At 62.4% G+C, this 57,671-nt stretch carries 52 protein-coding genes (2 of these 52 cut by a window edge); 16 read left to right on the plus strand and 36 right to left on the minus strand.

What is annotated here, in order from left to right; translation table 11 throughout:
• The 4 genes from OK352_RS10325 to OK352_RS10340 all read right to left on the minus strand — a co-directional run.
• Positions 1-65: the 5' portion of an FMN-binding negative transcriptional regulator gene (locus OK352_RS10325; RefSeq protein ID WP_265141392.1), read on the minus strand. 559 nt of this gene lie to the left of the window's left edge; 65 of the gene's 624 nt are visible here — the first part of the coding sequence; its start codon is at positions 63-65; its stop codon lies off the left edge, out of view.
• A gap of 114 nt (positions 66-179) precedes the next feature.
• A complete protein-coding gene (gene dctP, locus OK352_RS10330; RefSeq protein WP_265141524.1) occupies positions 180-1,391 on the minus strand; it encodes a TRAP transporter substrate-binding protein DctP in 1,212 nt (403 codons plus the stop codon).
• Between the two features lie 38 nt (positions 1,392-1,429).
• Complete coding sequence (locus OK352_RS10335; RefSeq protein WP_265141393.1) at positions 1,430-2,929, minus strand: TRAP transporter large permease; 1,500 nt, start codon at positions 2,927-2,929, stop codon at positions 1,430-1,432.
• Positions 2,926-3,435, minus strand: coding sequence for a TRAP transporter small permease (locus OK352_RS10340; protein WP_265141394.1), 510 nt, complete (start codon positions 3,433-3,435; stop codon positions 2,926-2,928). Before OK352_RS10340 ends, OK352_RS10335 begins: the two co-directional genes overlap by 4 nt.
• A gap of 194 nt (positions 3,436-3,629) precedes the next feature.
• On the opposite strand from OK352_RS10340, the gene OK352_RS10345 reads away from it, so the two are divergent.
• Positions 3,630-5,009 carry an aminotransferase class I/II-fold pyridoxal phosphate-dependent enzyme gene (locus OK352_RS10345; RefSeq protein WP_265141395.1) on the plus strand — a complete coding sequence of 460 codons (1,380 nt, stop codon included), beginning with the start codon at positions 3,630-3,632 and terminating at the stop codon, positions 5,007-5,009.
• 108 nt (positions 5,010-5,117) lie between these two features.
• On the opposite strand, the gene OK352_RS10350 is transcribed toward OK352_RS10345, so the two are convergent.
• The 12 genes from OK352_RS10350 to OK352_RS10405 all read right to left on the minus strand — a co-directional run bounded on the left by OK352_RS10350 (position 5,118) and on the right by OK352_RS10405 (position 17,721).
• On the minus strand, positions 5,118-6,176 hold the full coding sequence (locus OK352_RS10350; RefSeq protein WP_265141396.1) for an aspartate-semialdehyde dehydrogenase: 1,059 nt from the start codon (positions 6,174-6,176) through the stop codon (positions 5,118-5,120).
• Positions 6,177-6,229: 53 nt separating this feature from the next.
• A complete protein-coding gene (locus OK352_RS10355; RefSeq protein ID WP_265141397.1) occupies positions 6,230-7,495 on the minus strand; it encodes an aspartate kinase in 1,266 nt (421 codons plus the stop codon).
• Positions 7,496-7,712: 217 nt separating this feature from the next.
• Positions 7,713-8,666, minus strand: a complete 954-nt coding sequence (locus OK352_RS10360) for a C-terminal binding protein (RefSeq protein ID WP_265141398.1) — start codon at positions 8,664-8,666, stop codon at positions 7,713-7,715.
• Positions 8,663-9,859 (minus strand): fumarylacetoacetate hydrolase family protein, encoded by a 1,197-nt coding sequence (locus OK352_RS10365; protein WP_265141399.1) that lies wholly within the window; start codon positions 9,857-9,859, stop codon positions 8,663-8,665. Before OK352_RS10365 ends, OK352_RS10360 begins: the two co-directional genes overlap by 4 nt.
• A 63-nt stretch (positions 9,860-9,922) precedes the next feature.
• Positions 9,923-10,693, minus strand: coding sequence for an RraA family protein (locus OK352_RS10370; protein WP_265141400.1), 771 nt, complete (start codon positions 10,691-10,693; stop codon positions 9,923-9,925).
• 55 nt (positions 10,694-10,748) lie between these two features.
• Positions 10,749-11,639 carry an amidohydrolase family protein gene (locus OK352_RS10375; RefSeq protein ID WP_265141401.1) on the minus strand — a complete coding sequence of 297 codons (891 nt, stop codon included), beginning with the start codon at positions 11,637-11,639 and terminating at the stop codon, positions 10,749-10,751.
• A gap of 1 nt (position 11,640) precedes the next feature.
• Positions 11,641-12,417 carry an enoyl-CoA hydratase gene (locus tag OK352_RS10380; protein ID WP_265141402.1) on the minus strand — a complete coding sequence of 259 codons (777 nt, stop codon included), beginning with the start codon at positions 12,415-12,417 and terminating at the stop codon, positions 11,641-11,643.
• Positions 12,414-13,607 carry a CaiB/BaiF CoA transferase family protein gene (locus OK352_RS10385; protein ID WP_265141403.1) on the minus strand — a complete coding sequence of 398 codons (1,194 nt, stop codon included), beginning with the start codon at positions 13,605-13,607 and terminating at the stop codon, positions 12,414-12,416. The genes OK352_RS10380 and OK352_RS10385 overlap by 4 nt, the downstream gene beginning before the upstream one ends.
• A gap of 45 nt (positions 13,608-13,652) precedes the next feature.
• Positions 13,653-14,987, minus strand: coding sequence for an ABC transporter substrate-binding protein (locus OK352_RS10390; RefSeq protein WP_265141404.1), 1,335 nt, complete (start codon positions 14,985-14,987; stop codon positions 13,653-13,655).
• 16 nt (positions 14,988-15,003) lie between these two features.
• Positions 15,004-15,888, minus strand: a complete 885-nt coding sequence (locus OK352_RS10395) for a carbohydrate ABC transporter permease (RefSeq protein WP_265141405.1) — start codon at positions 15,886-15,888, stop codon at positions 15,004-15,006.
• A gap of 1 nt (position 15,889) precedes the next feature.
• Entirely contained in the window at positions 15,890-16,846 is a 957-nt protein-coding gene (locus OK352_RS10400) for a carbohydrate ABC transporter permease (RefSeq protein ID WP_265141406.1), read from the minus strand.
• Positions 16,843-17,721 carry an NAD(P)-dependent oxidoreductase gene (locus tag OK352_RS10405; protein ID WP_265141407.1) on the minus strand — a complete coding sequence of 293 codons (879 nt, stop codon included), beginning with the start codon at positions 17,719-17,721 and terminating at the stop codon, positions 16,843-16,845. The genes OK352_RS10400 and OK352_RS10405 overlap by 4 nt, the downstream gene beginning before the upstream one ends.
• A gap of 163 nt (positions 17,722-17,884) precedes the next feature.
• Here OK352_RS10405 and OK352_RS10410 point away from each other — a divergent pair, with 163 nt between their 5' ends.
• Both OK352_RS10410 and OK352_RS10415 read left to right on the plus strand, forming a co-directional pair.
• Entirely contained in the window at positions 17,885-18,592 is a 708-nt protein-coding gene (locus tag OK352_RS10410) for a GntR family transcriptional regulator (RefSeq protein ID WP_265141525.1), read from the plus strand.
• Positions 18,593-18,741: 149 nt separating this feature from the next.
• Positions 18,742-19,659: a TIGR01777 family oxidoreductase gene (locus OK352_RS10415; protein ID WP_265141408.1), complete on the plus strand. Its 918-nt coding sequence runs from the start codon at positions 18,742-18,744 to the stop codon at positions 19,657-19,659.
• 175 nt (positions 19,660-19,834) lie between these two features.
• On the opposite strand, the gene recR is transcribed toward OK352_RS10415, so the two are convergent.
• The 6 genes from recR to OK352_RS10445 form a co-directional block, all read right to left on the minus strand.
• Positions 19,835-20,431, minus strand: coding sequence for a recombination mediator RecR (gene recR / locus OK352_RS10420; RefSeq protein WP_265141409.1), 597 nt, complete (start codon positions 20,429-20,431; stop codon positions 19,835-19,837).
• 3 nt (positions 20,432-20,434) lie between these two features.
• Entirely contained in the window at positions 20,435-23,143 is a 2,709-nt protein-coding gene (locus OK352_RS10425; RefSeq protein ID WP_265141410.1) for a DNA polymerase III subunit gamma and tau, read from the minus strand.
• A 233-nt stretch (positions 23,144-23,376) separates the two neighbouring features.
• On the minus strand, positions 23,377-25,140 hold the full coding sequence (locus OK352_RS10430) for a glycoside hydrolase family 35 protein (RefSeq protein WP_265141411.1): 1,764 nt from the start codon (positions 25,138-25,140) through the stop codon (positions 23,377-23,379).
• 96 nt (positions 25,141-25,236) lie between these two features.
• A complete protein-coding gene (locus OK352_RS10435) occupies positions 25,237-26,577 on the minus strand; it encodes an ABC transporter substrate-binding protein (protein WP_265141412.1) in 1,341 nt (446 codons plus the stop codon).
• A 61-nt stretch (positions 26,578-26,638) separates the two neighbouring features.
• Positions 26,639-27,562 (minus strand): carbohydrate ABC transporter permease, encoded by a 924-nt coding sequence (locus tag OK352_RS10440; protein WP_372338094.1) that lies wholly within the window; start codon positions 27,560-27,562, stop codon positions 26,639-26,641.
• Positions 27,563-27,564: 2 nt separating this feature from the next.
• Entirely contained in the window at positions 27,565-28,470 is a 906-nt protein-coding gene (locus tag OK352_RS10445; RefSeq protein WP_265141413.1) for a carbohydrate ABC transporter permease, read from the minus strand.
• A gap of 79 nt (positions 28,471-28,549) precedes the next feature.
• Here OK352_RS10445 and OK352_RS10450 point away from each other — a divergent pair, with 79 nt between their 5' ends.
• From OK352_RS10450 to OK352_RS10475, 6 genes are all read left to right on the plus strand, one after another.
• The gene (locus tag OK352_RS10450; RefSeq protein WP_306387789.1) at positions 28,550-29,677 is read left to right on the plus strand and encodes a LacI family DNA-binding transcriptional regulator; all 1,128 of its coding nucleotides are present in this window, start codon (positions 28,550-28,552) and stop codon (positions 29,675-29,677) included.
• A 176-nt stretch (positions 29,678-29,853) separates the two neighbouring features.
• Positions 29,854-30,432: a SipW-dependent-type signal peptide-containing protein gene (locus tag OK352_RS10455; RefSeq protein ID WP_265141414.1), complete on the plus strand. Its 579-nt coding sequence runs from the start codon at positions 29,854-29,856 to the stop codon at positions 30,430-30,432.
• 8 nt (positions 30,433-30,440) lie between these two features.
• Positions 30,441-31,106 (plus strand): SipW-dependent-type signal peptide-containing protein, encoded by a 666-nt coding sequence (locus OK352_RS10460; protein ID WP_265141415.1) that lies wholly within the window; start codon positions 30,441-30,443, stop codon positions 31,104-31,106.
• A 38-nt stretch (positions 31,107-31,144) separates the two neighbouring features.
• Entirely contained in the window at positions 31,145-32,257 is a 1,113-nt protein-coding gene (locus OK352_RS10465; RefSeq protein WP_265141416.1) for a signal peptidase I, read from the plus strand.
• Positions 32,258-32,268: 11 nt separating this feature from the next.
• Positions 32,269-32,802: a hypothetical protein gene (locus OK352_RS10470; protein WP_265141417.1), complete on the plus strand. Its 534-nt coding sequence runs from the start codon at positions 32,269-32,271 to the stop codon at positions 32,800-32,802.
• A gap of 157 nt (positions 32,803-32,959) precedes the next feature.
• A complete protein-coding gene (locus tag OK352_RS10475; RefSeq protein WP_265141418.1) occupies positions 32,960-33,430 on the plus strand; it encodes a nucleoside/nucleotide kinase family protein in 471 nt (156 codons plus the stop codon).
• Between the two features lie 55 nt (positions 33,431-33,485).
• Here OK352_RS10475 and OK352_RS10480 read toward each other — a convergent pair whose 3' ends face one another.
• The 13 genes from OK352_RS10480 to OK352_RS10540 form a co-directional block, all read right to left on the minus strand.
• Entirely contained in the window at positions 33,486-34,928 is a 1,443-nt protein-coding gene (locus OK352_RS10480) for a phytoene desaturase family protein (RefSeq protein WP_265141419.1), read from the minus strand.
• 6 nt (positions 34,929-34,934) lie between these two features.
• The gene (locus OK352_RS10485) at positions 34,935-36,167 is read right to left on the minus strand and encodes an HTTM domain-containing protein (protein WP_372338095.1); all 1,233 of its coding nucleotides are present in this window, start codon (positions 36,165-36,167) and stop codon (positions 34,935-34,937) included.
• Positions 36,083-36,805 carry a DUF5819 family protein gene (locus OK352_RS10490; protein ID WP_265141421.1) on the minus strand — a complete coding sequence of 241 codons (723 nt, stop codon included), beginning with the start codon at positions 36,803-36,805 and terminating at the stop codon, positions 36,083-36,085. Before OK352_RS10490 ends, OK352_RS10485 begins: the two co-directional genes overlap by 85 nt.
• A 158-nt stretch (positions 36,806-36,963) precedes the next feature.
• A complete protein-coding gene (locus OK352_RS10495; protein ID WP_265141422.1) occupies positions 36,964-39,891 on the minus strand; it encodes a choice-of-anchor G family protein in 2,928 nt (975 codons plus the stop codon).
• Positions 39,892-40,321: 430 nt separating this feature from the next.
• Positions 40,322-41,518, minus strand: a complete 1,197-nt coding sequence (locus OK352_RS10500) for an acetate/propionate family kinase (protein WP_265141423.1) — start codon at positions 41,516-41,518, stop codon at positions 40,322-40,324.
• Positions 41,515-43,617, minus strand: coding sequence for a phosphate acetyltransferase (gene pta / locus OK352_RS10505; protein ID WP_265141528.1), 2,103 nt, complete (start codon positions 43,615-43,617; stop codon positions 41,515-41,517). The genes OK352_RS10500 and pta overlap by 4 nt, the downstream gene beginning before the upstream one ends.
• A 72-nt stretch (positions 43,618-43,689) precedes the next feature.
• Positions 43,690-46,083, minus strand: a complete 2,394-nt coding sequence (locus tag OK352_RS10510) for an excinuclease ABC subunit UvrA (RefSeq protein WP_265141424.1) — start codon at positions 46,081-46,083, stop codon at positions 43,690-43,692.
• A 96-nt stretch (positions 46,084-46,179) separates the two neighbouring features.
• Entirely contained in the window at positions 46,180-46,599 is a 420-nt protein-coding gene (locus OK352_RS10515) for a VOC family protein (RefSeq protein ID WP_265141425.1), read from the minus strand.
• A 10-nt stretch (positions 46,600-46,609) separates the two neighbouring features.
• Positions 46,610-47,053 carry a helix-turn-helix transcriptional regulator gene (locus OK352_RS10520; protein ID WP_265141426.1) on the minus strand — a complete coding sequence of 148 codons (444 nt, stop codon included), beginning with the start codon at positions 47,051-47,053 and terminating at the stop codon, positions 46,610-46,612.
• A 227-nt stretch (positions 47,054-47,280) separates the two neighbouring features.
• Positions 47,281-48,498, minus strand: coding sequence for an ABC transporter ATP-binding protein (locus OK352_RS10525; RefSeq protein WP_265141427.1), 1,218 nt, complete (start codon positions 48,496-48,498; stop codon positions 47,281-47,283).
• On the minus strand, positions 48,495-49,283 hold the full coding sequence (locus tag OK352_RS10530) for an ABC transporter permease (protein ID WP_265141428.1): 789 nt from the start codon (positions 49,281-49,283) through the stop codon (positions 48,495-48,497). Before OK352_RS10530 ends, OK352_RS10525 begins: the two co-directional genes overlap by 4 nt.
• Positions 49,280-50,065, minus strand: coding sequence for a molybdate ABC transporter substrate-binding protein (gene modA / locus OK352_RS10535; protein WP_265141429.1), 786 nt, complete (start codon positions 50,063-50,065; stop codon positions 49,280-49,282). The genes OK352_RS10530 and modA overlap by 4 nt, the downstream gene beginning before the upstream one ends.
• Before the next feature lie 78 nt (positions 50,066-50,143).
• Complete coding sequence (locus tag OK352_RS10540; protein WP_265141430.1) at positions 50,144-50,545, minus strand: TOBE domain-containing protein; 402 nt, start codon at positions 50,543-50,545, stop codon at positions 50,144-50,146.
• Positions 50,546-50,703: 158 nt separating this feature from the next.
• On the opposite strand from OK352_RS10540, the gene OK352_RS10545 reads away from it, so the two are divergent.
• From OK352_RS10545 to OK352_RS10575, 7 genes are all read left to right on the plus strand, one after another.
• Positions 50,704-51,978: a ThiF family adenylyltransferase gene (locus tag OK352_RS10545; RefSeq protein ID WP_265141431.1), complete on the plus strand. Its 1,275-nt coding sequence runs from the start codon at positions 50,704-50,706 to the stop codon at positions 51,976-51,978.
• Positions 51,975-53,216 carry a molybdopterin molybdotransferase MoeA gene (gene glp / locus OK352_RS10550; RefSeq protein ID WP_265141432.1) on the plus strand — a complete coding sequence of 414 codons (1,242 nt, stop codon included), beginning with the start codon at positions 51,975-51,977 and terminating at the stop codon, positions 53,214-53,216. The genes OK352_RS10545 and glp overlap by 4 nt, the downstream gene beginning before the upstream one ends.
• Before the next feature lie 101 nt (positions 53,217-53,317).
• Complete coding sequence (gene moaC / locus OK352_RS10555) at positions 53,318-53,842, plus strand: cyclic pyranopterin monophosphate synthase MoaC (RefSeq protein ID WP_265141529.1); 525 nt, start codon at positions 53,318-53,320, stop codon at positions 53,840-53,842.
• Between the two features lie 7 nt (positions 53,843-53,849).
• The gene (locus tag OK352_RS10560; protein WP_265141433.1) at positions 53,850-54,704 is read left to right on the plus strand and encodes a molybdenum cofactor guanylyltransferase; all 855 of its coding nucleotides are present in this window, start codon (positions 53,850-53,852) and stop codon (positions 54,702-54,704) included.
• Positions 54,697-54,939: a DUF6457 domain-containing protein gene (locus OK352_RS10565; protein ID WP_265141434.1), complete on the plus strand. Its 243-nt coding sequence runs from the start codon at positions 54,697-54,699 to the stop codon at positions 54,937-54,939. The genes OK352_RS10560 and OK352_RS10565 overlap by 8 nt, the downstream gene beginning before the upstream one ends.
• Positions 54,936-55,175, plus strand: a complete 240-nt coding sequence (locus OK352_RS10570) for a MoaD/ThiS family protein (protein WP_265141435.1) — start codon at positions 54,936-54,938, stop codon at positions 55,173-55,175. The genes OK352_RS10565 and OK352_RS10570 overlap by 4 nt, the downstream gene beginning before the upstream one ends.
• Before the next feature lie 332 nt (positions 55,176-55,507).
• A complete protein-coding gene (locus OK352_RS10575) occupies positions 55,508-57,472 on the plus strand; it encodes a BCCT family transporter (protein ID WP_372338096.1) in 1,965 nt (654 codons plus the stop codon).
• A gap of 167 nt (positions 57,473-57,639) precedes the next feature.
• Here the strand turns inward: OK352_RS10575 and OK352_RS10580 are convergent, their stop codons facing one another.
• A protein-coding gene (locus OK352_RS10580) for an isopenicillin N synthase family dioxygenase (protein ID WP_265141436.1) crosses the window boundary here: on the minus strand, positions 57,640-57,671 show its 3' portion. It continues 982 nt past the right edge of the window; only the last 32 of its 1,014 coding nucleotides appear in the window; the start codon falls outside the window, past its right edge — the gene reads right to left on this strand; its stop codon occupies positions 57,640-57,642.

Here is a 57,671-nt window from a genome sequence, read left to right on the forward strand (position 1 = left end):
TCGTTCACGAACTCTCTTATCCACGCCACCGCTTCTGTCGGCTCGTATAGTTTGTTTACCCACATGCGGCCCTCCGGTGAGTTCTTGCATTGATTTGAAAAGTTGGGACTGTCGTCGCTGTGCTACCTATGGTGCGTCAGCATGTTTGAGCTGACGCACCATAGGCTCAGTGCATGGGGTTAGCGGTTCGAAGGCATTGCCGGCTCCAGCACTTCGTCCCATAGCCGCTCGCTAAAGGGCCCAAAATCGATGTCGTCGATCGTCATATCTGACGCGATGATCTCGGACCACGTTGCGGGGATTTTTTCACCGTAACCAAGTTCGTCAGTGATGATTTGATCCCACTTCTCCATGGCCTCTGTATACGCCGTCAGCAGCTCTTTATACTGCTCTTTAGAGCCGTCTGGCGCATTCGACAGCGCGGCGTCCATGCGCTGATCCTGATTTTCCTTGAGCGCTTCACGCATATCAGGATCCATCTCATGAATCTTCACGTCGTATTCATCGATTTTCTCGCGAATCTCGAGATCGGCGCCGAGTCCAGATGCCACAAAACGTTCACTGTAGTCTTTGAGCGTTGTCCAGATTTCGTCTTGTGTTTCGGCTCCGAGACCGTCCCACCAACCTCCATTTGCGCCTAGCGCGGCGTTGAATCCGGTGAAGCCGACCTCGTCATCCATCGTGATGTCGGTTGCGACTTCGATGAGGTCGAAGGCAACCATGTCGCGCAGGGGATTGACGCTGCAATCGAGGACACCTCGTTGAAGTGCCTCATACATTTCACCGACTCCCATCTGGGTTGGGGCCATACCGAGAGCTGTCGTTTCGCGCTCCCATGGCCCTCCGGGCGTTCTGACGGTCTTTCCCTTTGCATCATCAAGAGATGTAACCGGCTCAGTACATACAAGGTGATACCCGGCATTCATTTCAAAAAGCGGAAGAATTGGTTCGATACCTTGGTCTCGGTACTCGTCCATGAGCAGGTCAGAGTTCAGGGAGACCTCCAGCGCCGCGGCGTAAGCTTGCATATCACCGATCACCGGGCGCGGATCGGAAAGGAACGAGTACTCCGAGAGCCATGCCCACGTTGGGAATTTGGCCGGTGTGTAGATCGGATACAGAATACCGATCTGTGAAGTTCCGCTGCCCATTGCGTCGGCTGCTTCGGGCGCAGCGGCAAGAGCTCCCGACCAATGAATGTTTATTGAGACGTCACCGTCGGTGGCGTTCTCAACGTCTGCTGCCCACTCTTTATCTGCGTTCGCGAGCCATGTTGACGGGTCATTCGGATGTGCGTATTGCGCAGTATTGCTCGATGCTCCTGAGGAGCACGCTGTTGCCAATGCCATAACGCTCACCGCGAGAATTGCGGGGCCTATTCGTCTCTTCATTTCACTCACTCCGATTCATCATGATTGGACTATCTGCGCTACTTGGCGTTTCCGAGACCGGGCAACCAGGTTGCTATTTCGGGGAAAAAGATCAGGAGTAACAGAAGGATCACCGGGCCGGGAATGAACCAGGCGGCACCGATGAAGACATCGACGAGGGAGATGGCGCGTGCTTTGGCATCGTCGAGTGTGCTTGTGATCTTATGGACGATGTAGGACATCATTCCGACAGGTGGGGTGACGGACGCGAGTTCGCCAAGCAAGACGATGAAGGCGCCGAACATCAGCAGACTGATATCCGTCTGTTCAAGCAGGGGCAACAGAATTGGAACAGTGAGTACGATCATGGTCATCGGATCAAGCGCCATTCCGAGGATCAGGTAAAAGACCATGAGAAGGAGAAGCACACCGACGGGGCTCAAATTCAAGGATGCAAAGTAACTAATCGCATCGCTTGTCACTCCACTGAGGCTCAGCATTCGAGTGAGCAAGGCTGCCCCAGCTATCAGGAGCAGGATTGCTGCAGTGCTTGACGCAGTCTCGAGGAGGGCCTGGGAGACGGCGCGCCACTTCACCTTGATGCTTCGGGATGTGAGTGTGACGAGAACGGCAAAGCCGGCTCCGTAGGCTGCGGCCTCCGTCGCTGTGAAGATTCCTGAGAAAATTCCGCCGATAACGACGACGAGCATGATCGCGATCGGCCATACGCCAGCTAGTGCTCGTAGCTTGGCCGATAATGGCTCGTTTACACGTGGTGCCTTCGGAGCCAGTGAAGGACGCACAACAGCCATGATTATTAGTTGCATCGCGAAGATTGAGGCGACGGCGACACCGGGGACGATACCTGCGAGCAGCTGTTGACCGACTGAGGTGCCTGCGACACCCGCGTAAATGACAGACAAAATACTCGGTGGGATCAGTTGCCCGGCAAGCCCGGACATGAGAACGGTACCGGTGGCGTAACGAGGGTTGTACCCGCTCTTCAGCATTTCAGGGATGCTCAGTCGCCCGATTGCATATGTGATCCCCGCGGTCGAACCGCTCACAGCAGCGAGCCCTGCTCCCGCAAAGTTGGTTGTAACGGCTAGACCTCCCGGCAGCCAGTTAAGCCAGGCCCTCGCCGCCTCGAAAAGGCGCCCCGTCACGCCCGAACGCCACAGAAGCAGGCCCATCAGAATGAACATGGGCAAGACGCTCAACGACCAGCTAGCAACGGCCGTATACGGCAGGTTCGCCAACGAATCGTTCATTCCAGAGAACCCAACAATCGCGAAAATGCCGAGGGCCCCCGCCAACACCATCGTGAGGCCTACAGGAACACCCAAGAAGATCAGCGCCAGCATTAAGACCAGCGCGGCGATTCCTGAAGCAGAATTGTTCAGCGCTCTAGATAGGAGCAGCGCCGCTGTAATCGTCGTAATCGCGACGAGACTAACGGTAATGATCACTCCGCGCCCAGTCTTCGGCGCAGCGGCCTGTGAGTCTAGTTCCGCAGAATTTGCCCCAAGTTGCGCGTCTTTGCCCGCCGGTTTCATCATCGTTGCGCCTCCGCATCAGCCATGCCGCTGCGAATTACACGGTGATCTTCGATGAGTTTCATAATCACAACGACCCAAAAAACAGCAACGCCGACAACGAGCATGTAACGGGTGGGCCAAATTGGTATTTCTGAGCCGGGAGCGTACTCGCCTCGCGACTGATGGAGTATCGCGGTTGGAATGGCGGCGTAGAGCAGGGACGCAAGCACGGCAGTGATAACTGCAGCTCTGATGTATCTCCACACAATCTTGAGCCTTGGCGGCATCAGGTTTTCAAGCACCAACGCCTCGATGTGTTCATTGCGCTTCTCCGCTAGACCGAGCGCGCCAAAAACGATGATGATCATCCACCAGTACCGGCTGTAGTCGTTGGCGCCGAATATCGGATTCGAGAACATGTACCTGCTCGCGGTATCCGCGATCACGGTCACCATGAGCAGCCCCACTCCGGCCGCCGCCACGACTCCGAGCAGCCACGCGGCGCCTTGCACAATCTTTCCGATCATGGCCAGCCTCACTTATCGCTATATCTCAAGAAGCGCGCTGCTGGTCTTTCAATCACCCTCGGTCGAAATGTTGGCACCGGCAGCCACCTCATTGTGTACTAGATCACCTTGCTAACCCACATAGTACACATATGATTGAACACGTGTAAACCACAAATCGGCCACCAACAACACGGGTGCCGACGGGATGAGCGGTGTACCATGGCACCGCCTCAGATCAGAGCGGGGAAAAGATGGCAAGGAGCCAAACCGACGCCGCGGTGACGGCCGCCGGGATCTTTCAAGAGATCGAACAGGCAATCATTCACGGCGACTACCGACCTGGAGACGTCCTCCCTTCGATACGTGAACTCGCAACACGTCGACACGTGAGCCCCGCCACCGTGGCAGCTGCTTTCCGCCGCCTCGCAGAACGCGGACTCACCTACGTGGAACGCGGTGTAGGGACGAAAGTAAGAGCCGAAACTCTTCTCTCCGATTCCCTCGGTCGAGCACCGTTACCAGTAATGAACGGAATCGTCGACGTGGCAAGCGGCGCACCCGATCCCGCACTACTGCCCGACCCCAACCTCAGTCTCCACCGGCTATCAGTGGCAAAGGCCCTCTACAACGTCGAACCGTTGCTACCGGGAATTCGCGAACAAGCCCCCAATGTAATGGCAGACGTTTTCAACTCGCGTCCAGAGCATTTCACCATCGCAGGCGGAGCCCTTGAAAGCATCGCTGACGCCGTAGCAGCGCGCCTCCGACCCGGAGACCGCGTGATCGTAGAAGATCCAGGATTTGCCGCCGCCACATCATTACTACGATCACACGCCCTCATTCTCGTGCCCGTATCGATCGACGATGAGGGGTTCGAAGTTGACCCGTTCGCGGAGGCCATCAAACACGGCGCGAAAGCCGTCCTCTATAGCCCTCGAGCGCAGAACCCTCGAGGATCTACCCTCACTGCACAACGCGCCTCCGACCTTCGAACAGTCCTCAATGAAGCTTCAAAACGGGGTAAATCTCCGTTTATCATCGAAAACGATCATGCTTCTCTCATTTGCGATGCACCGTATCTTTCCCTAACGGAAAGTTCCGACTCGTGGCTTTCCACTCGTTCGCTCAGCAAATCACACGGCCCAGACTTGAGGTTCGCATTCGTCGCCGGCGACGAATTGACGATCGAGCGCATCCAACGACACCAGGCCCTCAACCGTGGTTGGATTTCAACGATACTGCAGCATCTCGTCGTTGACCTTCTCTCAAACCCCGATGTTGAACGCCTGACGAAACAAGCTACCGCTGAGTACAACAGACGTCGCGCTCGACTCGTCGAAACACTCGCCACACACGGAGTGAAATCCTATGGCCACTCTGGCTTGAATGTACTCGTACCCGTTGACGATGAAGCCGCCACCTCAAATACCCTCATGGGATACGGCTGGCAGGCGCGTAGCGGACAAGCCTACCGCCACGCAAGGGGCCCCTTCATCCGACTGACACCAGCCGCGCTGACAAACGACCAAATCGACGCACTTGCTCTCAACATCTCAGACGCGTTCCGCACAAAGACGGGATCGTACCGCTGAACCTCTTGAATAATGGAGCAAGCTTTGATCGCGCGACCTTTTGGCGCCAGTTAACGGATGCTGCGCCACGACAATCGTCGCGGCGCAGCATCCGGAATTCTCGTGCGGTTAGACCGCAGCGGCCTTCTTCGCGGCAATGACCTCGGCGATCTGCACGGCGTTCAGCGCCGCGCCCTTACGCAGGTTGTCATTCGCAATGAAGAGCGCAAGGCCCTTGCCCTCCGGCGCCGACTGGTCGGCGCGAATGCGACCCACGTACGACGGGTCGTTTCCGGCAGCATCCAGCGGCGTCGGCACGTCAGACAGCTCAACGCCCGGCGCCTCAGCGAGCACCTCGGCGGCACGCTGCGGTGTGATGTCGTTCGTGAACTCGGCATTGATCGAGAGAGCGTGACCGGTGAAGACCGGCACGCGAACGCAGGTTCCGGAAACCCGCAAGCCCGGGAGGTCGAGGATCTTGCGGCTCTCGTTGCGCAGCTTCTTCTCTTCGTCCGTTTCGAGCTCGCCGTCCTCGACAATCGAGCCCGCCATCGGCACGACGTCGAACGCGATCGGCTTGACGTACGTCGCGGGGTCGGGCATCGCGACCGCGTGGCCGTCGTGCACGAGCTGCAGCAGGTTCTCGTCCTGCACCGCAGTGCGCACCTGGCTGGCGAGCTCCATGGCGCCGGCGAGGCCGGAACCGGAGACCGCCTGGTAGGTGCTGACGATGAGACGTTCCAGCCCGGCTTCATCGTGCAGCGCCTTGATGACCGGCATCGCGGCCATCGTCGTGCAGTTGGGGTTGGCAATAATACCCTTCTGCGCGTCGTCGATCGCTTCGGGGTTGACCTCGCTCACCACGAGCGGAACCTCCGGGTCCATGCGCCAGGCGCTGGAGTTGTCGATGACGATCGCTCCGGCCTCGGCGAACCGCGGCGCGTGTGCGCGAGAGCCGGTGCCGCCAGCCGAGAACAGGGCGATGTCGAGGCCGGTCGGGTCTGCCGTGGCAACGTCTTCGACCTCGTAGTCGGTGTCGCGGAACCGAATCGTCGTGCCCGCGCTGCGCGAGGTCGCGAAGAACCGGATCTCGCTGATGGGAAACTCGCGCTCTTCCAGAAGGCTGCGCATGACGGTGCCGACCTGTCCGGTCGCGCCGACGATGCCGATGCGGAGTTCCTGAGTCATATCTCTCCCTTTTTCAGGTGGTTGTCATCTCGAGGCGTGCGGGCGGATGCTGCTCAGCGCCCGGTGCCGGCGTGAACGACGGCGACGTGGTCGGCGTCGAGCCCGAACGCCGTGTGCACGACGCGGGCCGCCTTCTCGAGGGTGTCGGCACGCGTGGTGACCGAGATGCGGATCTCACTGGTGGAGATCATGTCGATGTTGATGTCGTTCTCGTACAGGGCCTCGAACAGCTTCGCCGAGACACCCGAGTTGGCGCGCATGCCGGCACCGACGAGCGCGAGCTTGCCGATCTGGTCGTCGTGCTGCAGCGCCGTGAAGCCGACCTCTTCCTGCTGGCTGCGCAGTGACTGAAGCACGCCCTGCGCCTGGTCTTTGGGCAGCGTGAACGAAATGTCGGTCAGCCCGGTCGCCGCGGCCGACACGTTCTGCACGATCATGTCGACGTTGGCGTCGGTGCGCGCGACGATCTTGAAGATCTGCGCTGCCTTGCCTGGCACGTCGGGGATGCCGACGATCGTGATCTTGGCCTCACTGAGGTCTGTTGCGATTCCGGTGACGATCGGCTGTTCCATGGAGTCGCCTTCCTTCGGATTGATGACGAGGGTTCCCTCATCGTTGCTGAAGCTGGAGCGGACGCGCAGTGTGACGCCGTGGCGGCGTGCATACTCGACGGCCCGGATGTAGAGGACCTTAGCCCCGGATGCTGCGAGTTCGAGCATCTCTTCGGCCGTGATCACGTCGATCTTGCGCGCGAGTGGAACGACGCGGGGGTCCATGGTGAAGATTCCGTCGACGTCTGTGTAGATCTCGCAGATGTCGGCGCCGAGCGCTGCGGCGAGCGCCACGGCCGTGGTGTCTGACCCGCCGCGTCCGAGGGTCGTGATCTCGCTGGTGTCCAGGTTGAAGCCCTGGAACCCGGCGACGATCGCGATGGCGCCGTCGTCAAGTGCCTCACGAATCCGCACCGGCGTGACGTCGACGATGCGGGCGGAGCCGTGCTGACCGTCGGTGATCATGCCGGCCTGCATGCCCGTGAACGAGCGTGCCTCGTATCCCATGCTCTTGATCGCCATTGCGAGAAGCGACATCGAGATGCGCTCTCCCGACGAGAGGAGCATGTCCATCTCACGCGGTGGCGGCATTGGTGTCACCGCGTTGGCGAGGTCAATCAGCTCATCTGTCGTGTCGCCCATTGCTGACACGGCGACGACAACATCGTTGCCTGCTTTGCGCGTGTCGACAATGCGTTTCGCGACACGCTTGACGCTCTCGGCATCAGAAACGGACGAACCGCCGAACTTTTGGACAATAAGGCTCACGGAGTAACTCCCGGGGGTTGCAGTCAAGGCCCAACGCACTATTGTACGGCGACCCGTATTCCGACGCCCACATGTGACGTCCGCTAAACGCGCGTGTGCGCACGCGCGCGAGGCAGGGCCCTGGCGTGAACCCCTTCGTAATGCCAGCGGCCGTTTGGCTGTCGTCGAAACCGTTGACGCGCACCCGATGCGCGTGTTCACCCCGTAGCCGGGCGCCTCAATTGACTTCGCATCGAAGGGACTTACCTCTCAGCGCGCGCTCCCCTTCCTCGGCGGCCAGGCGCTGCAAGTTGTCTAGAGACTGATCGGAGTAGAACGCCGCGTGCGGAGTCAATATCACTGAGTCAAGCTGTCGCAGCGCTGAGTCCTCCTCCACCGGTTCAGTCTCAAAGACGTCGAGTGCGGCGCCGCCGAGTTTCTGCTGCGTGAGAGCCGCAATCAAGGCGGCAGTGTCGATGAGAGGCCCCCGCGAGGTGTTGACAATAACCGCACCGCGTTTCATCGTGTCGATCTCGCGCTCACCGATGACGTGATAATTTTGCGCCGTGAGCGGCGCGTGCAGTGAGATGGCGTCTGCCTCTCGTAGCAGCCGATCGAGCGAGACTGGATTGATGCCGAGCCGCGCGAGATCGTCCGGATGGACGAACGGGTCATGCGCCCAGACCTGAAAACCGAACGCCTTGAGGCGAGTCGCGACGGCGCGTCCGATCCGACCTGTCCCGATGAGCCCGACGATGGTATTGGAGAAGGCGCGGATCGTACCGAGATCGGGTGGTCGCACCCATCCCTCTCGGCGAATCGCCCTGTCATACATGGGCAGCTTTCTCAGGAGCGCAAGAAGTGCCGATGCGGCATGGTCCGCCACCGTGTCCGCTCCATAATCGGGCACGTTACAGACGGAGACGCCAAACGCATGTGCCGCTGCAACGTCGACGTTGTCGTAGCCGATTCCATATCTCACGACGGTGGCTCCCGGTCGCATCGATGCGAGCACGCGCTCTGTCATAGGGGCGAAGTTCACAAATGCGACTCGTGCTCCGACCACGGCATCTGCGGTCTCGTCCTCAGTGGTGCACTGATGGTCGGAGAATGAGACACCTAGGCGCTGAGCCATCGCACGCTCACGATCAACATTTCCGAACGCCTGATCCGTGACGACAACGTCGCTCATTCCGCCTCACCGCTCATCTGACCGGCTTCAGGACGAGTCGTCATAAGGCCACGTTCATGCAGGTTGGCATAGAGCGCACGAATTCCGAATGTCCATTCTGCGGCCTCTTCCGACGGAATGACCACGTTCTCGAGTATCCCGAGCTCAGGCGCGGAGATTCGTACAACATCGCCTCGTTTGTGCGTGAACCCCTTGCCCGGTTCGCCCCTGTCTTTCGTGGGAGCAAACATCGTTCCCGTGAACAGAACCAGGCCGTCGGGGTACTGATGATGCCGACCGATGGCGTGCGAAATTAGATCCTCAAAACTTCGGCTCATCTCGCCCACAGAACTCGTGTCATCGAGAGCAAAGCCGTCGTCACCACGAACATTGAGCGACACGACGAGTTGCCTGGCGCTGTCGATCGTAAAGTGGTCGTCGAAGAGTCGAATGAACGGACCTATCGCGCACGATGCGTTGTTGTCTTTGGCCTCTGTGAGGAGAAGTGCGCTGCGCCCCTCGAAGTCGCGGAGATTCACGTCGTTTCCCAGCGTGGCTCCGACTGCGGTGCCGTCCGAAGTCACGGCCAGAACCAGTTCAGGCTCAGGGTTGTTCCACGTCGAGCGCCCGAGAACGCCAATGGGTGCTCCTGGGCCGACTGCGGAAAGAACAGGTGCTTTCGTGAAGATTTCAGGATCCGGGCCGATTCCCACTTCCAAATACTGCGACCAGAGCCCTTCGTCTATGAGGGCCTCTTTGAGCTGGGCCGCCTGGATGCTGCCGGGGACGATCGTACCGAGCGCCGCACCGATTTTCGTATTAACGCGTTCCCTGATGGATGCTGCTGCCCGGGCGTCCCCTGCAGCCTGCTCTTCGATCACGCGCTCCACCATGCTTCGGGCGAACGTCACACCCGCTGCCTTGATCGCGTGCAGATCGATTGGGGCGAGAAATCTGGCCCCCTGGGCGTTCTTCGTTCCTCGCACAACGTCCGCGAACTGCCATCTCCTTCGGCCCGCTGCACGCTGCACCACATCGAGTCGATCACGTCGTTCTAGCAGATCCGCCACAGTCGGCGCTATTGCCGTGAGGTCCACAACCTCATGTCCGCGTATCGCGACAACGCTCGGACCCCCATCCGCTGGGTCCACGACGCGTCCGACAAGATGCGCATTCTGACTGTCGACGGGTAAAAGTGAAGCTTCGGGATTCATAGACGAGTCTTTCGTAATCGGTGAGGCATCACCCGCCGAGCCTCAGCCCGGCGGGTGTGCCGATCAAACTTCGGAAAAGTAAGCTTCGATCGCCTCGATATCGACAGTCGAATCGCTTCTCTTTCCCAGGCTCGCGTAGTGCTGCTTGCGTGCCCGCATGTCTGCTAGAAGAATTGCACGCGCGTGCGTAGCGACTTCATGGGCAACATGCGCGGGAACGACGACGACGCCATCGTCGTCCGCGCCAACGATGTCGCCAGGGTTCACTTGGACTCCCCCGCACGCGATCGTCGTCTGTGTCTCGATCGCCTGAATGCGTCCGGGGATAATCGTCCGGCCGCGATGACGAGCCACGACGGGGCTGCGCTGCGCAGCGACTTCACCCGTGTCGCGGCAGTATCCGTCAGTGATGATGCCGACAGCACCGCCGAGCACCGCTGCCATGGCATTCTCCGACCCCCAGAACCCGACCTCGGGGCCTCCCCCGGCATCCATGACGATGACGTGACCTGGCTTCAGGTCATCCGGAAGTCGAGCGTGTGACGTCTCGGCAAACCATCGACCGTGCGCATTGACGATGTCTTCAGTGCTGTCAAGCTTCCACATCGGCTTGTTCGAGGGAACACAGCGAATAGTCGCGGCTTCTCCCCAGAAGGTCATGCCCAACCAAAGTGGGCGTACTTCGCGGTCCATGAGGCCGATGTTGAAGTATCCGATGCCGTCGAGTGCATCGACAACGTCGCAGACGCGCAGATGCTGGTACAGGCTGCTGAGGTTGTCCGGGTCTGCCTTGTCGTACTGGATGCTGTTGGGGCTGGCCTGAGTGGTGGTCATTGTTTTTCCTGCTTTCACTGAACTGACTATTGACGATCCGTAGCTTTTATGGCGCTCATTTCACGCCGGACTCTGCACGACTCACCTCCTGATCAACAACAGATGTGCGGAGCGCGTACCAGCGTTCTGCTGTGCCGCCGCTCAGAGCATCGAGCTCTGTCTCGCTCGGGGCACGTGCTGAGACAAGAGCGCTCAGGTCTCGCCAGGTCTTGCCGTAGGTCTGCCGGTGCAGAATGACCGGCCAATTGCTGGCGAGCATCAGACGCTCGGCCCCGAAGCTGCTCAGAGCTTGGTCGATAAATGGTGTCAGAGCCTGTGCGTCCCACTCACGCCACGAGCTCAGCACATCAATCCCTATGGACACCTTCATGGCGACGTTCTCGCACGCCGCGAGTCGCTCGATGTTCGCCGCCCACAGCTCTCGATCGCCGGATTCCACCGGGGGGCGGCCCAGATGATCGACCACGATCCGCAGCTCCGGCACCGCGCGGGCGAGCGTGGTCACCGCCAGTGTCTGCTCCGGAGTTACGGGAACCACATCCCAGGCGAGTCCCCGTGTCGAGAGTTCACGGAAGAGCGCGAGGACGTCGGAGCGCTGCAACCAGTCGAGCGGCTCTCGCGCGATAAGGCAGCGGACGCCGCACTGCCGAGGTACGTCTTGACGGTTGAGTTCATCAAGCGCTTCGCTCCCCCTCGATATCGGCAACCAGGTGATGACTCCCCCTGTACGATCGTGTCGAGCGTATGCGGCGAGTCGGTCGTTCTCCGCGGGTTCGTCGACCGACTGCACCAGTACGGTTGCGTCGACTCCGACCGCGTCGAGCTCCGGGACAAGATCGTCTGGGCCGAAATCTCGTTCGAGTGCACGATGCTCTGCGTTGCGCCACGGCTGCTCCTGTGCCGCAGTACGCCAGTAATGGTGGTGGGCGTCGATGACGCGGGCCATCTCAATATCCTTTCCAATGAGGATGCCTGTGCTCGAGGAACGCACTGACACCTTCCATGAAGTCGTCGCTTCCGTAACAGGAACGCAGGAGATCCTCGTCGTCAACGTCGCCAGAGCTCAGCCTCCGATCAAGTGCTTTGAGCGCGGCGAGGGAGCGCGGAGCCGAGCGGCGTATTCCTCGGATGACAGTCTCGACTCGGTCGTGGAGTTGATCCTCTTCGACGCTATCGAGCACGAATCCGCTTGCGAGCAGATCATCGGCAGAAACGAGCGCCGCGGTTAGCAGCATCGAGAGTGTGCGCGCGGAGCCGAGGCGATCTCGCAGCCGTGCAAAGACAGCGCCCGGAAGGCAGTTGCCCAGTGTGCGAACGATGGGGGCTCCGAACCGCGCGCTGCGGTCCGCGACGATGATGTCACACATGACAGCAATGGCTAGGCCGGCCCCGACCGCCGTACCGTGAACTTCCGCGATGGTGGGCACGGCGAGGCCGTCGAGCTTGCCGAGAATTCGACCAACACGTCGCTCGTACTCAATGCCATCGTCTGCCGACGCGAATTCAGCGAACTGGGAGATATCCGTCCCTGCCGCGAAGCCGTCGGCCGCGGTTCCCGTGATGACGAGAGCGCGCAGATTCTCGTGTCGTGACAGCTCATCAAGATGCGCCTCAAGCTGCTCATACATTTCCCAGGTCAAGGCATTCCGCTTGCCCGGGTTCGACAAGACAATCCGGGCGCAACCCTTATCGAAGCTCAGGGTGACCTCCGCTCGCGCGGTCATAGCGCTCCCCCGGCGTCGTCGCGTTCCCCCTTGAGCAGGTCATCGTCATCTTGACCGAGCAACGGGGCCGCGGTGCGGATCGTTGTGGGCGTGCCGTAGAGCTTGATCGGGGATCCCAGCACTGCGACGTCACCCTCAACTGGATGCTTCAGTGTGGCGACCATGTCACGCGCTCTCACGTGCTCATCGCGAGTGAGCACATACTTGTAGTCCCTGATCGCGCCGGCGGGAACGCCAGTGGCCAAGAGGGTTTCCACCCACTCATCGGTTGTGCGCCCGATCAGGAGCGCTTCAAGATCCGCGGCCAGTTCGTCTCGATGGTCCATGCGTGCGTTGTTGTCGATGTACCGCTGATCACGGATCAGGTAAGGAGCGTCAAGAGCATTGCAGAGTAACCTCCAGAGCTTCTCGTTATTCGCCCCCACCGTGACGTAGCCGTCGGCGGTCTTCAGCGCTTGGTAAGGAGCTGACATCCTGTTCGCTGATCCGAGTGGTTCTGGGCTCTCACCGGTTGACCAGAACTCAGTTGATTCCCACACGCTCATCGCCAGTGCTGATTCGAAGAGGGACGTCTCCAGGTACTGTCCCTCTCCATCACGGTCCCTCGCTCGTAGAGCGGAAAGCACGCCAATCGTGCAGAACATGCCTGCACCGAGGTCCGCGATCGGAATGGCAGATTTCATCGGTCGGCCACCGGGCTCACCCATCACGCTCATCACACCCGTCATGGCCTGCGCGATCAGGTCATAACCCGGATAGCTCGAGTAGGGACCGCTTTGCCCGAATCCGGAGATACTCGCATAGACGATCAGCGGGTTGGCAGCTCGGACGGCGTCATACCCAACGCCGAGCCGAGCCGCCACTCCGGGCCGAAAGTTCTCTATGACCACGTCGGCTGTTTCGACGAGCTCAAAGAACTGGCGCAGACCGTCCGCCGATTTCAAGTCGATGCGCACACTGCGCTTATTGCGATTGAGCGACAGGAAGGCACGAGAATCGTCACCGACGACCGAGTATCCCCAGGATTTCCGTGTTTGGTCACCGTGAGCAGGGTTCTCCACTTTGATCACGTCTGCGCCGCAATCGGCGAGCATCATCGTGCAGAAGGGACCCGACATCACTTGGGTGAGATCAAGGACACGGATGCCGTCGAGCGCTGATGCCCTCGGTGATCCATCGGTGGCGTTCACGTATTTGCTCCTCTGTGTCGTACGTCGTCTCGAGATGATCCGGACTTAGGTGCCCAGGCTCGAATTGGCTTCCGAGAAGAATTGCTTGACGGCATCCTCGACCGTGCTCTTGCCAAATGACACGTCCTCGTATGCACGTTTGAAAGATGATTCGAACGTTGCCTGGTAGCCCGGAGGGAAGACGATTGCCTGCGGATCGCTCTCGACAATCTGCTTATACAGCTCGAGCTCATGCTTCTTCGTCGGCGTCAGGCTGTCGTCGGCGATCAGCGCTTCAAGCACCTTGGTATTGGTCGGTGCGCCGTTGTCGGCGGCGAACGCCTTGCCTGCTTCTAGGTCGTTCGTGAAGAAGTCGATGAACGCGGCTGCCGTCGGAACGTTGTCACATGAGACGGGAATCGCGAATCCTGACGGATATAGCGCATTGCCCGACCCCGCTGGACCGCTCGGGAACGGAATCGTCGTCATCTCCTGTCCCTCGCCCTGACCTTCGAGCGTCTCTGTCGCCGGCGTGAGTGCATTGCCGGGAATCGTGTCAGACATGACTTCTCCTGTCGCGAAGAAGCCCTGGTCCGGCCCGGTCGGTTCCTCTGCTGTACGAGCAGCGGGCATTGTCACACCGGCCTTGCGCACGGTCTCCCACATGTTCCAGTACTCAGTGAGATCTTGCTCAGTAAATCCGAGCTTCCCTTCGTCGTTGAAGAGAGACTTGCCGTTGGCGAGAGTCCATCCGATGAAGAAGTTCGGGCGGCCGCCGTTGCTGTCGATCGCCCGCACACCTTCGGGGAGGCTCTCTTGCGCCTCGGTCAGGTACGACATGTAGTCGTCCCAGTCGTAGCCTTCTTCCGGCAGACCAACTCCAGCTTCGTCGGCCAACGTCGTGTTGATGCCGACGGCGTCATAAGCGGCACCGTACGGAAGGAAATAGAGCTTTCCGTCCGTTCCTCGCCCGTTGTCGAGAACCGACTTAGGAATGTCGCTGACGTCGATGGCTCCCGACTCGATCATGGGGTCGAGCGGCATCAGCAGATCGTTCTTCGTGTAGTCGTTGACCTGGCGACCCTGCAGCTGCACGGCGCACGGAAGACTCTGACTTGCGGCCTGAACGTTCAGCTTGTCAAAGTATTTACTGAAATCCGCCGTCGCCTGCCCGTCGACCTTCACTCCATCGTTTTGAGCCGTGAACAGATCGATCACTGCATTGGTCTTCGCAGATCGTGCTTCTCCGCCCCACCACGCGACAGCGATTTGACCGCTCACGTCGCCAGTGCCGTCTTGCGAGTCGCCTCCTGCCCCTTCGGCCCCGCCGCTGCATGCTGCCAGCGTCAGCGCAAGTCCGGCGGCCGCGGCAATGCCGCTGCTCCGTCGTATCCACTTCATTGTGCTTACCTTTCTGTTATTTCATTCCAGTTGTCGCGATGCCTTCAATAAGCAGTCGCTGAGAGACGATGAAGAAGCCCACAATCGGGGCAAGCGAGAGCACAGACATCGCAAACAATTCGCCATAGGAGCTCTGGCCTGTCGAATCGAGAAAGGCGTTGAGCGCGAGCGGAACTGTCTGCATGTCTGATCGGTTGAGGTAGAGGAGCGGCCCTAGAAAGTCATTCCAGGTCCAGATGAAGGTGAACATGGCAGTCGTACCGATTGCGGGCAGCGACAGCGGCATGACGATTCGCAGGAAGATGCCGAAATGGCCACAGCCATCCAGACGCGCAGACTCATCTAGCTCACGCGGAAGGTTCCTAATGAACTGCACCATAAGGAAGATGAAAAACGCGTCAACTCCGAGCCAATGCGGAATCGTCAGGGGAAAGTAAGTATTGATCCACCCCAGTTTGTTGAACAGGATGTACTGCGGCACGAGAGTGACGTGCATGGGCAGCAGCATCGTTCCGATGAGGATGGCGAAGAGCGCGTTCTTGAAAGGAAAATTCAATCTCGCAAATGCGTATGCCGTCAGCGAGCAGGAGAAGAGATTCCCGAGAATCGACACAACGGTGACCAGCAGTGAGTTCCCGAAGTACCGCGTGAACGACGCCGACCCGGCACCCCACCCGTCGATGTAGTTTTGAATGGTGTAGTTCTCCGAGAAGAGCCCGAGCCCGTTGAACACCTCGTTATTCGGCCGAAACGACGCTCCAAGAAGCCACAGAAGCGGATACAAAAGGACGAAGAGGACGCAGATCAACAAGGCATGCCTGATGATCGCTCTCACGAACGTGTTCTTCACAGGAGTTCCGGGGTAGATTCGCGGAATCGTGTGTGTCTTCACAGATGTCATGTCACTTGTCTCCGTAGTAAACCCAGTAGCGAGAGCTCCAGAAGAAGAGTCCGCTGAAGATTGCGAGCACGGCCACGAGAAGCCACGCCATCGCCGAGGCGTACCCCATGTTCAACTGGGCGAATCCCTGTTGGTAGAGATAGAGCGTGTAGAACAACGTTGAGTTCACAGGCCCGCCCGTCCCACCGCTGATGACGTAAGCGGGTGTAAACGCCTGGAAGGCATTGATCGTGACCATCAGCGCGTTGAAGAAGATGATCGGCGTCAGCATGGGCAATGTGATGTTGAGAAAGCGACGCACTCGGCCCGCGCCATCGACGGCGGCTGCTTCATAGAGCTCAGCGGGAATTTGACGGAGACCTGCCAAGAAGATAATCATCGTCGACCCGAAGGCCCAGAGGGCGAGAACGACTAGGGTTCCCAACGCCGTGTCGGGGTTTCCAACCCAGCTCCCTGCCTCTATCCCGAAGTACGAGAGAATCTGATTGATGAGTCCATTGCCGCCGAAGATCTGTCGCCAGAGCGCAGCAATCGCAACGCTGGCTCCCATGAGCGACGGCAGATAGAAGAGCGCCCGGTAACCGGAGAGAAATGCGATCTTCGAGTTCAGAAGTGCCGCGATCATCAACGAAACGATGAGAATCAACGGCACACCGAAGATCACATACACGATCGTCACCCGTGTCGATACCCAGAATCTCTCGTCGCTCGTGAACATGGTGACAAAGTTCTGGAGTCCCACCCATTTGGGAGACGAGAGCAAGTTGTAGTCAGTGAACGAGAGGTACAGCGAGTAGAGCATCGGCCCGAGCGTCAGTCCGATCAGCCCAATGAGCCAGGGCGCGAGAAACACGAAGGCGACCGCCACTTCACGTTTGCGCCAATCGCGCTTGCGGGCTTTGGACCCGAGCACGCTCTGGATAGTCTCTGGAGACGACGTTTGCGTGTGAACGCTCATTCGGCTTCTCCTCTGAGTGCACGAGGGTGAGCGCTTTCAGCGTGACGCGCGTGGTCTTCAACCAATGCCGGAAGAATTTGCGACAGGGTTGCGGCGAAAGGAACGCTAATTCTCGCTTCGTGTGCGGCTCCGATGACTTCCCACAGATCCTTTGACCACGACCGAAGATGTCGTGGAACGCCCGATCGCTCATAGTCTGCGGCAACGCCGTCGAAGAATCCCCAGTTCCTTCCGACCCAGCTGTCACCTGTGGCCGTTGCAAGGAAATCGAGCAGATCACCATCGGCCACGCCATACGACTGCGTCAATGCCATCGCTTCGTGGAGCCCGGCGAGCGCTGAGAACATCACAAGCTGATTCGAGAGCTTCACCGCGCACGCGGCCGCCGGGTCTTCGATGTGAAATGTCTCCCGGCTCATCGCGTCGAAGAGCGGTGCAAGAAACTCTCTCGTCGAAGAATCGGCACCGGCAATCAAGCTCAGCTCTCCGCGCCGTGCCCTCTCTGCCCCGCCGCTCACGGGAGCCATGACACATCTGCTGCCCGCATTCTCTATCGCTTCGGAGAGCTCACGGGCACGTTCCGGGAGGATTGTGCTGTGAATGACCACGGGGGTGCCGCTCCTCAGATTGTGGAGTAAACCTCCGTTGAGCGATTCCCAGACGGCGATTTCATCGGGAACGACGAAGCACACGGCATCCGCCGCGTCAAGCGCTGAAGCGGCCACTGCACCAGCATCCTCGAGGTCGCGAACAGCCTCGGGGCGTGTGTCGTGCACCATGACGCGCCATCCCCTGTCGATCAGGTTCAGTGCCATTGGGCGCCCCAGGTTTCCCAGACCGACAATGCCAATGGTCGAGTCGGTGGTGAGGATCATTGCCCCTCCTCTTCGCTGAGTTTCTAACCGGATTCGTCGACTCTATTCGAGATATCGACTATTGTCTACAAGAAACAAGAAACAAAATTCAATAGTCTAAATTGCACCATTCCTTGATTTCCCGGAGTTGTGCATAAAGGCTATTGACAAAGAGAGGGTGGCAATGCCGAATATCGCCGAAGCGTCCGCGGTTCCTAGCGGAGGACTCAAAGCACCAAGTCTCGTCGCTCTTGCCGCCGAAGCAATACGGAAAAAGATCCTGGCGGGAGAGCTGGAGCCTGGGGAGAGACTACTTGAGGAGAAGCTGACTGACGATCTCATGATCAGCAGGCCTCCCCTGAGGGAAGCACTGCGTCTGCTGCAGAACGAAGGGCTCGTCCACACCGTTCCCCGTCGAGGAACATTTGTCTCGACTCTGGACGATGACGATGCCTACGAAATTCTCACGCTTCGCTCCACGCTTGAACGGATGGCGTTCGAGTTGGGGATTCCCGTCAAGAGGCCGGAGCTTCTCGACCCGGCTCGCGAGGCGATTGCCGAAATGGAGCGGTGCGCGAGCGAGCAGGATCGCGGAGCGCTCGTACAAGCGGGCTACGAGTTTCATTTCGCCCTCGTCAGAATTGCCGATCATAGACGTCTCGAAAGCATCTATGCCTCGGTTCAGCAGCAACTGCTGCTCTGCATGTCGCGAAATCTCCTTGCCCGGGAGCGGTATTTCGAAGACCTAGACCAGCACGTCGCGCGTCACCGTCACTTGCTTGAGCTCGTCGACTCGGGAGACACCGATGCTGCCCTGACAGAGCTTGCGGCACACGGTGAGCGCTCGTTCGCCACACAGGTGAACGGATCGCACTCGGAAGCAGAGGCCTAATAGAGTCCAGTATTTCCCCAAATGCCCGTCTTCATAGCGAGACAGCCGCTGGCCGTACCGGGCGAGAACGGTGTCGCACCGGTGTGGCAGCTGCCCACAGCATCCGGGATGTTCACCTGATTCTCACGGCACCATGCCTACGATGCGGTATGACGATGCGAATTCTGTTGACGGGCGCCAGCGGCATGATCGGCACGGCTGTGCGCATGCGGCTGCGCGACATGGGGCATGACGTTCGCCTGCTCGTCCGGCGGCCACCTCAGCACAACCTTGAGGCTCAGTGGGATCCCGCATCGGGCTCGGTTCCGGCCGCACAGATCGAGTGGGCGGATGCTGTGGTCTCACTCTCAGGCGCCAGCCTGTCGCGACTGCCCTGGACGGCCTCCTACCGCCAGACGATCGTCTCCAGCCGCATCGAGACGACACGCGTGCTGGCGGAGGCCATCGCGGCAGCAACGTCCCCTCCGACAGTCTGGGCGCAAGCGTCAGCCGTCGGATACTACGGGCGCGGCCCGGCGGATGGCCTGCTCGATGAGACTGCCCCGCGAGGCACCGGTTTTCTCGCCGACATGGTCGCGGCGTGGGAAGCCGCCACAGAGCCCGCTCGGGAGCACACACGTGTGGTGCTTCTGCGCACCGGGGTGGTGCTGGGCCCGAGCGGTGCGTTATCTCCCCTCGCTCTCGCCGCGCGGTTTGGGCTCACGCCCACGTTCGGGTCGGGTGCGCAACGCTGGCCGTGGGTGGCGCTCAGCGACGAGGCTCGCGCGATCGATCACCTGCTGGCGAGCGACGTCTCGGGACCGGTCAACATCGCCGCTCCCGCCCTCAACACGCAAGCAGACGTGGCGGATGCTGTCGCCCGACAGCTGCACACACCGAACTGGCTGCGGGTCCCTGCCGCCCCGCTGCGCCTCGCGCTCGGAGCCGCCGCCCGGGACATGCTGCTGGCCGACCAGCCGGTCCTCTCCCAGGTGCTCGAGGACTCCGGCTTCGAGTTTGAGATCGACACCATTGACGAGGCCATCGCCGCGGCGCGCGGGCTTCGATGGGCACCCAAACCGGCGTAACGTCGTGCCCTGGCTCTCAAGGCCCTGCCGGATTACCCCCGAGTCATGGAGGTAGTGAAATGCTCGCCAGCACGCGTAATCCTCAGCGGTAGAAGCTCACCACTACGGCGACGTGTGAAGACACGTGGTGGGGTATCCGCTTTCGAGATCTGGATACTGTTACGCAGGCACGACGTCAGCCGAGCGCCGTACGACCTTCGAACGCCCGCCCGAGCGTGACTTCATCTGCGTACTCGAGGTCACCGCCGACCGGGAGCCCCGACGCGAGCCGCGTGACGCGGATCTCGAGCGTCTTCAGCAGACGGCTCAGGTACGTCGCGGTCGCCTCACCCTCCAGGTTGGGGTCTGTTGCGACGATCACCTCGGTCACGCTGCTGTCGGCGAGCCGCTGCATGAGTTCGCGGATGCGCAGGTCGTCAGGCCCGATGCCGTCGATCGGACTGATCGCGCCGCCGAGCACGTGGTAGAGACCACGGAATTCGCGGGTCCGCTCGATCGCGACGACGTCTTTCGCCTCTTCGACAACGCAGATGAACGAGTGATCGCGGCGCGGATCACGGCAGATCGAGCACTGCTCTTGTTCGGCCACGTTTCCGCAGATCTCGCAGAAGTGCACCTTGTCGCGCACCTCGACAAGCAGCTCGGCGAGACGCGAGACGTCGAATGACTCAGTCTGCACGATGTGGAACGCAATGCGCTGCGCCGATTTCGGCCCGATGCCGGGGAGACGACCGAACTCGTCGATCAGCTCTTGAACGATTCCTTCATACATGGGCTAGTTGAACCTCTGCTGCTGAGATGTGTTTTCCTGCTCTTCGATGAAGGTGGCCCGGAGCACCTCGCGCACGACGGCTTCGCCGTAACGCGCGCGCTGCTGCTGCGGCTGTTGTTGCGGTGCGGCCTGGCTGACCGGTGCTGCGGATGCTGTTTCAGGCACGGGCGCGCCGGGCTGCGCCTGCGCCTCGGGGCGGGCGTGCGCCTCCGCGGGTGCTGGCGCCTCAACAGGAGGAGCTGCTCCCTCGGGACGGCCCGGAGCCTCTGCTGACGGTGGCGCGGGTTCGGCCACCGGAGCCGTGGTCTCGACGTTCGACGGACTGGCCGCGCCCGCGGTCTCGTCTTCGTCGTCTGCGGGGATCTGCACGACGCTCCACCCGGTGACGGGGGCCGCTGGCTCAGCAGCATCCGCCGTGTCTGCCGTCGATGCCGGTCGAGGCGATCCGGATGCTGGTGCACGGCCCTCGGTTGCAGTCGACGTGCGGTCACCCGCGGGAGCTGGGCGCTCGGTCGATGTCGCCGGGCCAGGGCGCCCGGTCGCGGGCACAGCGCTTTCCGTCGAGGACGCTCTGTTCGCTGTCGCAGGAGCAGGGCTCCCACCGGTCGGTGTCGCACTCTCGGGAGCACCCGTGCGAGGTGCACTACCGCCAGGCTGCGCGTCATTGGCAGGTCGTGCCTCGCTGCCGGCCTGTGTCACAGGAGCGGTCTGCCGCTCGGGTACCGGAGGCGCTGCGGCTACCGGCTCATCCGGCGGGGCAGCGTCTTCATACGGGTCGTACGGCGGCTCGTCGTCGGGTGCCCATTCGCTCTGCCCAACTGCACCAGAGGGCGCCTCAGCGGGAGGTGCTGCTGGCGCAGGCTCCTCGGGCTCGGCCACCGGAGTGTCTCCCGAGCCGGAGCTGCGCTGCTCGCGCGGCGAAGCCGGAGCAGCCGCCCCCGCAGCGGGTGCGGCACCTGCGGCGGGTCCGTCCACCTTCGCGATGTACTTCACGCGCAGGCCGAGCACGTCGAGTATGGCCGCGCGCAGATGCTCACTGGGGCCGTCTCCTCCAGCGAGCTTCTTGAACGATTCGACGTCTTTCAGGCTCGGGAAGACGAGCGTGAGGATGTCGTCGGTGAGGTCGCGCACGTCGGCGTTCATCACCAGCATCCACGTAGCGCGTTTGGTCTTCGCCACGATCTCGAGGATCTCGGGCCACGAATCCCGCATCAGCTGCAGCGTCACCGGTCCCGTCGGCTTCTGGCGCGGAGCCGCTTGTGCGGCAGGCGTAGCGCTCTCGGGGGCGGCCGTCTCAGCGGCAGGAGCACTCTGCCCGGCAGGTGCGCTCTGCCCCGTGGACGAACCGTTCCCGGCGGGTGCGCTCTGCTCGGTCGGGCGCTTCGGGGTCGCGGATGCTGCGAGCTGCTGCCCTGCAGATGTTGCGCCCTGGGCCGCGGACGCCGGTGCTGACGGTGCCGAAGCGGCCGCTGCAGGAGCCGACGCGCCAGCAGGAGCCGCCGTTGCGGGGGCGCCTGTGCCCGGCGACGCGGCGGCGGAAGCATCCGCGGGCATTCCCGCCCGGCGCTCGAGTCGCTCGACACGGGCGAGGGCGCCGCGCTCGGTCTCGTCAACGGCCGGCACGAGCATGCGGGCGATCATGAGCTCAAGGTGCAGCTTGGGTGATGTCGCACCGGTCATGTCCGTCAGCGCGGTGTTCGCGATGTCGGCGGTGCGCGACAGCTCGGCCTGACCGAACTTCGCGGCCTGCGCGATCATGCGCTCTAGCTCGTCTTCCGGCAGCCCACGCAGCACAGCACCAGCGTTGCCCTGCGCAGCATCCACGATGATGAGGTCGCGCAGACGCTCGAGCAGGTCGTCGACGAAGCGCCGGGGATCTTGACCGGTCTGAATCACACGGTCCACCGACTCAAACGCGCCCTTCGCGTCGGCCCGGCCGATCGCGTCGACGACGTCATCGAGCAATGCCGAATGCGTGTAGCCGAGCAGGGCGACCGCACGCTCGTAGCCGACCGTCGTGCCGTCGGATCCAGCCATGAGCTGGTCCAGGAGCGAAAGCGTGTCACGGGGCGATCCGCCGCCCGCGCGCACGACGAGCGGCAGCACGCCGGGCTCGACTTGCACGCCTTCCTCGTCGCACAGCCGCTGCGTGTACTCGAGCATCTGCGCGGGCGGCACAAGCCGGAACGGGTAGTGGTGCGTGCGCGACCGAATGGTGCCGATCACCTTGTCGGGCTCGGTCGTCGCGAAGATGAACTTGATGTGCGGCGGCGGCTCTTCCACGATCTTCAGCAGGGCGTTGAACCCCTGCGGCGTGACCATGTGCGCCTCGTCGAGGATGAAGATCTTGAAGCGATCACGCGCGGGCGCGAAGACGGCGCGCTCACGCAGATCGCGGGCGTCATCGACGCCGTTGTGGCTTGCCGCGTCGATCTCGACGACGTCAAGCGAACCTCCGCCGTCGCGGCTCAGCTCGACGCAGCTCGGGCAGGTGCCGCACGGGGTGTCGGTGGGGCCCTCAGCGCAGTTGAGGCAGCGCGCGAGAATGCGGGCAGACGTGGTCTTGCCGCAGCCGCGCGGGCCGCTGAACAAGTACGCGTGATTGACGCGGTCGGTGCGCAGCGCTGTGCGCAGCGGATCGGTCACCTGTGACTGACCGATCATCTCGGAGAACGTCTCGGGCCGGTAGCGGCGATACAGGGCGGTAACCACGAGTCAATCGTAGTGGTCGGCGCTGACAAACGGGTGGTCGTTCTCCACAGGCGCGGGCCTGAGAGACGAAGGCGGGCGGATGCTGTCAGCATCCGCCCGCTTCCGTCGCTCCCCTCGAAAGCACTAACGCTCGCGGCCCACACCGGCAGAGCCTCAGGTCCGCCGGCGCGTTCAGTTGCAGCCCGTCAGCTCAAGGTGTTGCAGGGCGTGCTTTTCCCGGAAAACCTATTCCGTCAGTAGTCGGTATGCCCCAGATCCAGTCCAGAGACAAAGCGGATCACGGGATCCGCAGCAGCATCCACTTCGAACACCGTGACCGTGTTCTCGCCCACCCGCAGCGACGATCCCGGCACATACAGCGTCCGCTGGGGACCGCGCCGCCAGTACCGCCCCAAGTTGAAGCCGTTCACCCAGGCAACACCCTTGCCCCAGCCGCTGAGGTCAAGAAAGAGGTCCCTGGGCTCGGTGATCTCGAAGCGGGCATGTGCCATCGCGGGGCCCGCCAGTGTCGTCCCCTCGAACAGAGCCGCCGATTCCGCCGCTCCGGGGATCGCGTGCGCGTCGATTGCTCGCAGCTCCCACCCGTCCACGGCAACGCCGTCGAGCGTTGCCGGTCCGATGAGCCCCTTGGCCTCGCCCAGCCTCTCGCCATAGTTCACACGGCCCTGGTCCTCGACCAGCAGCTCGAGCGTGCCCGCCTCGGCCGGCACCACCACGGCGTCATCGTGCTGGTCCCGGCTCAGCGTGCCGATTGGGCGCCCATTCCAGAACACACGCGCACGGTCGCGCACCTCCGCAAAAGCCAGCGTGCGCGGGCCCGAGCCTGCGGCAAGGGATGCTGTGTACAGCCCGAATCCGCGATCGTGACCCAGATCGTCGAACGTCGGCACGCCCTCGGCCGGAGCACCCCGCTGCGCAACAAGCGCGTCGCCCAGGGGAAGCAGCGGCGCCACACGCTCGACGCTGACGTCGAACACCGGGGCCGCGGATGCTGCCGCAGGAACGTCCGCGGGCACCGGCGCATACTTCGCGATCACGTCGCGGAACGCCCAGTACTTCTCGGTCCGGTTCCCCGCCTCATCGAGCGGGGCGTCGTAGTCGTAGCTGGTCACCGTCGGCTGGTACACGCCCTTGTCGTTTGCACCGTTCGTGAACCCGAAGTTGGTCCCGCCGTGGAACATGTACACGTTGACCGACGCGCCCGCAGCCAGCAGAGCGTCGAGCTCGTTCGCAGCATCCGGTGCCGACGTCGTGTGGTGATGGGCACCCCAATGGTCGAACCACCCGTTCCAGAACTCAGAGCACATCAGCGGCCCCGTCGGCTGGTGCTCGCGCAGCGTCTGGAGGCGCTCAGCCACTCGTGAGCCGAACGACCCCGTCTTGTGCAGCCCCGGAATACTGCCGTTCTCGAGCATCTGCGGCTCCGGCTGATCAACGGTCGTGAACGGGACAGTGATGCCGTGCGCTCGGGTCAGCGCCACGAGCTCGCGCAGGTATTCCGCATCGTCGCCATACGCGCCGTATTCGTTCTCGATCTGCACGAGAACGACCGGTCCGCCGTTGTCGATCTGATGTGCCGCGACGATCGGCAGAACGTGGTCGAAGTACGCGCTGACGTGGCCCATGTACTGCCTGTCGCTCGTGCGAATCCGGATGCTGTCATCACGCAGCAGCCACGCGGGAAGCCCCCCGTTGTCCCACTCGGCGCAGATGTACGGCCCCGGGCGGACGATCGCGTGCATGCCGGCGTCAGCGATCTCGGTCAGGAACCGGTCGAGGTCGAGCCCGCCGGTGAGGTCGAACTCGCCGGGCGTGGCAGCGTGCTGATTCCACGCGATGTAGGTCTCAATGGTGTTGAGGCCCATCTGGCGCGCTTTCTCGATTCGGTCGGCCCACTGATCGGGGTGGACACGGAAGTAATGCAACGCCCCGGACAGGATCTGCACGGGCTCGCCGTCGAGGACGAAATCGCGGTCGCCGATCTCAAAGCGGCTCATCAAAGGTTTCCTTTCAACCCGGGCCACGACTTCTCGGGCACACGGTGCGGGCCGGCGTCAGGGCGCCGGCCCGCGTCGAACATCAGAGTCAGCGACTCAGTCGGTGATGGTGAAGCCCTGTTCGGCTCCGTACTTCTCCTGCGCTTTCTGCCATGCCTTCAGTCCCTCGTTGAGGTCCGAGTGGTTGGCGTACGACTGCCCGACGGTGTCGGCGTAGATGCTGTTGGCGTAGACCTGGAACGGGGCGTACTGCCACCCCTCAACCACGTTGTCTGCCGCTTCAGACAGCACCTTGTTGATCTGCTGGCCGCCGAAGTAGTCGCTCTCGTAGTTCAGGAACTCGTCGCTCTGCAGGTCGGCCGTTGTGGAGGGGAAGCCTCCCATGTCGATCGAGATGCTCGTTCCGTCTTCTTCAGCGTTCATGAACTTCACGAATGCCGCGGCGACTGCCTTGTTGTCGGACTGCTCGAGCACAGCATCCCCCGAACCACCGTTCTCGGCCGTCGCGGTGTCGCCGGCTTCATACTGCGGCATCGGCGCGACGCGCCAGTCACCGGCTCCCTCCGGAGCCTGACCCTCAAGGTTGCCCGGCATCCAAGCACCGATGATCAGCGTGGCGATCGTGCCGTCGCTGAGCCCGCGGAACCACTCGTCGGTCCAGGAACCGGTCGGGGCGAGAAGGTCGTTCTCGACGAGCTCGTTCCAGGTGTCGGCCCACTTCTTCGAGCCCTCGTCCTGAAAGTTGATGCCGACGTTCGTTCCGTCAACGGAGTACGGGTGCCCGCCGGCCTGCCAGATCATGCTGGTCGTGAATCCCGCGTCGCCCGTGTCGCTCGTGATGTACGAGTTCGGGTCGGCCTCGTGGATCGTCTTGCCCGCGGCAATGTAGTCGTCCCAGGTCTCTGGGATCTCAATGCCGTACTTGTCGAAGACGTCCTTGCGGTAGAACATCGCCATGGGGCCGGAGTCCTGCGGCAGGCCGTAGAGCTTGCCGTCCATGCTCATCGAGTTCCAGGTTGATGCGGTGAACTTGTCTTCCAGGTCGCCGAAGCCGTATTGATTGAGATCGACGAGCGACTCGCTCAACACGAACTGCGGCAGCGCGTAATACTCGATCTGGGCAACATCCGGCGCGCCGGACCCTGCCTTGATCGCATTCTGCAGCTTGGTGTACTGGTCGTTTCCGGTGCCGACGTTCTCAACGTTCACCGTGATCTTGGGGTACTTCTCTTCAAAGGCTTCGGCGATCTTCTCGACCGCCGGCGCCCAGGCCCAGACGGTGATCGTCGATTCCTCCTGCAGTGCCGCCTCGATGTCGTCGGCGTTTCCGCGGCCTCCGGCGTCAGATGAGCAGCCGACGAGCGTCGCGCCGAGGGCGAAGGCGGCGGTGGCGAGTGCGATGGCTCGCTTGCCGCGTCGATGTGTGCTGTAAGACATCTCTGTCCTTTCGTGTGTTGGTGCTGTGGTGGGGTTGGAACGTCGTGGTCAGGGCTGGGTGCTACTTGACGCTTCCTGTGGTGAGACCTGATTGCCAGTAGCGCTGCATGAACAGGAAGGCGATGACGATAGGAACAATCGTGAGCAGTGAACCGGTGATGACGAGGTTGTAGATGGCCTCGCCGCCGGCGGTGCTCGCCTGCGCGTTCCACTGGTTGAGGCCGACGGTGAGCGGATACCACGTCGACTCGCTCAGCATGATCAGCGGAAGGAAATAGTTGTTCCAGGTGGCGACCATGGTGAAGAGCAGCACGGTGATGAACCCGGGAGCGAGCAGGCGCATGCTGATCGTGAAGAACGTGCGCATCTCCCCCGCCCCGTCAACGCGCGCGGCCTCAAGGATCTCCGTGGGGATCGCCTCGGACGCATAGGTCCACACCAGGTACAGGCCGAAGGGGCTGATCAGCGACGGGATGATGATCGACCAGCCGGTGTTGGTCAGGCCCATCTCGCTGAACATGAGGAACGTGGGAACAGCGAGCGCTGTTCCCGGCACCGCGACGGCACCCAGGATTACCGCGAACACACCCTTGCGGCCTGGGAAGTCGAATTTGGCGAGACCGTATCCCGCGAGGGTGGCGAGGAATGTGGCACCGCCAGCACCGACGACGACATAGAGCACGGTGTTGCCAAGCCACCGGACGAACTCACCGTCGTGGTACGTCAGCACCTGGGCAATGTTGTCGAACAGTGCGAAGTCGCCGCTGAACCAGAGGCCGAATGACGAGAACAGGCTCTCTTGCGTCTTCGACGAGTTGACGATGAGCCAGAACAGCGGAAGCAACGAGTACACGAGCATGACGCACATGATGATCGTCAGCCAGATCGACTTGCGCCCCCGGCTGGTCGTCGATCGAGCGAATCGGGGTCGCCCCTGGGTCGGTCGTGTCGAGGCGGCGGTGGCCTGAACGGTGGAAGCGCTCATCGTCAGGCGTCCTTTCTCGAGCCAGAGAGCTGCACCACGTAGGCGATGATCATCGTCGCCAGCCCCATGATGATCGCGATCGCGGCGGAGTAGTTGTACTGCTGCCCGGCAAACGACAGGTTGTACGCGTACATGTTCGGTGTGAAGTATGAGCTGATCGCGTTGGGGGCGATCGTCTGCAGGATGTTGGGCTCGTTGAAGAGCTGGAAGCTGCCGATGATCGAGAAGATCGTCGCGATGACGACGGCTCCCTTAATAGAGGGAAGCTTGATGCTGCGGATGACGCGGAATGCACCCGCTCCGTCGAGCTCTGCCGCCTCGTACAGCTCGGTGGGGATCACACGGAGAGCGGCGTAGAAGATCAGCATGTTGTAGCCCACGAACTCCCACGTCACGATGTTGCCGATGGCGAGGAGGATCCAGCTGTTCGAGAGAGGGTCAGGGATGCTGATGCCGAACGCATCGTTGATGTTGCCGACGAGCCCGAAGCGATCACCGTAGATGAATCCCCACATCAGCGTCGCGACGACCGCGGGAACCGCGTAGGGCAGGAAGATCGAGATGCGGAAAACTCCCGAGAAGTGCAGGCGGGCGCTGTCGATCGCCATGGCCGCCGCGAGGGCAAGCACGAGCATGATCGGAACCTGCACGACGAGGAAGAGCGTGACGCGCCCCAGGGCATCCCAGAACTTCGGGTCGCCGAGAGCCTGAGCGTAATTGTCGAACCAGACGAACGAATTGCCTCCGACAAGCTGGTCCTGGAAGAAGCTCAGGTAGATCGAGTAGATCACCGGGGCGATGAACACGAGGGCGAAAACGATCATGAACGGGCCGACGAAGGTCCAGCCTGTCCAGTCACGGCGATCGCGTCGCACCGGCCGTGTGCTCAGTGTCTGCGCTGACGTCATGGGAACTTTCGTGTGAGGCGGTGAATGTTTACGTAAACACGTGAATAACACAAGATGCATGTTTACGTAAACATGGGGGATGAAAAGAGGATACGCTGAGATCTCAGCATCCGTCAACCAGCTCAATCGATCGGATACGCTGAGCGTCGGAGAGAAGGCGACAATGGGCGAAACCACCACGGCAGACACGGGGCAGAACACCGTCAGACGGAACGTCTCGATGGCCGATGTGGCGCAGCATGCCGGTGTGTCATCGCAGACGGTCTCTCGCGTCTCGAACGGGATGCCCAATGTTGACGAAGCAACCCGGGAGCGCGTCGTGGCATCCATGCGCGCACTGGGTTACCGGCCGAATCGTGCGGCCCGGTCGCTGAAGACGGGGCAATTCAAATCCATCGGCGTCATCATGTTCACGCTGTCGACGTTTGGGAACATGCGCACGCTCGATGCGATCGCCATGGCCAGCGCGGCGGCCGGCTACACGCTGACGCTGATGCCCGTGCCGCACCCGACGCAGGGCAGTATTTCTGGGGCGTTCTCCAGGCTGAACGAGCAGGCGGTGGACGGCATCGTCATCATCTTCGAGGCACATGTGCTCGATGACGCTGACTTCGCACTCCCCCGCGGAGTCCCCGTTGTGATCATCGATTCGGATGCTGGTGACGCGTACACGGTCGTCGATGCCGACCAAGCGCTCGGCGCGCGACTCGCCACCGAGCACTTGCTCGAGCTCGGGCACACGAACGTCTTCCATGTGGCAGGGCCAACGGCGTCGTTCTCGGCCATGCGGAGGCTCGAAGCGTGGCGGTCAACGCTTGCTGGCGCGGGCATCACGGCGCCGACGCCGCTGCACGGTGACTGGTCGGCGGAGTCTGGTTATGCGCATGGGCTTGAGCTGGCCAAGAACCCAGAGGTGACGGCGATCTTCGCCGCGAATGACCAGATGGCGCTCGGCATTATGCGTGCGCTGCACCAGAGTGGGCGCGAAGTGCCCGGTGACATGAGCGTCGTCGGCTTCGATGACACCGACGAAGCAGGCTCGTTCTGGCCGCCACTCACGACGGTGCATCAGGACTTCTCTGAGGTCGGGCGTCTCTGCATCGAGAAGCTGCTCGGTGAGATCGAGGGCACGCATGAGAGGCCCGGCACCACGATCGTGCCGACGCGTCTCGTTGTGCGCGACAGCACCGGCCCATACGCCGGATAGTTCTGCCAACGCGGCGAGTTACGCCGTTGCGCCGAGCCAATTGCGGCACGGAGAAATACGTACCCCCAGTTCACGTGGTATTTCGCTGATTCTTCTATCGCAGCATCCGGGGCATGCCTATGGTTACCTCAACGCGGCGAGGGGCCGTGGTTCAAGATTCATGAGGGGAATCTGACATGTCACAGTCAACAGACGCAACCGGCACGACCCGGCGCCGCTTTACCAAGATCAGGGCGATTCTCGCCGGCGGTCTCGTCCTCGGCGTCGGGGCGGCCATCACACTCGCCGTCTGGAACGACTCTGAGTTCGCAACAGGCCAGTTTGCCGCAGGAAATTTCGGCATTGAAGGCTCCGCTGATGGCAACACATTTTCTGATCACGCAGACGAAGCAAACGCCGCATCGCTGAACTTCCAGGTCGACGCAGACGCGCTGTCACCAGACGACAGCGTGTACGCCGGATTCGCTGTGCAGCTCGTCGCCGGTTCGGACTACGCGGCGAATGTGACCATCTCGCAAGACGACAGCGCTGCGCCAGCGGGGACCACCACGAGCTATGTCTACACGACAACGGCAACCTGTAATGCGACAGCGTTCGCGTCAGGAACGGACACAGATGTGAGTATGTTCGCGCTCTCTGCACCGACGACGCCCACGTACGTGTGTTTTCAGGTGACCGCGGATGATTCCCTTGAGCAGGGAGCCACGGGGAACATCACCTGGACGTTCGCCGCTGAGTCGACAACAACACTGTAGGAGTACTCATGGGTCGCCACAGCGCGACAACCGTCGCCTCTGACACACACGGACGCCCGGCGGGATGGTTCACGAGACTTCGTGCCGTCCTCGCTGGAGCGCTCGTTCTCGGGGTCGGTGCCGCCGTCACAGTTGCCGCCTGGAACGACTCCGAGCTCGCCACAGGGTCGTTCACTGCGAGTACGTTCGAAATTGTCGGCTCCACTGACGGGGCACAATTCAACGAGCACCCGGATGCCGCGAACGCCGCCGCTCTGAGCTTAACTGCGCCCTTTGACGCAATGTCACCGGGAACGACCGTATACGCACGCTTCGTCGTGAAAACGACGGATGCTTCGACGGTCGGCGGCACAGTCTCATTGGCTGCTACAGCGAGCAACTCGGACGGTTTGGGCTTCTGGCTTCGTTATGGCGTTCGGATCCTGCCGGAAGGCGCGGCCTGCACCAGCTCGACATTTGACGCCAGCACGTCAGTCGTCGTGCCTTCAGACAGCACGATGACCGTCGACGGCACCGGCACAGCTTCGGTTGCGGAGTCCGGCACCGACACCGCGAATTACTGCTTCGCCATCGCCCTGCCATCGGGCACTCCGAACGAGGCACAGGGAACGGCCGTCAATGCGCAGTGGACATTCACCGCAGAATCCAACGATCAGCCGGAGGAATCACCATAGCCACGACACCACGACGACTCAGCAGCATCCTGGGTGGGATGCTGCTCAACGTCGCTGCTGTCGCCGGTCTCATCTGCATCGTCCTGGTCGTCTTGAGCGTGGTGTTCCACATCTCGCTCATCATGTTCAAGACCGGATCGATGACGCCTACGATCCCTCAGGGGTCGGTAGCCGTCGTTCGTGAGGTGCCCGCCTCGCACATTGCTGTCGGTGACATCGTCACGGTTGATCGCGACGGCCAATTGCCCATCACCCACCGGGTCACATCTGTTGAGGGTTCGGGATCTGCCCGCACGATCACGATGAAAGGCGACGCGAACGACTACCCAGACCCAGCGCCCTACACGGTGACGCATGTGCGGACCGTCCTGTGGTCTATTCCCGCGCTGGCCAATGTAATCGTGTGGATGTCGAATCCCCTCGTGCTCGGTGGGCTGACAATCGGGGCATCAGTGCTGGTGACATGGGCTTTCTGGCCGCGGGGTGAGGCGAAGCCGAGACGGTCGACGCGATCGAGATCTGGGCGCCATGCCCACATGACCGCAATCGCGGTGACAGTGCTCGTTGGCGGGCTCGGGCTTGCGGTCGGTCCGACATCTGCCGCACACGCCGATCAGAAACGCGTGACGCACGGCGAATACATCACGCTCACGACGATCGGGGACGACGAGGCCATGACATCGCTCTCCCCAGGCGTTCCGGTCACCTGGCAGATCGGCGTGGACGTGAATGCGCCAAGCGCCGGCGATGCCATCATCGACCTCACAACGCACGGCGACCTCAATCTTGATGTGTCAATTCGGGCATGCACATTCCAATGGGTCGAATCAACCTGCCCCGGCAACGAGGTGAGCGTCGCGGATGTTGGTGAGTTCACCGGAGATCAGACGGGCGTTGAGCTTCTCGCCATGCCCACAAGCGAACAGCGCTGGCTGCTGTTCACCGTGACACTGCCCGCCGACGCACACGGCACGATGACCGCTGATGTCCGCGTCAAGGCGAACGGTGAGACGGTCAGCGACAGCACTGAGGCATCGACACTGCCACGCACCGGAACGAATATATGGCTGGCCATCGGCCTCGCGATCGGCGCCATCTTGATCGGGCTGCTGATTGCGGGAATTGCGGCACAAGGGCGGCGATCGTCATGAGTGGACGTCATGTGAAGCTACCCGTAGCTCGGTTCCGAAGCGGTCGACTCGTCGCGGGGTTACTCTTCGTGCTCGTCGCGTTAGCGCTCTTTCTGCCAGCACCCCAGGAAACCGAGGCGTCGTGGACAGACAGCGAATCAGTGGCGGCGAGGTTCACGGCAGCAGTAGTTCCAGCTCCCGTGATCCAGTCCTGCTCGGCGGGCTCACTTCTCAATAAATCCATCACCGTGAAGTGGACGATGCCGCCCAGCTCCGGTTACGGACCAAGCCAGGTCTCGACGTCGGGCGGCAAAGACCTCCTGAGCCTTGGGATCGGCGTCGGGCTCCTCGCCGGAGGCTCGACGTCGGGTCCCGACGGCACAGGCGTCTACACGACGCAGTATTCCCAAGGACTCTTGAGCGGGCTACTTGGACTCGGCGGTCCCTTCTACCTGGGAATCTATGGGACAACGGCATCCGGTTGGGACTCGCCGCTGTCAGTGGTGAAAGCAACGCCAGCGCTTCTTGGGCTCACATCAAAATGTGAGCTCGTCAGCGGCTCCTGAACCAATTTATGCTCAGACACTGCGATGCGGATATTCGTTGACAAGTTTCCCTATAGCGCTGTTCGATTATGTAAGAGGCACCGGTGCGCACTACCGCGCGATGCCCTGCGGTCCCCGAGGGAGCCTACCCAGCGAGACCACGGCGTAGCCTGGAAGCATGGTCGCAACACACGAATCTCGGGCGAGTGTGCTCACACGTATCGCGGAGCAGATCCTCCACAACAACCCGCGCGGGCGGCGGCTCGTCGCTGTCGAGGGCGCAACGCCCGCGACAGCATCCGCATTCGCCGACGACCTCGCCGAGACCCTGCGCGACCGCAACCAAACGGTGGTACGGCGCTCACTCGGCTCAGTTGACGAAGAAGCGCTACGAACCGAGATCGTCGACCCGTTTCGCATGGGAGCCCTCGAAGACACGGATGCTGACACGCTGCTGCTCCTCGACGGGGAGCGACTGCTCAACGCCGACGTGATCGGTATTTGGCACTACACGGTATGGACGTTCGAGGGAGACGAGCTGCCGCACGGTAAAGCGAACTTCATCGTCAACGCGACCGATCCGGAGTTTCCGCAGGAGCACTACTACGACCTGTGCAAACTACCGCCGACATTCGGAGAGCGCGCCTGACGGCTCCGACGGTCATTCGCCGACCACGTCGTTTCGTCTACGGGACAAGACCCGATCAACCAGCATGTGGAGCAAGCGAAGGCATGTCACGACCAAAGACTTCTCGTAACGCATGCCTGGCTGCGTGATAACCGCCCATTCCATGTACGCCGGGCCCGGGAACTGTCGATGCCGAGCAAAGATAGATACCCACCCCTGCCCGCCACGGATTGTTTGAAAGAACTGGCCTGGCGAGTAGTTGCCGCAGGCTGATCGCTCCTCCCGCAAAATCGCCGCCAACCATGGCAGCATCGCCAGCCGCAATCTCGTTTGCTGGGGTCGCGAGACTTCTGACGACAATGTCTCGAAAGCCCGGAGCATACTGCTCGATTCGCCCGACGATGGTCTCAGTCATGTCGCGATCCGAACCGGCAGGAACATGTGTGTACGTCCACAGGGTGTGACGGCCTGCGGGAGCACGAGACGGGTCGTGGGTCGTCGGTTGCGAGACAAGAACATAGGGATTCTGCGGGTATTGCCCACGTGCGATGACATTCTCGGCCCCGGCGACCTCATTCCAAGTTCCTCCCAGGTGCACGGTTCCTGCTCGGTGAAGATCCGCATTCGCCCAGGGCACTGGCTCCGACAGTTCAAAATCAACTTTCGACGCGGCATTCCCGTGTGCGAACCGCCGCAAAGCCCTCGCGTACGACGGGGCCAACCGCTCTCCCGCAATTCCGGCCAGCTGAGCGGGATCGGTGTCAAAAAGGACGACGCGTGATTGTCGCAATTCCTCAATCCGTGCGATTGGATGCCCCGTCTCTATACGGGCACCATGGGATCGGGCGTCCGATGCCAACGCGTCTGTGATCGCTTGTGTGCCGCCACGAGGAATGGGCCAGCCCGTCGATTGAGCAAGCGTAGCGAGAACAAGACCAGGTGCCGTGGCAGCCATCGATGGCATCCGTGAGACGGAGTGGGCGATGACCCCCGCGAGAAGTGCCGGCGCGGCATCGTGTGCGAACATCGATGAATGAAGGAACGTGCCAGCTCGGAGCACGCGCGTCGCGAAGGCAGGAAACACAAGCGGATGCTGAGGAATCGGCAGCATCGCTGACAGTGCGAACTCTGTCAGTTTCTCCCCTCGTGCGACAAGCGGCTCAAAGAGACGACGCCACGCGTTGCCGTCCGCACCAAGCGCATCGGCGGTCCGTTCAAGATCGCGCCACGCAATCGCAGCTCGCTCGCCACCGAGAGCATGCCCATACGACACCTCCGGGGTGACAAACGGGATCCGGTCCGCAAGTGCGAAGGCTCGGAAGAACGGGGAAGCGAGCGCCATTGGGTGCACTGCGGAGCCCCAATCATGGCGAAAGCCCGCAGAAATCTCCCGTGTCCGTGCACCTCCCCCGATCGAGTCATTGGCTTCAAAGACGGTAACCTCGAGCCCAGCCCGAGCAAGTATCACCGCGGCTGCGAGACCGTTCGGCCCGGCTCCGACGATCGACGCATCCGTCATGGACGTTTACGCATCGACACGCTCGTCGGTCTGTGCCTCCTGCAGCGGGTCGAGCGGCCGCTCCCCTGAGGCCTCAACCGGCGAAGCTTCCTCCCGCGTAGTGGTAATGAATTCGGCGGGTATCTTCTGCGTACTCAATACTGCCCACGTCAACCGAACAAGTCGGCTCGACCATGTGATAGCCCTGCGCCATGACGAGTCTCGAACAAACAGCAAATCAAGAGCGATCATCGCCAGCGAGAACGGCCAGAGTCCGAGTAGAAGGCCGATACTGAGGTGCATTCCCATAATCAAAACGAGAGCCAGGTAACGTGTCGGGCGCCACAGAAGCATCAGCGGGAATAGAAGTTGAACGTAGATAGAGACCCACGATGCGATGAAGACAATCGGCGTTATCTGCCAAACGAGGTCGCTGAGAAGAGGGAAGCCTCGGAATTCATCGATGACCAACGAGTAGTAAACGGCACTCCCGTTGCGCCACTCGTCGCCAAGAAGCTTGTAAATCCCAGAATTCACGTACACGAGGATGATCTGATAGCAGCACAACATAAGCGCCGTGTTGTGCAAGCCGCTTCCGAGCCAGGCGGGGATGGCGAGCCGGCCACGCAGCACTGGCTTTGGAGCCCCTCGCTTCGAGGCGAGCCAGGCGTCGAGGGACCATTTCTGGCTCAAGTCAGCAAACATCAGGAACACGAGTGTGATGCGCATGATGGTGTCGCCACCGTTGGTCAGCAGCATGCTGTTGGATTGCAACCCAACCCAGAACAGAAGAAGGAGCGGAGTCACCCACTTTGTTCTCCAGCCAATGATGAAGATGAGCACGAGCATAATGAGAACGCCGTAAGCGACATCGAAAAGAAAAGCGTTGTCTTTCGAGAAGAGAACACGGAAAATTTCCCACCAGCCACGACGCTTTGCTTCGGGCTCAACCCAACCAGATGCGACACCCCACAGATAGTGGCGATCGGGAAGACTCGGAAGAAGGAAGATCAGCATCCCCGCTCCGTACACGATTCGCAGCAGGGCGAAACTGTATGTCGAGTGCTTCTCGGTTGTCACCCAACCCGCGAAACGCAGAACCACCGATCGACGCCCAGGTTTCGCGGTTCTCGTGCCAGAGGCTGCAGCCGCTTTCTTGAGCCGTTGTGCTTTACTCATGAGCGATGTCCGTACCTTTCGATCAGGTCGCGGAATTCGTCGATAATCTCGGGGTCGGTGTTTGCAATAGATTGCCGCCATCCAAATACGATGTCGGGAATGTCGAACTGCGCGTTCTCGTCAAACCGATGCTCAAAGTCATTCGCCCGTGTTCGTTCGACTTTCCAACGCACCCGTTCAATGTCTTCACCGTAATACGCGGTTGCGAACTGGGTGACGTATCGCATGAGCATGTAGTCATATCGCATGAAGCGCACGACATCGGAGCTGTTCTCACCATATGATTCCAGCTCTCCAACGATTTCCTCATCGGGAATGCGATCATATCCGTCACCCTCAACTTGAATGAACGTATCGCGCACCCGGTCGCGTTGCTCGTCGTTGAGATCGTTATAACGCCCGACGTACGTGGAGACAGCGTTCCACGTCTGCTTCTGGGAGCGGGAAGGAGTGAGGTTGCCTGTCACAGTCGCCTGTTCGATATCAGTGATGTTCACCCATCCTGACTTTTCAAGCTCGCCGTCTTCGTTATACCACGCCGCTTGAAATGAAAGATCAGAATTGACTTTCATAATGTTCGGGGCAAACACACGCCAAGACTGTGAAAAATACGGGCTCAGCGCGGAGCTGACCGCGGAGCGAAGCGGGTTTTGCGGAATTACGATAATCAAGCTCACAACAACGTAAATCGCAACAATGACGGCTGCGATAATCGCCATCGACTTACTCTGACGTGGCGTTGCCTTCATGAGACCTCCGGGACTTCGAACGAGAGACTATCTGCATATACGGCCGCCGTGCTCTTGCCACGTCGATGCAGACAAAAGTGAGCCGTGCTTCGGACGCGAGCATCCGAAGCACGGCTCACTTACTCATATCAGCTGGTCTGCTTCTTGCGAGACAGAACCAAGGCCGCGCCGAGGAGCGTCAGCAGGGCGGCAAGGCCACCAAGCAACAGCCCACCGTCGGAGCCTGTGACGGGCAGCGAGTCGCCAGCGTTATTGCCGGCTGATACTGGAGCGGTCACGGTGAAGTTCGTGTCCTCCTGAGCATCAGTGAGCTCACCCGATTCGCTTCCAACGAGGTCGACTCGGTGTGCCCCGAGCTCGAAGTCGTTGTCCACGGCGAAGGTGAACGTGACGTTACCGTTCGAGTCTGCCTCAGTCGGCTCGAGCTCAAATGGTGTGGAGTGCACGGTACCCGAGACAGTCTCGCCCGGAGCGAATCCGGTGCCATAGACCTCCTGGGTAACACCGGTGCCACGAACGATGCTCTCGTACTTCACAGTTGCCTGAGGAGCATCGACGTCACCGCCGTCGGACGCATCCGAGTCAGTCGCGTCAGCGTCTGATGCATCTGCGTCAGCCGCGTCTGCGTCGGTTGCCTCCGTGTCGGCAGCTTCCGTATCCGTTGCCTCGGTATCCGTAGCCTCGGTATCCGTAGCCTCGGTATCCGTGGCCTCAGTGTCCGTAGCTTCCGTGTCGGTCGCTTCAGTATCCGTAGCCTCAGTGTCCGTAGCTTCCGTGTCGGTCGCCTCGGTATCCGTAGCCTCAGTGTCCGTAGCTTCCGTATCCGTTGCCTCGGTATCCGTTGCCTCCGTGTCGGTCGCTTCCGTGTCCGTAGCCTCGGTATCCGTAGCCTCGGTATCCGTAGCTTCCGTGTCGGTCGCTTCAGTATCCGTGGCCTCAGTGTCCGTGGCCTCAGTGTCCGTAGCTTCCGTGTCGGTCGCTTCAGTATCCGTAGCCTCGGTATCCGTGGCCTCAGTGTCCGTAGCTTCCGTGTCGGTCGCTTCAGTATCCGTGGCCTCAGTGTCCGTGGCCTCAGTGTCCGTAGCTTCCGTGTCGGTCGCTTCAGTATCCGTAGCCTCGGTGTCCGTAGCTTCCGTGTCGGTCGCCTCGGTATCCGTAGCCTCAGTGTCCGTAGCTTCCGTGTCAGCGGCAGCTTCAGCCTCAATCGTGAAGCTCACGTCGTCGGTTGTCGTGCCGTCAGTTGCCGTAGCTTCGTAGGTTCCCTCGGGAAGACCGGGGAACGTTACAGACCACGTACCATCGTCACCAACGGTCGTCACCTGGTCGTCCTGACCATCAATCGAAACGGTAACCTCAGATCCCGGTTCACCGGTTCCTGTGACTTCCTGATCGACAGTCGCGCCTTCCTCGACCTCGATGACATCACCGTCAGCGGGTGATGTGATCACAACGTCGGCTACCTCGGCGGCAGTCGTCCGCACTGTGGCAGAGGCGAGATTCACCTGCGCAAGCGGTGTGTCGAGAACCGGAAGGAGCGTGACAGAAACGGCGCGCTGTGTGAACGAGCCGGGGTCATAGCCGTCTTCATTCGTAAAGTTACCGTCGCTCTCCTGCACGTTCACCGTGATCGTCGCAACCTGCGACAACACATCGGCGAGCGGCTCGAGAGCTGTCTCGACAAGCTCCACCGCGGGGCGGAACGTGGTATCGAGGATTCCGACCTCAGTGATTGCATCGGACAGTGGCTGCACGACCGCCGGCAACAGCGTGTCGGTGACAAGCGACAGGACTGGCTCGAGCAGTTCCCCAACCGGAATTGCCCCGCCAAGAACCGTGGTTCCGCTGGTGTCAATGGCCGGAGACTGTGACCCATCAACTCCGAGGAAGTCTCCTACCGTTCCGGAGAGCAAGATGTCGATGTTCGCCAATGGCACGACTAGCAGACTGGCGTCTGCAGTCAAGTGCAGTTCAAGCGCGGCGTTGTTGACCGCGTCCGTCGCTGCATTGACAATCAGTGCAGGGATCTGGTCAAGAAGGGTCCCGATCGCACCGTCGAGTCCGGCCTTGATTAGGCCCGGCTCCAGGATGTTCGTGTTCGGATCGAGACCGTTGAGTGTCCCGTCGTAAGTCCCACCCTGCGAATCGGCAATGAGCTTAGCGAGATCGACCTGTACGTTGCCCGTGCTGAAGTCGATTGTAAGAGCGCTGTCCTCGTCCGTGAGCGGTTCATCAGTGAGTGCCGAAAGCGCGTCTTGAAGGTCAACGGTGAGGCCGGCGGTCAGATTCACATTGCTGACGCTCACCGCTCCAAGTGACAACCCGTTCAGCGCGTCTGTCAACGGCTCAACGAGGTCATCGGCAATGCCGCTGAGCGCGGAACCGAGTGCGCCCTCGGGGCCTGTGATGCCATTCACAGTCGTGTTCAGCTCACCAAGTACGTCAGAAAGAGAACCGACAAGGTTAGAGACAGCAGGACTCGTGAAGTTCAGCGTGCCGTTCGCGACCTGATAGTCACCGGTAGCTGGCGCATCACCGTTCTGCTCAGCAGACGCCGAAATTGCGCCAAGCTCAACCCGAAGTTCGGAGATGAGCCCGTCGGTTACGCCACCGAGCCCTGCGTTGTCGAGCAGAGCGGTCAGATCGAGGAACGCGTTGTCTTCGGCGCCGTTACCGCCGATGGCAATTGCACCCTCACTTGTGATTGCACCACTCGATGCGTACGCATCACCCGGGCTCGCGCTCGCATACTGCCCAAGCGCCCCGACGCCAATTACGCCGTTCGGCCCGAACAGCTGAACGCCGTCGCCAAGGTCGATATTGAGTGCATCGAGCACGGCAAGGTCAATAGCGCTTGACTGCTCGCCTGGGTTGCTTGGATCCGCCTTATAGGCTTCAGCAAGTTCTGCAATGTCGTTGAGGTTGATGGTTCCATCGCCGCTGATAAGGCGGCCCTCAGCCTCGGCAGTATCAGATTCAAGGGCGGATGCTGGCGAAGCTGCCGTGACTGAACCGAACGTTACAAGAGCGGCGGTTCCCACGACTGATGCCAGCTTCACCCCCTTGCTCCTATGACTGTCCAATCGTTTGAACACTAGTATTTCCCCTCATTGGTGTGTCGGGCCTTGAGGGGCACACAAAAAAGTAGCTTTTCCCCTCAAGCTGACTCGAACGTATCGTTCACAGCAGAATCACACCAGTACCCAGACAGCATTCAGCAAGCATTCGCCCCCCGAATTGGGGGTACATTGGTGGCACCGAGGGTTTCCACCTACATCGTCAAGCGCATTGTGCACAAGCCCCAAAAAGATCGCTCGTTTTTCCGCGCGCGTTTGACGGGATCTGACAAGGACGACACAACCCGATTTCACACTCCGGCCTAGGCCCTGAGCCAGCGAACGCGGCGTTACCATTCGCTGCTACGTCTCTCGAAACGTGCCGAAAGTGGGCCGCCTCAGCAGCTGAGCACCATTTCCTCCTCGTGGTGTATTACACCGCCGAGAGCGTCTGCCTCGCGATCTCGAGCTCTTCGTTCGTCGGGACGACAAGCACAGTGACCGGTGAGTCATCGGTAGAGATCACCCGGATGCTGTCTGAGCGCTGCTCATTGCGGGCAGCATCCACGTTTACCCCGAAGTTCTCGAGCCCCGCAAGCGTCTCCGCACGCACATCGACACTGTTCTCACCAATACCCGCCGTGAAGATAATCGTGTCGACCCGGCCGAGCTGAAAGAAGTAACCGCCGAGGTACTGCTTGAGCCTGTGCACGTAGACGTCGAGTGCCGCACGCGCCGTCGCATCACCCGCGTTCGCCTTCACGGTGAGATCGCGCATGTCTTTCAGCCCCGAGAGACCATAGATTCCGCTGCGTTTGTTGAACAGGTCGTCGAGCTCGGCCACGCCTATATCGGCGCGGCGGTGCAGGTGGAAGGCGACCGCTGGGTCAATATCCCCGGTGCGCGTGCCCATGACGAGGCCCTCGAGCGGTGTCAGGCCCATTGATGTCTCGACCGATTCGCCACCGCGCACCGCCGTCATCGACGCGCCATTGCCGAGGTGCAGAACGATCTGGTTGAGGTCGGAGTTCTCGCGACCGAGAAAACGCGCCGCCTCTTCAGAGACGAACTTGTGGCTGGTGCCGTGAAACCCGTACTTGCGCACGCGATACCGCTTTGCCGTCTCAGCGTCGAGCGCATACGTGTACGCAGCGGGCGGCAGCGTCTGGTGGAATGCCGTGTCGAAGACCACGACGTGCGGCACATCGGGGAAGGACTCTTGCGCCGCCGTGATGCCGTCGACATTCGCAGGGTTATGCAGTGGGGCGAGCTCCGAGAGATCCTGAATGTTGATCTTCACGAGGTCGGTCACGACCGTCGGCTCGAAGAACCGGGCTCCCCCGTGCACGACACGATGCCCCACAGCGACGGGCGGATGCTCGTCGAGACTCGGTCCGTGCGCGGTGAACGCCCCGAGCATGACAGCGAACCCCTCGGTGTGATTCGGGATGCTGCGGGTCTGCTCGAACTTCTCGGTGCTCCCGTTCTCGATCACTTCGTGCGTGACGTGGGCGTCCTCGCTTCCGATGCGCTCGACAAGCCCCCGCGCGAGAGTGGTCTCACCAACCATCTCGATCAGCTGGTACTTGAACGATGACGAACCGGAGTTGATCACCAGCACCGCAGTCATGATGCTGCCTGAATCGCCGTGATCGCAACGGTATTGACGATGTCTTGCACAAGGGCACCTCGAGACAGATCGTTGATCGGCTTGTTGAGACCCTGCAGGACGGGCCCGATCGCGACCGCCCCCGCCGAGCGCTGCACGGCCTTGTACGTGTTGTTCCCCGTATTCAGGTCGGGGAAGATGAACACCGTCGCACGACCGGCGACATCGGACTGCGGAAGCTTGGTGGCGGCCACCGCGGCATCGGCCGCCGCGTCGTATTGAATGGGCCCTTCGACGAGGATGCCAGGCATACGCTCACGAACGAGAGCCGTTGCCTGCCGCACCTTGTCGACGTCGGCACCGGTGCCCGACTCCCCCGTCGAATACGACAGCATGGCCACCCGCGGGTCGATGCCGAACCGCTCGGCCGTCGCGGTCGATGAGATCGCGATGTCGCACAGCTGGTCGGCCGTGGGATCGGGAATCACCGCGCAGTCGCCGTAGACGAGCACACGGTCTTCGAGGGCCATGAGGAAGACGCTCGACACCACGGACGTTCCCGGGGTCGTCTTGATGATCTCAAACCCGGGTCGGATCGTGTGCGCCGTCGTGTGCGCGGCACCGGACACCATGCCGTCGGCGAGGCCCATGTGCACCATCATCGTGCCGAAATACGAGACATCGGTGACGACCTCGCGGGCCCGTTCGAGGGTGACGCCCTTGTGCTCACGCAGCCGGTGGTACTCGTGCGCAAACTTCATGCTGAGCACGGGGTCGTGCGGTGAGAGCACCTCGGCCGCCGAGATGTCGAGGCCGAGTTCGATCGCACGGGACATGACCTCGAACTTTTCGCCGAGGATCGTCAGCTGCGCGACGCCGCGCGCGAGGAGTGTGTGCGCGGCGCGCAGCACCCGGTCATCGTCGCCCTCGGGTAGCACGATGTGCCGCCGTTTGCGCCGGGCCTCGTCGAGCAGCCCGTACTCGAACATGAGCGGGGTGACGACGTCTGTTCGCGCCACGTCGAGCAGGCTGACGAGCGTCTCTTTGTCGATGTGCTTCTCGAACAGCGACAGCGCCGAATCGAACTTGCGCTGCGACTCGGCCGCGAGCCGGCCGCGCGTGTGGGTGATGCGCATGACCGTGTCATACGTTCCCCACTCGGTCGCGATGATCGGAAGCTTGACCGTGAGGCCCTCGATGAGCTTGTTGATAGAGTCGGGCAGCTCGAAGCCGCCGTTGAGAACGACACCGGAGATGGAGGGGAATGCGGCGGACTGCTGTGAGAGCAGCACGGCGAGCAGCGTTTCTGTGCGATCGCCAGCCACCACGACAACGGCACCCTCGGTGAGCCGCGGCAGCACGTTCTCCATGCTCATCCCGGCAATGACCACGCCGAGCGCTTCGCGCGTCAGCAGTGCTTCTTCACCCTTGATGAGCGTGCCGGCGACAGCATCCTTGATGAGCCCGATCGTGGGGGCGACCAGATACGGTTCCTCGGGAATCGCCCAGACGGGGGCGCCGCCCGTGACCTCTCCGATTGCGCGGGTGATCTCATCGAGAGCATCCGGATCTGCCCTGTTCGCCACGATCGCGAGCAGGCTGGCATGGGCGTCGTGCAGCTCGACGAGCGCGATGTCGGCGATCTGACGCATCTCGCTCGCGGTGCGCGCCTCGGCCAGCCCCAAGCGTTCGCCGTGCCCCTGACCCTCACGCCCACCGAGCACGAGCAGAACGGGAGCTCCGAGGTTGGCGGCGATTCGGGCGTTGTATCCGAGCTCAGTGGGGCTGCCCACATCGGTGAAGTCGCTCCCCACGATGACCACCGCGTCGCACTTCGCCTCGACCGCCTTGTACCGGTGCACAATGTTCGACAGCGCAGCATCCGGGTCGGCGTGCACGTCGTCGTAGGTGACCCCGATGGCCTCGTCGTAGCTGAGATCGACGCCGTCGTGACCGAGCAGAAGATCGAGCACATAGTCGCGCTGGTCGGTGGAGCGCGCGATCGGGCGAAACACTCCGACGCGCTGCAACTGGTGCGTCAGGGTGTCAAGTGCCCCGAGAGCTACTGTCGATTTTCCCGAGTATCCCTCGGCTGATGTGATGTAGATCGAATGAGACACCATCACCCCTTACCAACGCGCGGTCTCTCTTAAACCTACACGCTTCTACAGGGTGTAGAAGTCGGCGGATGCTCAGGCACCCACATACGCGGCCAGGTGCTCGCCCGTCAGTGTGGACTTCTGCGCCACCAGCTCTGCGGGCGTGCCCTCGAACACAATGCGACCGCCGTCGTGCCCGGCTCCCGGGCCGAGGTCGATGATCCAGTCGGCGTGCGCCATCACCGCCTGGTGGTGCTCGATCACAATGACCGACTTGCCAGAATCAACGAGACGGTCGAGCAGCGCAAGCATGTTCTCCACGTCGGCTAGGTGCAGCCCGGTCGTCGGCTCGTCGAGGACCAGGATGCTTCCCTTGTCGCCGAGCTGGATCGCGAGCTTCAGCCGCTGCCGTTCACCGCCCGAGAGCGTCGTGAGCGGCTGCCCGATCGTCAGGTAGCCGAGCCCGACATCGACCATGCGGGTCAGAATCTTGTGGGCGGCGGGAAGCTTGGCATCACCGTCACCGAAGAACGCAGCGGCCCGGGCCACGGACATCTCGAGGACCTCGCTGATGTTCGCACCACCGAATCGGTACTCGAGCACCTCGGCCTGGAACCGCTTGCCCTCACACAACTCGCACGGGGATTCGACGGTTGCCATGACACCGAGGTCGGTGAAGACGACGCCCGCGCCATTGCACATCGGGCATGCGCCCTCGGAGTTCGCCGAGAACAGTCCCGGCTTGACGCCGTTCGCTTTGGCGAACGCCTTGCGAATCGGCTCGAGCAGCCCCGAGTACGTGGCGGGGTTGCTGCGACGCGACCCTTTGATGGGCTGCTGGTCGACGAGAACGACGTCGTCGTGCTTCGCCAGTGACCCGGTGACGAGCGAGCTCTTCCCCGAACCAGCGACGCCCGTCATGACGCACAGCACACCGAGCGGGATATCGACGTTGACGTTCTGCAGGTTGTTGGTGTTGGCACCGCGAATCTCGAGAGCATCCGCTGATTCTCTGACCGCGTCCTTGAGCTGAGCACGGTCATCGAGGTGTCGGCCCGTCACGGTATCGCTGGCGCGCAGCCCCTCAACGGTGCCCTCGAACATGATCTGCCCACCGTCGGTTCCCGCGCGCGGGCCGAGATCGACAGCATGGTCGGCGATGCCGATGAGCTCTGGCTTGTGCTCGACGACCAGCACGGTGTTCCCCTTGTCACGCAGCTGCAGCAGCAGGGTGTTCATGCGTGTGACGTCGTGCGGATGCAGCCCGATGGAGGGTTCGTCGAACACGTAGGTGATGTCCGTGAGGCTCGACCCCAGGTGACGAATCATCTTGGTGCGCTGGGCCTCGCCGCCCGACAGGGTTCCCGCGGGACGCGACAGTGACAGGTAGCCGAGCCCGATCGTCACGAACGCATCAAGGGTCTCGGTGAGAGAGGTCACGAGCGGGGCGACCGAGTCGTCGTCAATGCCGCGGATCCACTCGGCCAGGTCGCTGATCTGCATGGCGTTGACCTCGGCGATGCTGACGCCGTTGATTGTCGACGAGCGCGCCGTGTCGCTCAGGCGCGTGCCGTCGCACTCCGGGCAGGTGTCGAAGGTGATGGCTCTGTCAACGAACCGGCGGATGTGCGGCTGCATCGCCTCGCGGTCTTTCGAGAGCATGGAGTTCTGGATCTTGGGGATGAGCCCCTCGTACCAGACGTTGACTCCTTCGGCCTTGATGCGCGTCGCCGGCTTATACAGCAGATCGTCCAGCTGCTTCGTCGAGAAGTCCTTGATCGGCTTGTCGTTGTTGAAGTAGCCGCTGCCGCGGTAGATGCGCCCGTACCAGCTGTCTGCTGTGTAGCCGGGCACGAGCAGGGCACCCTCGTTGAGCGATTTCGTGTCGTCGAACAGGGCAGTGAGGTCGAAGTCGCTGACCTCGCCGCGCCCCTCGCATCGCGGGCACATCCCGCCGACCACGGTGAAGTCGCGGCGCTCCTTGACCGTCTTTCCGCCGCGTTCGAACGACACAGCGCCGGCACCGCTGATCGAGGCGACGTTGAACGAGAACGCCTGCGGCGAGCCGATGTGCGGCTGCCCGAGCCTGCTGAAGAGGATGCGCAGCATGGTGCCAGTGTCCGTCGCCGTTCCGACTGTGGAGCGCGGGTCGGAGCCGATGCGTTCCTGGTCGACGATGATCGCTGTCGTGAGTCCTTCGAGCACGTCAACGTCGGGGCGGGCGAGGTTTGGCATGAAGCCCTGCACGAACGCGCTGTACGTCTCGTTGATCATGCGCTGCGACTCGGCAGCGATCGTCGAGAACACGAGAGACGACTTGCCCGACCCCGAAACGCCGGTGAAGACCGTGAGGCGCCGCTTCGGAATCTCAACCGAAATCTCTTTGAGGTTGTTCTCGCGTGCACCGACGACGCGGATCAGATCGTGGCTGTCGGCCGCGCGGGCATCAGATGCTGTCGTGTCAAACTCTGGTGGGGTTGCGCTCATCGTGCTCGTCCTCATGTGCGTGGAATGTGGTCAGTGTATGGATTGCGGCAAATCGCGTCCGTCGCCCCGGGGTGCGTGATGCGATGCCGGATGCTGTCAGCTGGCGGTTCGTGCCTGCTTGATGCGAATGAGGTTCCCGGCCGGGTCACGAAACGCACAGTCGCGTTCCCCGTACGGCTGATCTGTGGGCTCCTGCACAACTTCGGTCTCCGTTGCCTGCACGCGGTTGAAGAGTCCGTCGAGGTCATCGGAGGCCAGCAGGAGCCATCCGTACGTCCCCTTCGCCATCATCTCCGTAATGGTGCGTCGCTCATCATCGGTGATGCCGGGGTCGATCGCGGGCGGAGCAAGAAGCAGAGTCACGTCGGGCTGCCCCGCCGGGCCCACCGAGATCCAACGCATTTGGCCGTTTCCGACGTCATTGCGCACCTCGAATCCGAGCACGTCGCGATAGAACGCGAGCGAGAGATCCGGGTCGGTGTGCGGCAGGACTGTGGTGTCGATTGTGATTGTCATGGTCGTCAGCCTAGAGTGGCCGCCCTCCCGGAACTTCTTGATTTCTGATCGGTCTCGACACTTGTTTGACGATGCAGGCGGGAACCCCCTCGCGGCGTTCCGCGCGCTTCCTGAATTCACGCGGTGACATTCCGACGAGTTCGGTGAACCGCGTGCTGAAGGTGCCGAGAGATGAGAAGCCCACGGCGAAGCACGCGTCGGTAACGCTGACATCGCCGCGACGCAGCAGAGCCATCGCGCGCTCGACGCGCCTGGTCATGAGGTACGAGTATGGCGATTCTCCATATGCCAGCGTGAACTGTCTGCTGAGGTGACCACTCGACACATGGATGCCGCGGGCGAGAGCCTCCACATCAAGAGGTTGGGCGAACTCACGATCAATTCGGTCGCGCACGCGCCTGAGCAGGGCGAGGTCCCGTGCTCGTTGCGCGGCATCGTCGGAGGCGCTGGTCACATGCTAAATCGTTGCATGACTGGCGACCCCCTGTCGAGAGGAAACTCCGGATGCTGGTCACTATGGCACCGCGGTGAACCCCAGCGACGTAAGCAGAAGCGCAATCATCACGCCGGGAGCGGTGTCCCGCTCAAGACAAGAGGATATTCCCCAGCCGAATCGCCCGCGCACGTCTCGCCGCGGGTATGGGTACCGGTTCCCGTTCGCGCACACGCTTGACGGCGTGCTCAGTCTGTGATGACCCTCACGGGCACCATCGGGGAGGTTTCTCGGACAGGAAGAACGCGCAGGTGCTCCGGGGCGGGCGTGAACCAGACGGTGTCACCGGATGCCGGCAGGCGCCCGCCGGTTAGCGACCGAGCGTCTTCAATCGACAGCTCCGCGGCGAGCCCTGACGCATCATCGAGCCGCACCCGGCCACCGCGCGACGACACCTCAGTCAGCGTCGCCCGCCACTCGCCCGTCACTGCTGACACCATCACATTCGCCGGCGCAATGACGGCGATCGCGGCGTCACCATCGGCAAGCCGCGCATCGGGGGTACCCACGAGATTCTGGTGGCCAACACTGAGCAGACCGACGGGAACAGAATCGCCGGGACGTCCAGCTCGGCCAGTGGCCACAGCCTCACCGGACGATACGGACACCTGACTGCCGGTGAAAGCCTGCTGATCGTTCACGTGCGCCGTGCCTTCGTGCCAGACCCCACGCACCACGGCGAATCCGGCGAGCGCCGCGGTAAACGGATGCTGCGGGGCCGTCGCCAGCTGATCGGGAGCACCGCTGTCGACAACGGCGCCATCCGACAGAACGATGCAGTCGTCGGCCAGCTGCCACGCGTCCGCAAGATCGTGAGTGACGAGGATGCTGGTGGTACCGGTCCGCGCGAGTTCGTCAACCAGCATCCGCCGCACCCCCGGTGCGCTCTCGGCATCGAGTGAGGCGAGCGGTTCGTCGAGCAGAAGCACTTCTGGCTCGGCCGCGAAGGCGCGCGCAATCGCCACCCGCTGCTGCTGCCCGCCCGAGAGCTCGTGCGGGCGCGCCGATGCCCGATGCGCGAGCCCGATGCGCTCGAGCCACTCCTGCGCGAGACTCATCGACTCGCCACGGGTTCTGCCCTGCGAACGGGGTCCGAATGCAATGTTGCGCACGACGCTGAGGTGCGGAAAGAGGCGCGCCTTCTGATCCAGCAGCCCGATGCGCCGGTGGTGCGGCAGCACACGGTGCGCTCCCGCATGCTCAAGCACGACGTCGTTCAGACGCACGGCACCGCCCTCGAGCGGCAGCAATCCCGCGATCGCGTGCAGCAGCGTCGACTTCCCCGCACCGTTGTGTCCGAGCACGGCGAGGCGACCACCCGCGGCGACGCTCAGCTCAACGTCGACGGTGACGTCGGCGCGGTGCACGACGACGTGGGCATCAAGGCCTCGAGCGCGCGCGTTCATCGCACAGCATCCTCTCGCCACGAGCGCATGCCGCCCACGATGACCACCGCGCAGACCAGCAGCAGAAGCGAGAGAGCAACGGCAGAATCCTGCGAGACCCCCACCCCGTTGAACGCGGTGTAGATCGCCAACGGCATCGTCCGCGTCACTCCTTCAGAATTGCCCGCAAACAGTGCTGTTGCACCGAACTCCCCGATCGCCCGCGCGAAGCACAAGACGGTGCCCGCAACCAGGCCCGGCAGTATCAGCGGAAGCGTCACTCGCGTCAGCACCCGCCAGCGTCCAGCCCCGAGCGTCGCGGCGATCTGCTCGTGGCTCACACCCGATGTGCGAATCGCGCCCTCAAGGGTGATGACGAGAAACGGCATCGATACGAACGTCTGCGCGACGACGACAGCCGCCGTGGTGTAGGGAAGACTGAAGCCCGTCGCCTCGTAGAGCGGCTGGCCGACGAGCCCCGAGCGGCCCAGAAGCGAGATGAGGGCGAGACCGCCGACGAGCGGAGGAAGCACGAGCGGAATCAGCACAATCGTGCGCAGGACACTGGCGGTCCGGATGCTGGAACGGGCGATGATCACCGCGAGCGGCACCCCGATGACGAGGCAGATCACGGTGGCCACCGCCCCCGTCGACACCGACAGCCAGAGGGCGGTGAGCGCCTCGGCCGAGAACAGGTCGCTTCCGAGGGTTTCCCACCGCACGCGCGAGATCAGACCGACGATCGGCAGCACCAACAGCGCCAGCGCGACGAGTGCCGGAATGTAGAGCCCGCGCGGGAGCGTCACGGCTGCCCAAACCCGTAACGCGCGAGGATCTTCTGCCCGGCATCCGACAGCACATAGTCAACAAATGCCTGCGCCGCATCGGGTGATGGCGCGTTCGTCGATACGGCGATCGGGTACCGGTTGACGGCCGCATCCGCATTAGCAGGCGTGATGCCTTCGAGCGCTTCGCCCGCGGCGGCGACATCCGTCGCGTAGACCAGGCCAGCATCCGCTTCACCGTTCTTCACCCGGGTCACGACGCTCGTCACGTTCGTCTCTTCACTGACGGGCGTGACCTCAACGCCCGCGTCGTCGAGCAGCGTGTGCGAGGCCGTTCCGCACGGCACCTCGGGGGCACACAGCACCACAGATAAATCATCGCTCGCGAGGTCGGCAAGGTCGTCGATGCCCTTCGGATTGCCGGGCGCGACGGCGATCTGCAACGTGTTCGTCGCGAAGATCGTGCTGGCTTCGGCAGCATCCGCGTCAGCGACGGGCTCGAAACTCGGTTCGTTCGCGAAGGCGATGACATCAACGCTGGCACCGTCGACAATCTGCGTGGCAAGGGCCTGCGAGCCGTCGTAGACGATCGGATCGACGGGATATTCCGGATGCTCCGCCGTGAAGTCCTGCGCGAGCTCGTCGAACGACTCCTGCAGCGACGCGGCTGCGAAGATGACCAGTGGCGGTGCTGTCGTCCGGTCGTCTTCGGTCGGCGTCGCGGTGTTCGCGCAGCCGGCGAGCAGGAGCGCCGTTGCCGCGGCTCCTGCGACCGTGGCGGCGAGTCGGTGTTGACGTGTCATTGTCAGTTCTTTCCGGATAGATTGTGGGGTTTGCGGGTTTCGATGCCCACTCTCGGGGCTCGTTGCCTCGGGTCTCGGCTAGTTCTCGCGGGGCGTTTCGACGATCACCGTCGTGGACTTTACGACAGCTGTGGCGAGCGAACCCACCTCGAGGCCCAGATCGCGCACTGCCTCGCTCGACATCAGCGAGACGACGCGCTGTGGCCCGCACTGGAGTTCAACCTGCGCCATCACAGTGTCGGTGATGACATCGGTGACGATGCCGACAAAACGGTTGCGCGCGCTCGACGCGCGATGCACCGGGTCTTCGGGGCCGTGAGCAGACCCTTTCAGCCGTGCCGCGAGGTCGGCGCCCTCGACGACGAGACGCCCGGCGTCGTCCCGAGTGGCCGCCACCTGCCCCGAGTCGATCCAGCGACGTAATGTGTCGTCACTCACGCCGAGCAGCGGTGCAGCCTCACTGATACGAAATGCGGTCATAAAAGGACGATAACACCGCAAATGCGGAATTACCGACGGTTTTGCGTGGTGTCTGTGGAATTGTGATTTCACATATTGAAACCTCAACGTGTCACGTTCCGCTGATTATCACGGCCCCGCCCCGGGCTTTCCCCGGGTGTTCGCGCTAGCGTTGACCCATGGAACTTCCTCCCCTTGTCACCCCGGCTGACGAGCTCCCCGCGGGCGAACGCGATCGCGCCGCCCGGCAGCTGCGCCTTCCGGAACTGGGCGAACCCGGGCAGCGTCGCCTCTACGCTGCACGCGTCGGCGTGCTCGGTGCGGGAGGCCTCGGCTCCCCCGTACTGTTGTACCTTGCGTCTGCCGGCGTCGGCACGATCGGCATCGTGGACGATGACGTCGTCGACGCCAGCAACCTGCAGCGCCAGGTGATCTTCTCGTCAGACGACGTCGGCACATCCAAGGCGGGCATTGCCGCTGACCGCATCCGGTCGCTGTCACCGCACACCACGGTGATCGAGCACCGCGAGCATCTCACCGCCGACAATGCCGAGCAGATCTTCGCCGGATACGACCTGATCATCGACGGCAGCGATACCTTCGACACCCGCTATGCCGTCGCCGACGCGTGTGCGGCGCTCGGCATTCCGCTGGTCTGGGGTTCTGTGCTGCGATTCGACGCGCAGGCAACGGTGTTCTGGTCGCGCCCACCCTCCGGCCCCGCGGTGACACTGCGAGATGTCTTCCCCACCGCACCAGCGCCCGGCGAGGTGCCGTCGTGTGCCGAAGCCGGTGTGCTCGGTGCCCTCTGCGGTCAGCTCGGCGGCATCCTCGTGACTGAAGCGGTAAAGCTCATTTGCGGCATCGGCGACAGCCTGCTTGGGCGGATGCTGGTGCTCGAGGCCCTGAGCCAGCGCACCCGCGAGGTGCCCCTGGCCCCCGTCACTCCGGATACCGGTTCGGCAGCACCGGTCGCAGAAACCGCACACGCGGATTCTCGCTCTGGTGCCGCCCCGGAGGCAACTCAGGCACACGCGAATGCCCGCCAGGATGCCACTCCGGATGCTGCGTCAGCGGCCCCCGGGGCAGCTCCCGAAGGAGTCCGAGATACGGCAGCTCCCGCTCCGAGTCAGTCGAGCTCCACGCGGCAGGCGGGGCGTCCCGCCCACGTCGCGATCGATGACCTTGCAGCGCACGACGGCGCGATGCTGCTCGACGTGCGCGAGCCGGAGGAATTCAGCCGTGGCAGCATCCCCGGTGCCGTCTCCGTTCCCCTGGCGCAGGTGCTCGGCGATGCAGCATCCATTCGCCTGGACGACTCGGTGATCGTGTTCTGCCAGACCGGTCCCCGCGCTCGGGCCGCCGCACGAGCGCTCACGGCAGCCCACCCGGAAACCGACATCCGACTGCTAGACGGCGGGTACGCCGCATGGTCTGAGAGGAGCCGCGTATGAGCACCCACGATCAGCGCCCCGCGAACCACGACATGACGAGCATCGAAGACCACCGGGGGCGCATTCTCGCCGCAGCCGGCGTGCTCCCGGTCGAAACGGTGCCGCTGCGCGACGCGCTCGGCCTCGTGCTTGCTGAAGACGTCGCGAACCGCTGGCACATACCGCTCTTCGACAATTCGGCCATGGACGGCTACGCCGTCAGACGCGCGGATGCTGTCGCGGGAGCCCGACTCCGCGTCGTCGCCGACGTCGCTGCGGGATCGCCCGAGGACCCCGCATTGGGTGAGGGCGAGGCCGTGCGAATCATGACCGGCGCCCCCGTACCGAGCGCTGCCGACGCGATCGTTCCGCTCGAGAACACCGACCTCGGCACCGCGATCGACCTGGCCCCGCCCGAGGTCATCACCATCACCACCGAGCCCGCACCCTCAGCACACATTCGCCCCGCTGGAAGCGATGCTGAAGCTGGCTCGATCGCCGTCGCCGCGGGTGTCGAACTCGGGGCGTGGCAGCTGTCGTCCATCGCCGCTGCTGGGCATGCCACTGTGCGGGTGCACCGCCGCCCGCGGGTCGCCGTGATCTCGACGGGCACCGAACTCGTTGACCCCGCCGCAACGCCCGAACGCGGGCAGATCCCCGAGTCGAACTCCGTTCTGCTGCGCGCCGCCCTACGGGGCTCCGACGTTGACGTGACGCTCGTGACGACGGTGCCCGACGACAACGCGGCGCTGCAATCAGCCGTCGACGAGGTACGTGCCGTCAGCGACGCCATCGTACTGACGGGCGGAGCCAGCGTCGGGGCGTTCGACGTCGTGAAGGCCGTTCTGAACGGCGTCGGAACCGTGCGGTTCGACCGCGTTGCGATGCAGCCAGGCAAACCGCAGGGGTTCGGCTGCGTCGACGACACACTGATGTTCTGCCTTCCCGGCAACCCCGTGAGCGTTGCCGCATCATTTGAGATGTTCGTGCGCCCGGCCCTGCGAGCGATGGCGGGCCACCCCGAAATCGACAGGCCCCAGGTCACGCGGACGGCCGCAGTCGCCTGGCGCACGCCACCCGGTCGCACACAGATTCTTCCCGTCATCTTCAACGACCAGATCGTGCAGCCAGCGTCGCGCGGCGGGAGTGGGTCGCACCTGGTGAGCTCTCTCGCTGATGCTGAGGGGTTCGCAATCGTGCCGGGCGACGTTGCCCGCGTTGATGAAGGAGATGCTGTGACTGTGATGGTGCTGTCGTGACCGCCGAGTTTCCGGGCTCCGCTTCCCCAGACGGTGCGACGAACGGAGTCACCCGCGCTGCCGCGCACTCATTCGGAAATTCGAAGCGACACGCCGAGAAATTGGCCGCACACGACGAGAATCAGGGCAGATCTCCGAATTCCGGCACGCCTCACCAGCCGTTCACCCACCTGGACGAACGCGGCCAGGCTCGTATGGTCGACGTCACCGAAAAGACGCCGACCGTCCGCAGCGCCACCGCCCGCGGCTTCGTGCGGTGCGCCGCGCACATCGTCGCCGCCCTGCGCGACGGCACGGCCCCGAAGGGCGATGTGCTCGCCGTTGCCCGCATCGCCGGCATCCAGGCGGCGAAACGCACGCCAGAACTCTTGCCGCTCGCCCACACAATCGGGGTGCACGGCGCCGCGGTCGAGCTTGAGGTTCGTGACGACGGCGTCGGCATCGAGGCGACGGTGCGCACGGCAGACCGCACGGGCGTTGAGATGGAGGCTCTCACCGCGGTGAGCGTCGCGGCGCTCACCGTCGTCGACATGGTGAAGGGGCTCGACAAGTCGACGTCGATTGAGAAGGTCGAGCTGATCCGGAAGACCGGCGGCAAGAGCGGCGACTGGCACCGCGAGAGCTGAGGATGCTGTGACCGCAGCCGCGCACCGGCCACGCCACGCGGCGATCGTCCTTGCCGGCGGCCGCGGCTCTCGCCTGGGCGGCGCAGACAAGGCCAGCGTCGAGATTGACGGGCGGATGCTGCTCGACCACGTCCTCGCCGCGGTCGAGGGATGCGCGCCGATCATCGTCGTCGGCCCGCCGCATCTCGCAGGGCCTCAATCGTCGCAGCTGCCGCGAACTTCGCCATCACACGCCGTATCGCGACGAGAAACGGCACCGCAGACCCCGCCGTCAGACGCCGCGCCTCAGGCTGACCGGGCAGGTCCTCGAGGATCGAGGTCTCAGGTCGATCCCGCTCTGCAACCGGTTTTGTCACCGTCCCCTCAACGAAACGACATTGTTCTCGTGCGCGAAGACCCCCCGTTCACCGGACCGGTGGCCGCGATCGCCGCTGCGTTGGCGGCGCTCGCTGACACCGACCCGAATCAGGCAGCCCGTACGCGTGCCACCGCGAAGGGCCGGACCCCGCACGCGCCTTCTTCCGGTTCAGAACTCAGCCGGGAGACCTGGCTTCTGGCGTGCGACCTGCCGCGGGCGGCCGACATCGTGGCGCAGTTGAGCATGCCGATTCCACACGACGCCGATGCTCTCGCCCTCGTCGACGGTGAAGGCAAAGTGCAGTGGCTGGCGGGGCGGTATCGCACCGCGGCGCTTCAGGCCGCCGTCGCGGCGCTGCCCGACACCGCGGGTGCGTCGATGCGGCAGCTGCTCGCCAGCATCCGCCTCCGGCTCGTGCCGGACGAGACCGGCGCCAGCGTCGACCTTGATACTTGGGCAGCAATCAACCACTATCGAAGCAACGAGGAGGACCACCATGGCTGACACACCAGAGGATCTCGACCGCTGGGTCTCCGAGCTCGCGGCCGAGTTCGGCATCGACGCCAACGAGGTGCCGATCGGGGCACTGCTCGATCTCACGCGCGATGTCGCGCACGGCGTCACCCGACCGGCAGGGCCTCTCACCACGTTCCTTGTGGGGCTCGCCACAGCGCGCGGCACCGACGTTGAGTCGGCCATGGCGACGGCGAAGGCCCTCGTCGATCGGAGGTCGGAATGATTCGCGTACGCTACTTTGCCGGGGCGGCGGATGCTGCCGGGCTCGACGAGCAGCAACTCGACGCCGCGGCAACCGTTGGTGCGCTCAGGCAGCGCCTCGCCGACGCACACGGTGCCGAGTTCGCCGGTGTGCTCGGCCGCTGCTCACTCATGGTGAATGGGTCGCGCCTTGGTGATGAGGCGACGATTCCGGATGCTGCAACGGTCGACGTACTGCCGCCCTTCGCCGGCGGCTGAGCACCGCTGCGTCCCGACTGCCGCGACAGACCTCCCGCCGAACGGGAGCATCTCAGCCGCCGCGTAAGCGTGTCCGCGTCGTCATCCGAGCGCATCTGGGTTCGCACAATGGTCGTCGCGTGGGTCGCACCGTGAACGTTGCACCGTGAAAATCTGCGACGCTGAGGGCCCTCCACCTGATAGTGGGAAAAATCCGTCGTCTCCCGCGTGATCATGCGGGAGTTCGCCGCTCCCCGGCATCCATTTCGTTCCATTCACGTTGAATGTCACGCGCTTTCCTAGCAGTATCGGTAAGGATCACCGCACCATCGACGCCGAGGGAACGGAAACTGATGAGCGACTCTGATAACCCGTCCACGACCGACGCATCTGCGCCCGAGCCAGATGCGGGGCCCGAGAGCAACCCCCGCAACGACACCGCGTCAACAAGCCTGCCCGGCGCACCCGAGGTCGATCTCTCGGTGACCCCTGTGCCGACGCACATGCACATCGCCGAGAACGACACAGATGATCAGATCACCGAAAAACTGAAGCGTCAGGGCGTCCACCTCGGCAAGGGATTGATCGCGCCACGCGTCTTCTGGCCGGCGCTCCTCATCATCGCCGCGGTGGTCGTGCTCGCCGTCGTGTTCCCTGAAGGCACAGCCAATGTGTTCAGCAATGTTCAGGGCTGGATCGTGGGGAACGTCGGCTGGTACTACATGCTCGTCATCGGCGGCTTCGTCGCTTTCATGATCGTCCTGGCATTCTCACGCGTCGGCACGGTCAAGCTCGGGCGCGACGAGGACAAACCCGAATTCGGCGTCCTCTCTTGGTTCGCCATGCTTTTCGCAGCCGGGATGGGAATCGGCCTCGTCTTCTACGGTGTCGGCGAGCCTCTCACCTACGCGACTGTGAGCCCGAAACCGGGATGGGAGGGCGACCAGGGAGACATTGCTGGGCTCGCCATGGCCCAGACCTTCCTGCACTGGGGGCTGCACCCCTGGGCGGTCTACGCCGTGATCGGTCTCGCCCTCGCATATGCGATCCACAAGCGCGGACGCCCGGTGTCGATTCGCTGGGCACTTGAGCCGCTCTTCGGCGACAAGGTGAAGTCGTGGCCCGGCGACGTGATCGACATTCTTGCGATCTTCGGCACCGTCTTCGGCATCGCCACTTCTCTCGGCCTCGGCGTCAAGCAGATTTCTTCGGGGATGCAGGCGATCGGCGTGATCGGCGAGGTCGACAACACGATTCTCGTCGTCTTGATCGTCGTCATCACCTTCCTCGCAACCATGTCTGTCGTCAGTGGTGTCGGTGCCGGCATTAAGTGGCTGTCGAATATCAACCTCAGCCTCGCCGGGCTCCTCATGGTTACGATGCTGATCCTCGGGCCGACGCTGTTCCTGCTGCGAAACCTCGTTCAATCGCTCGGCGTCTACCTCGCCAATGTGCTGAACATGACGCTCGACGTCGGTGCGTTCACGGGCGCGGAAGGTCAGGAATGGCTCTCCACGTGGACGATCTTCTACTGGGGCTGGTGGATCGCCTGGGCCCCCTTCGTCGGCGTCTTCATCGCCCGGATTTCCCGAGGACGAACAGTTCGCCAGTTCATTGCCGGCGTGCTTCTCGTTCCGACGATCGTCGGGATGCTGTGGTTCTCGGTTCTCGGCGGGTCGGGCCTGTTCCGCCAGTTCTTTGGCGAAGGCGATCTCGTTGAAGATGGCGCGGTCTCCGCTGAGGGCTCCCTCTTTCAGGTCCTCGAGGGGCTTCCCCTCGGTCAGGTGCTCTCGGTGATCGCCATCTTCCTCGTGGCAATCTTCTTCATCACCTCATCCGACTCTGGATCTCTCGTCGTCGACATGCTGGCATCGGGCGGTCACCCGAACCCGCCCATCTGGTCGCGCGTCCTGTGGGCCGCGCTCGAGGGCGCCGTCGCCATTGCGCTGCTTCTCGCCGGTGGCCTCGAGTCATTGCAGGCCGGATCTCTGATCACCGCCCTGCCGTTCAGCATCATCCTCGTGATCATGTGCATTGCAACGGTGCGCGGGCTCGTGTACGAGCGCCGGCGAATGGACTATGACGAACGTGTCGCGCGACTGAACCGCGTCACCACGCACATCACCGGCCGGATGACCGAGGCGCTTCCCGAAATCCCGCAGTTGCGCAGCTACATCGATGACCGCATCGACTACCGGATCTCTCGATCCCGCCCGCTGCAGCGGCCGAAGGTCCCCGGTGTCGACGGTGACGACCCGAAGGCCGCGAAGAAGGACGATCGTCCGAAAAAGGAGCCTCGCAAGAGACGCGACCGATAAGGCGCGTCGCATGATGGAGGGCGGGATGCTGACAGCATCCCGCCCTCTCTCGTATCGCATGGTCAGCAGCGGTGCCGCGCCCTTTTGTCAGGGCGTGCTCTGGGCAGGGCGCCCTCTGGTCAGAGCACCCTCTCGTCCGAGCGCCCGATGCCGGGCGCTCCGCCTGTCTACGCGCGAGTCAGCAGATCGCTGTGATGCA

The sequence above is a fragment of the Microbacterium sp. MPKO10 genome, assembly GCF_026107415.2.
Taxonomy (GTDB): Bacteria; Actinomycetota; Actinomycetes; order Actinomycetales; family Microbacteriaceae; genus Paramicrobacterium.

What these genes read in the sequence shown, in the direction of transcription:
- OK352_RS10465 (WP_265141416.1), top strand. Translation starts at nt 31,145, where the DNA reads ATGCTGCTCAACGTCGCTGCTGTCGCCGGTCTCATCTGCATCGTCCTG.
- OK352_RS10435 (WP_265141412.1), bottom strand. Translation starts at nt 26,577, where the DNA reads ATGTCTTACAGCACACATCGACGCGGCAAGCGAGCCATCGCACTCGCC.
- OK352_RS10340 (WP_265141394.1), bottom strand. Translation starts at nt 3,435, where the DNA reads ATGATCGGAAAGATTGTGCAAGGCGCCGCGTGGCTGCTCGGAGTCGTG.
- OK352_RS10410 (WP_265141525.1), top strand. Translation starts at nt 17,885, where the DNA reads ATGCCGAATATCGCCGAAGCGTCCGCGGTTCCTAGCGGAGGACTCAAA.
- OK352_RS10430 (WP_265141411.1), bottom strand. Translation starts at nt 25,140, where the DNA reads ATGAGCCGCTTTGAGATCGGCGACCGCGATTTCGTCCTCGACGGCGAG.
- OK352_RS10480 (WP_265141419.1), bottom strand. Translation starts at nt 34,928, where the DNA reads ATGACGGATGCGTCGATCGTCGGAGCCGGGCCGAACGGTCTCGCAGCC.
- OK352_RS10390 (WP_265141404.1), bottom strand. Translation starts at nt 14,987, where the DNA reads ATGAAGTGGATACGACGGAGCAGCGGCATTGCCGCGGCCGCCGGACTT.
- OK352_RS10485 (WP_372338095.1), bottom strand. Translation starts at nt 36,167, where the DNA reads ATGGCGGCAATCTATTGCAAACACCGACCCCGAGATTATCGACGAATT.
- OK352_RS10405 (WP_265141407.1), bottom strand. Translation starts at nt 17,721, where the DNA reads ATGATCCTCACCACCGACTCGACCATTGGCATTGTCGGTCTGGGAAAC.
- glp (WP_265141432.1), top strand. Translation starts at nt 51,975, where the DNA reads ATGAGCACCCACGATCAGCGCCCCGCGAACCACGACATGACGAGCATC.
- OK352_RS10515 (WP_265141425.1), bottom strand. Translation starts at nt 46,599, where the DNA reads ATGACAATCACAATCGACACCACAGTCCTGCCGCACACCGACCCGGAT.
- OK352_RS10370 (WP_265141400.1), bottom strand. Translation starts at nt 10,693, where the DNA reads ATGACCACCACTCAGGCCAGCCCCAACAGCATCCAGTACGACAAGGCA.
- OK352_RS10540 (WP_265141430.1), bottom strand. Translation starts at nt 50,545, where the DNA reads ATGACCGCATTTCGTATCAGTGAGGCTGCACCGCTGCTCGGCGTGAGT.
- OK352_RS10570 (WP_265141435.1), top strand. Translation starts at nt 54,936, where the DNA reads ATGATTCGCGTACGCTACTTTGCCGGGGCGGCGGATGCTGCCGGGCTC.
- OK352_RS10460 (WP_265141415.1), top strand. Translation starts at nt 30,441, where the DNA reads ATGGGTCGCCACAGCGCGACAACCGTCGCCTCTGACACACACGGACGC.
- OK352_RS10445 (WP_265141413.1), bottom strand. Translation starts at nt 28,470, where the DNA reads ATGACGTCAGCGCAGACACTGAGCACACGGCCGGTGCGACGCGATCGC.
- OK352_RS10350 (WP_265141396.1), bottom strand. Translation starts at nt 6,176, where the DNA reads ATGACTCAGGAACTCCGCATCGGCATCGTCGGCGCGACCGGACAGGTC.
- OK352_RS10395 (WP_265141405.1), bottom strand. Translation starts at nt 15,888, where the DNA reads ATGACATCTGTGAAGACACACACGATTCCGCGAATCTACCCCGGAACT.
- OK352_RS10565 (WP_265141434.1), top strand. Translation starts at nt 54,697, where the DNA reads ATGGCTGACACACCAGAGGATCTCGACCGCTGGGTCTCCGAGCTCGCG.
- OK352_RS10375 (WP_265141401.1), bottom strand. Translation starts at nt 11,639, where the DNA reads ATGGCCCGCGTCATCGACGCCCACCACCATTACTGGCGTACTGCGGCA.
- OK352_RS10575 (WP_372338096.1), top strand. Translation starts at nt 55,508, where the DNA reads ATGAGCGACTCTGATAACCCGTCCACGACCGACGCATCTGCGCCCGAG.
- OK352_RS10450 (WP_306387789.1), top strand. Translation starts at nt 28,550, where the DNA reads ATGAAAAGAGGATACGCTGAGATCTCAGCATCCGTCAACCAGCTCAAT.
- OK352_RS10380 (WP_265141402.1), bottom strand. Translation starts at nt 12,417, where the DNA reads ATGACCGCGCGAGCGGAGGTCACCCTGAGCTTCGATAAGGGTTGCGCC.
- OK352_RS10525 (WP_265141427.1), bottom strand. Translation starts at nt 48,498, where the DNA reads ATGAACGCGCGCGCTCGAGGCCTTGATGCCCACGTCGTCGTGCACCGC.
- OK352_RS10455 (WP_265141414.1), top strand. Translation starts at nt 29,854, where the DNA reads ATGTCACAGTCAACAGACGCAACCGGCACGACCCGGCGCCGCTTTACC.
- OK352_RS10545 (WP_265141431.1), top strand. Translation starts at nt 50,704, where the DNA reads ATGGAACTTCCTCCCCTTGTCACCCCGGCTGACGAGCTCCCCGCGGGC.
- OK352_RS10500 (WP_265141423.1), bottom strand. Translation starts at nt 41,518, where the DNA reads ATGACTGCGGTGCTGGTGATCAACTCCGGTTCGTCATCGTTCAAGTAC.
- OK352_RS10360 (WP_265141398.1), bottom strand. Translation starts at nt 8,666, where the DNA reads ATGAGCGACGTTGTCGTCACGGATCAGGCGTTCGGAAATGTTGATCGT.
- OK352_RS10490 (WP_265141421.1), bottom strand. Translation starts at nt 36,805, where the DNA reads ATGGCGATTATCGCAGCCGTCATTGTTGCGATTTACGTTGTTGTGAGC.
- OK352_RS10415 (WP_265141408.1), top strand. Translation starts at nt 18,742, where the DNA reads ATGACGATGCGAATTCTGTTGACGGGCGCCAGCGGCATGATCGGCACG.
- OK352_RS10475 (WP_265141418.1), top strand. Translation starts at nt 32,960, where the DNA reads ATGGTCGCAACACACGAATCTCGGGCGAGTGTGCTCACACGTATCGCG.
- OK352_RS10335 (WP_265141393.1), bottom strand. Translation starts at nt 2,929, where the DNA reads ATGATGAAACCGGCGGGCAAAGACGCGCAACTTGGGGCAAATTCTGCG.
- modA (WP_265141429.1), bottom strand. Translation starts at nt 50,065, where the DNA reads ATGACACGTCAACACCGACTCGCCGCCACGGTCGCAGGAGCCGCGGCA.
- recR (WP_265141409.1), bottom strand. Translation starts at nt 20,431, where the DNA reads ATGTATGAAGGAATCGTTCAAGAGCTGATCGACGAGTTCGGTCGTCTC.
- OK352_RS10365 (WP_265141399.1), bottom strand. Translation starts at nt 9,859, where the DNA reads ATGAATCCCGAAGCTTCACTTTTACCCGTCGACAGTCAGAATGCGCAT.
- OK352_RS10510 (WP_265141424.1), bottom strand. Translation starts at nt 46,083, where the DNA reads ATGAGCGCAACCCCACCAGAGTTTGACACGACAGCATCTGATGCCCGC.
- dctP (WP_265141524.1), bottom strand. Translation starts at nt 1,391, where the DNA reads ATGAAGAGACGAATAGGCCCCGCAATTCTCGCGGTGAGCGTTATGGCA.
- OK352_RS10440 (WP_372338094.1), bottom strand. Translation starts at nt 27,562, where the DNA reads ATGAGCGCTTCCACCGTTCAGGCCACCGCCGCCTCGACACGACCGACC.
- OK352_RS10400 (WP_265141406.1), bottom strand. Translation starts at nt 16,846, where the DNA reads ATGAGCGTTCACACGCAAACGTCGTCTCCAGAGACTATCCAGAGCGTG.